We start from the raw sequence: 56191 nt of genomic DNA on the forward strand, positions 1-56191 counted from the left end.
ACTTCGGCAAGGGAGTGGACAACCTCGTTCCCGCGCCGGTCAAATCCGTTCAGGCCCCCATCAGCGCCCTCGCGGCCCCGTCAGCCCACACACCCCACGCGCCCAGGAAAGAGGATGAGGTTCTGTGACCATCACCAGTGAAGTCGTGACGAAGGAGGCCCTCGTCCGGATCGACAGGGTCCACAAGTACTTTGGCAGCCACCATGTGCTCCGCGGCATTGACATGACGGTCCGGCAGGGCGAGGTTTCAGTGCTGATCGGTCCGTCCGGGTCCGGGAAGTCCACGCTGCTGCGCTGCATCAACATGCTCGAGACCATCAGTGCCGGCCGGATCAGCGTCAACGATGACCTCATCGGCTACCGCGAAAGCCGCGGGCGCCTCCATGACCTCACCACCAAGGAGATAGCAGCGCAGCGGCGGGACATCGGAATGGTGTTCCAGAAGTTCAACCTCTTCGCCCACCGTACCGCGCTGCAGAACATCATCGAGGCACCCACCCAGGTGAAAGGACAGTCCAAGGTGAAGGCCCGGACGCGGGCCATGGAGCTGCTGGACAGGGTCGGCCTGGCAAACCACGCCAATCACTATCCCGCCCAGCTCTCGGGCGGCCAGCAGCAGCGTGTGGCCATTGCCCGTGCACTGGCCATGGACCCGGAACTGATGCTTTTCGACGAGCCCACCTCCGCCCTCGACCCCGAGCTGGTGGGTGAGGTCCTCAACGTGATGAAGGACCTGGCCAAGTCCGGCATGACCATGATCGTGGTGACCCACGAGATCGGCTTCGCCCGGGAGGTCGGTGACACGCTGACCTTCATGGACGGCGGCGTCGTTGTCGAAAGCGGCGACCCGCGCCAGTTGATCGCTGACCCCCGGCACGCCCGGACCCGGGAGTTCCTTTCAAAGGTCCTGTGAGATCCGGGAACGCGGCCCGGCCCCCTAGACTTCGGTGGAGCGGAGCGTTCGGATGGAACGGGCCCGGACCTAAGGAGAACACAGTGATTCCGGAAATCAACTTCTGGGCGGTACTGGTGGCCACGCTGTCCAGCATGGCCGTGGGCTCGGTCTGGTACACGCCCAAGGTGTTCGGCAACTACTGGATGCGCGTCGCCAAGGTCACCCCGAGCGGAAATTCACGGGACGCCGTCAAGCCCATTCTGGTAACCCTCGTGGTCAGCTTCGTCAGCGCCTGGGTCCTTGCCGGTTCCGCCGCCATCTCCCAGCACTTCTACGGCGGAAATTTCCTGGCCAACACCCTGATCACGGCCACCATTCTCTGGGCCGGGTTCACGGCGGCCCGCTTCATCACCCACGATGCCTTCGAGGGCCGCCCCGCACGCCTGACGCTCCTGAACTGCGCCCACGAACTGGCCACCTTCGAGGTCATGGCCCTGATCATCGGCCTGTTCGGGATCAGCGCGGCCTAGACAAACTGGTATAGGAGCGACATCATGCCGAAGCCACCACCGAGAGCACGGTTTCCAGCACTGTCCTCACAGCCATCGGTTGCTCCGTAACTGCCGTTTTGACCGCTCATAAGGGCAGTTACGGGGCAATCGATGCAGGTCAGCGGTGCTTGAATTCGGGCGGACGCTTCTCCGTGAATGCGGCCATGCCTTCCTTCTGGTCCTCGGTGGCGAACAGCGAGTGGAACACGCGGCGCTCGAACAGCACGCCCTGCGCGAGGCCGGTCTCGAAGGCTGCGTTGACGGCCTCCTTGGCCACCATGGCCACCGGCCTGGACTTGGAGGCGATGACCTCGGCGGCCTTCAGGGCTTCCTCGACCACGTCTGCGGCCGGCACCACCCGGGATACCAGGCCGGAGCGTTCGGCCTCCTCGGCGTCCATGAAGCGCCCGGTCAGGATCATGTCCATGGCCTTGGCCTTGCCCACCGCGCGGGTGAGGCGCTGCGAGCCGCCCATGCCCGGCAGCACTGCCAAATTGATTTCCGGCTGGCCGAACTTGGCGTTGTCCCCGGCGATGATGAAATCGCACATCATGGCGAGCTCACAGCCGCCGCCGAGGGCGAAGCCGGACACCGCCGCGACCACGGGTACGCGCAGCCGGGTGAAGTCCTCCCAGCCGCGGAACCAGTCGGCCGCATACATGTCCATGTAGCCCTTGGCCTGCATCTCCTTGATGTCGGCACCGGCCGCGAAGGCCTTGGCGGAGCCTGTCACCACCACCGCGCCCACTCCGGGGTCCGCGTCCATGGCCGTGACGGCTGCCACGAGTTCGTCCATGGTGGCCTTGTTCAGGGCGTTCAGCGCCTCCGGCCGGTTAAGCGTTACGAGGCCCACCCGCCCGCGACGCTCCACCAGGATGTTTGCGTACTGTTCCGTCATGCGTGTCCCCTTCGCTGGTTCTGCTATTCACACTGATGCGCCAGGCCGCTAATGCGCGGACTTGTCCCGGATATCGGTGATGATGCCGGAGAAGTCCCGGCCGGCGCCGCCTTCGGCGGCAAAGGCATCGTAGATTTCCGAGGCGAGCGGACCCAGCCGGGCGGCGACGCCGGTGCTTTCGAGCGCGTTCAGTGCCAGTTTGAGGTCTTTCGCCATGAGCGCGCCCGCGAAGCCGGGCTGGTAGTCCCGGTTGGCGGGGCTCGTCGGAACCGGCCCCGGCACGGGGCAGTTGGTGGTCAGCGCCCAGCACTGTCCCGAGGCCGCGGAGGCGACGTCGAACAGCGCCTGGTGGGTCAGCCCAAGCTTCTCGCCAAGCACGAAGGCCTCGCTGACCGCGATCATGGAGACGCCGAGGATCATGTTGTTACAGATCTTCGCCGCCTGTCCCGCGCCATGCTCCCCGCAATGGACAACGCGCTTGCCCATCACGTCCAGGATCGGCCTGACGGACTCGAAGTCCTCCGGCAGGGCCCCCACCATAAACGTCAGGGTGCCTGCCTCCGCCCCCACGACGCCGCCGGACACGGGCGCATCAACAGCGCGGTGGCCGGCTGCGACCGCGAGTTGGGCAGCTTCGCGGGCCTCGTCCACGTTGATCGTGGAGCAGTCCAGGAACATGGTGTCCGGCCCGGCAACCTCCAGCAGCCCGGGCTGTCCGACCGTGCCGCGGTACGCATCCAGAAGGTGCTTGCCGCTAGGCAGCATGGTCAGCACGACGGCGGCACCGGCCGCTGCCTCTGAGGCGCCGTCCGCTGTGGGGATGCCGTGGGCCCTGGCGGTTTCCAGCGCCGCGGGCACGACGTCGAACCCGGTCACGCTGTGGCCGGCCTTGACCAGGTTGATGGCCATCGGCCCGCCCATATGGCCCAGTCCCAGGAAGGCGATGTGGCCTGCGTTCGGTGTGGTCTCAGGCATTGTTCTTCTCCTTTGCGGAAAGCTTCAGTTCGCGGTCGCCCAGCGGCGCGAAGTAGGCCTCGACGTCGGCCGTGGTCACCTCAGACAGCATGGCCGGTTTCCAGCGCGGGTTGCGGTCCTTGTCCACCACCTGGGCCCGGATGCCTTCGCGGAAGTCGGGACCGGCCAGCAAGCGCAGGCCCACCCGGTATTCCTGCTCAAGGGCTTCCGCCAGGCTCAGGCCCCGGACCCGGCGCAAGGATTCCAGCGCCACTTTGACGGCGGTCGGGGACTTGGCTTCGATCGTCTCGGCAGCCTCGGCGGCCTCTCCGGCATCAGCTGCGCCCATGGCACGGAGCCGGCGCAGGATCTCGTCGGCGTCGTCGCCCGCATAGCAGGCGTCGATCCAGTCCCGCTGTTCCTCGAGCGCGGAGGGCGGGGCCTGCCCGGCAAAGCGTCCGACGGCGGCTCCCGCCGGTTCGCTTTCCATCGCCGCCGCCAGCTCCGCCAGGCGCCCGGACGGCACGAAGAAGTCCGCGAGCCCCAGGAACAGTGCGTCCGCACCGCTCAGGTGGGCGCCCGTCAGGGCCGCGTGCGTGCCGGACTCCCCCGGCGAGCGTGAGAGCAGCAGGGTTCCGCCGACGTCGGGCACGAAGCCGATGGTGGTCTCGGGCATTCCCATCCGGGTGCGTTCGGTGACGATCCGGACCGAGCCGTGCGCGGAGATTCCCACGCCGCCGCCGAGGACCAGCCCGTCCATGAACGCCACGTACGGCTTGGGATACGAGTCAATGAGGGCGTTCAGCCGGTATTCCTCGGCCCAGAAGTCCGCCGTGGCATCGCCCCCGGCCAGCATGTCCCGGTAGATGGCCACGATATCGCCGCCGGCGCACAGGCCCCGGTCGCCGGCGCCGCGGACCAGCACGGTTGCCACGGCGTCGTCGTCGGCCCACTGCACAAGCTGTTCCAGCATGGCGGACGCCATGCCCGCGGTAAGGGCGTTGACCGCCTTGGGCCGGTTCAGCGTGATGACGCCCAGGTGAGCCCGCCGCTCGAACAGGACCTCAGCGGCGGGCTCACCGCCCGCAACAGCACCCTGCTCCGCCATCAGCTGCCTTCCGGCATCACGAAGCTGGCGCCCTGGCGGATGCCCGAGGGCCAGCGCGTGGTGACCGTCTTGGTCTTGGTGTAGAAGCGGAAGGCGTCCGCGCCGTGCTGGTTGAGATCGCCGAAGCCGGAGGCCTTCCAGCCGCCGAAGGTGTAGTAGGCGATAGGTACCGGGATGGGGACGTTGATGCCCACCATGCCCACCTGGACGCGGCTGGCGAAGTCCCGGGCGGCGTCGCCGTCGCGGGTGAAGATGGCCACGCCGTTGCCGAACTCGTTCTCGCTGCACAGCCGGAGGGCCTCGTCGTAATCCTCCGCGCGGAGCACGCTCAGCACCGGGCCGAAGATCTCCTCCTTGTAGATCTTCATGTCCTTGGTGACGTTATCGAAGAGCGTGGGACCGACCCAGAAGCCGCCGCCGTAGCCCTCCACCTTCAGGCCGCGGCCGTCGGCCAGCAGGCTGGCGCCTTCCTCGACGCCGGAGGCGATGTAGCCTTCGATCCGTTCCTTGGCGGAGGGCGCCACGACGGGGCCGAAGTCCGAATCCTTGGCGAGGCTGTGGCCGACCTTGAGGTCCGCGATCCGCTCCTGCAGCCTGGCCACGAGCGCGTCGGCGGTTTTCTTCCCGACGGGCACGGCCACCGAGATCGCCATGCAGCGTTCGCCGGCGGAGCCGAAGCCGGCGCCGATCAGGGCGTCAGCGGCCATGTCCAGGTCCGCGTCCGGCATGATCACCATGTGGTTTTTGGCCCCGCCGAAGCACTGGGCGCGCTTGCCGTGCGCGGCGGCGGTGGCGTAGATGTACTGCGCGATGGGCGTGGAACCGACGAAGCCGATGGCCTTGACGCGCGGGTCCTCGAGCAGTGCGTCCACGGCTTCTTTGTCCCCGTTGACCACGTTGAACACGCCGTCCGGCAGGCCCGCCTCGGTGAACAGCTCGGCCAGCCGGAGCGGCACGGAGGGGTCGCGTTCGGAAGGTTTGAGGATGAAGGAGTTGCCGGCGGCGAGGGCGGGGCCGGACTTCCAGAGCGGGATCATGGCCGGGAAGTTGAACGGCGTGATGCCGGCTACGACGCCGAGCGGCTGGCGCAGCGAGTGGACGTCGATGCCGGTGCCGGCATTGTCAGAGAACTCACCCTTGAGCAGGTGCGGGGCGTTGGCGGCGAACTCCACGACTTCGATGCCGCGCTGGATGTCGCCCTTCGCATCGGGGAGGGTCTTGCCGTGCTCCGAGGAGAGGAGGGTGGCGAGCTCGTCCATGTTCTGGTTGACCAGGTCCACGAACTTGAGCAGGATCCGGCCGCGGCGCTGCGGGTTCATCGCGCCCCATTCCAGCTGGCCCTTTTCGGCGCTGGCGATCACGTTGCGGACCTCGTCGGCGCTGGCCAGCGGAACGCGGGACTGGACCTCGCCGGTGCAGGGATCGTACACATCGCTGAAACGCCCCGATGTGCCGTCCACCCGCTGACCGTCAATGTAATGGGATAGCTCACGAACCATGGTCGAATGCTCCTTTGCACCTGTGGTTGCCTGACGTATTGCCGGGCATCTTGCCGGCCTGTGTTGCCGGCCTTAGCTTGGGCTTGGCCTTGGATGACTGCGGGGAAGTGTGACCCAGATCATCCCTGATCCTGAATATACTCGGACTTCCTACTAATTTCCAGAGGGCCCGGGGGCGGCCGGCAGCTTCGCCCGGCAGCCAAGTTCGGTAAGTTAGGAACTGTGAAGATTGCTACCTGGAATGTGAACTCCCTCCGTGCCCGTGCCGACCGTGTTGAGGCGTGGCTTCAGCGCACCGACTGTGACGTCCTGGCTCTCCAGGAAACCAAGTGCAAGGACGAGAACTTCCCCTGGGAGTTGTTCGAGAGCAACGGCTACGAAGTGGCGCACTTTGGCCTGAGCCAGTGGAACGGGGTGGCCATCGCCTCCCGCGTGGGGCTCGGCGACGTCGAACGCACCTTCCTGGACCAGCCCGTCTTCGGCAAGAACGGCAAGGATGCGGTGCAGGAGGCCCGTGCGATCGGCGCCACCTGCGGCGGCATCCGGGTCTGGAGCCTCTATGTGCCCAACGGCCGCGCACTCGACGACGAACACATGCCGTACAAGCTCAACTGGCTGGACACGCTCAAGACCCATGCCGAGGGGTGGGTCCAGGCGGACCCTGAGGCGCAGATCGCGTTGATGGGCGACTGGAACATCGCCCCGCAGGACGACGACGTCTGGGACATCGACTACTTCCGTGCCGAAGGCCTGACCCACGTCAGCGAGCCCGAACGCGCGGCCTTCCGGGCCTTCGAGGATGCCGGATTCCAGGACGTTGTCCGCCCGCACACTCCGGGCCCCGGTGTCTACACCTACTGGGACTACACCCAGCTGCGGTTCCCGAAGAAGGAAGGCATGCGGATCGACTTCATCCTGGCCTCCCCCGCGCTGGCCGCCCGGGTTACCGGGGCCATGATCGACCGCGAGGAGCGCAAGGGCAAGGGCGCCTCGGACCATGCGCCGGTCATAGCGGAGTTGATCGACTGATGGGGACTGTCCAGGGAAGTGTCGTGATCCGATGACCGGGAACCTCTACCGGGGACAGGCAGGGCTGCCGTTCTCTTCCGCGCTTCGGATCTACGAGCCCCTGGAAGCGTTCCCGACGGACCGGCACGAAGCCTTGAGGACGGCGGCCGCCGGAAAAACGTCCCGCGCCGCCGTGGAGAATGCCGAACTTCTCGCCTCCCTGGGCCGCATCACCCGCCCGGGCGGGGACCCGTTTCCCACCGGACGGACCGATCTGGTTCGCGTTGTCGCGGCAACGGCGAAACAGGCGCCGGCCAAGAACAGCACACAGGACTCGGCCGCGGGGGCCGAGGCGGGCAACCCCGGGCCTGGAGCCGCCTCCGGAGGCGCAGCGCAGCCCGAGAGACTGCTGTACTGCCCCAGCCAACTGGTCCTCCGCGCCGGGCTGGCCGCAAATGCCCTGATGGAAGGGATCCACGGACCCCTGGCCCAGCTGCTGATCCCGGAGGAGCAGCGGGACAAGCACCAGGAACGCATCGACGAGGTGCGGGCCCACCAAGGCGTGAGCCGCGTCCACACCCGGGCGTCCACGTGGGGCATCCCGTTCAGCTGGTTCTGCCTTTTCCAGGAATCGGACCCCACGGACGTGGTGGAGTCCGAGGGCCACATCGTCACTGTCCGCATCCGGGCGACCATCAGCGAGGCGCTTGAGAGGGTGCGGTACGCGGTGGCGCACCTGGCCATCGCCGCACCTGACCTGGACATGCTCGAGGACCTGACCCAGCTCACTGAGTGGCTCGAGCTCTTCCACCCGGATTCAGTCGTGGAACTCGACTATGGTGCGGTGGCGGACAAGGTCTACCCGGACGACTCTCCCCTCGATGTGAGGCTGGGCATTGAGTGTCTGGCCGAGGGCGACATGACCGGGGCGGCCGCAGCCTACCGCCGGCTGGCGTCGCGCTGGATCCCGATCCGGCAGCTGGCACGCGCTTCCTAAGTAGCGGCGGCGGACGGCTGGCGGGGCGGCGCCGTCGTTCTCCTGACGATCAGCCGGTGCGGCGCCACCGTGGACCGCACGGCCCCGGCGATTCCGTCGAGCTCGTCCAGCAGCATCTTGGTGCCCAGCTCGGCCTGTTCGTCAGGGCGCTGGCCGACCGTGGTGAGTCCCACGGCCTCCGAGAAGTCGTGGTCGTCGATTCCGATCACCGACAGGTCCTCCGGAACCCGGACCCCGGCCTTGTTGGCCTCGAAGATGACGCCCATGGCCATCTCATCCGAGGCGCAGAAAATCGCGGTGGGCTTCTCCCCGGGCACACCCCAGAGGCGGTTGAAGGCTTCCTGACCGCTGTGCACGGTGAAGTCCCCCCATTGGTCCCACTCCGGCCGGACAGCCAGCCCGGCCTCCGCCATCACCTCCTGGAAGGCCCTGATGCGGACCCTGGGAACGTCGAAATTCAGGTCGGTCTCGTCGTCGCCGTGCAGCAGGGCGATGTCCGTGTGTCCGAGCCCGATGAGGTGGCGGACCGCGGTGGAGGCTGCGGCGTAGTCGTCGATGCCGATGTAGGGGCACTCCTCGACGTGGCCGCCCACGACGACGAGCGGGATGTCGATCTTCTGGAGGTGCTCGATTTCCTCATGGGTCAGTGCCATACACAGGACCAGCAGCGCATCGATCTGCTTGTAGACCATCGTTTTGCTGAAGAGCCGCTCACGGTTGCTGCCGTGGCCGCCCAGGTTGAAGAGCGAGAGGTTGTAGCGGCGGGCGTGCAGCTCCCTGTCTGCGCCCTCTATTGCCTTGGAGAAGAACCAGCGGCTGACGAAGGGTGCCAGCACGCCGATGGTCTTGGTGCGCCCGGTGGCCAGACCGGACGCCGAGGAAGAGGCCACGTAGCCCAGGGCTTCCGCAATGCCCAGGATTTTTTCCCGCGTGGCGGGGGACACCCTGGGCAGTCCACGGACGGCCCGGGACACGGTGGCCGTGGAAACCCCGGCGGCAGCGGCCACATCCTCGATGCTGACGCCGGTGTGGCCGCCCCGTTGCGCCCTGTCAGTTGTCCGTGCCACTGTGTCCCCTTGTCGACTGTCCGATCTGTCCGGTCTATCGGCTGTCCGATCCGTCGGCTGTCCGCAACGGTGCCCTACCGGGCCTCCCCCGCGGCAACCGAGCTATTGATGTGCCAGCCCTTAGCGGCGCCCCTAGCGGCGCCGGGTCATCGTTCTCCGCGGAAGACGCCGGCGGAGCCTGGTCATTCCATACAAAGCCAGCAGCATGGCCAGCAGTCCCAGGGCCCAGCCGAGGGCTGGCTGGGCCGTCACCTCCATCCAGACGGTGACCGCCAGCAGCACTACGGCCCAGAAGCCCAGGAACCCGATGATGATGTCGAAGTCCTCCGCGGAGCGCTCGCGGCGGTGCACCGCCCGAACCTCACCGGGTTTGTGCTGCCCCGGGACCTGGTTGCCCGGGGCAGCGGACGGTGTCACTTGACCGCACCGGCTGTCAGGCCGGCAACAATCTTGCGCTGGAAGACCAGCACCAGGATCACCAAGGGAACGGTGACGATGGTGCCCGCCGCCATGATGGCGGTGTACGGGATCTGGTTCGGCTGCGCCCCGGCGAAGCTCGCAATGGCCACCGTGACCGGCTGCGTCCTGTCGCTGGAGAGCTGGCTGGCGATCAGGAATTCATTCCAGGAGGAAATGAACGCCAGGATCGCCGTCGTGAAGATCGCCGGCGCCGCCAGCGGCATGATCACCTTGCGGAACGCCTGACCCTGGGTGCAGCCGTCGACACGGGCCGATTCCTCCAGTTCCCACGGCATTTCGCGGAAGAAGGAAGTCATTGTGTAGACGGTCAGCGGCAGCACGAAGGAGATGTTCGGGATAATCAGCGCCTGGTAGGTGCCGATCCAGCCGATGTTGGTGAACAGCTGGAACAGTGGCGTGATGAGTGCGACGCCGGGGAACATGGAAGCCCCCAGGATGAAGCCCAGCACCAGGTACTTGAACCGGAAGTTGAGCCGCGCCAAGGCGTAGGCGGCAAACACACCAATGAGCAGGGAAACCAATGTGACCACCAGGCCGATGAACACACTGTTGAGCAGTGCCTGGCCGAAATGGTTGCCGAAGGAAGTGTCGAACGCCGTGTTGAAGTTGTCCAGGGTCACGTGGGTCGGCAGCAAGGAGGTGTCGTATGTGAAGCCGACGTCCCTGAACGCAGTGACCACCATCCAGTAGGCCGGTGCCAGGCACCAGATGAGGATCACGCCGGCACTGACATAGGTGCGCCCCTGCGCCCATTTTTCCCTGTTCTGGGCGACTTTCCTGCCCCTGTCCTGCTCTGCCCGGAGTTCGGTCGCTGCGGTCACTTCTGCGGCGGTCATTTCTTCCCCTTACCGGTGGCTCCGCTTTGCTCCACGACATTGGCGCCCAGGAAACGGACAAAGATGAACGCGACAAGGAAGATGATGATGAACGTGATGGTGGACAATGCCGCCGCCGCGTTGAACCCTTGCCGGACTTGGTTGATTACCAGGATCGATAGCGTCGTGGTGTTGTTCGCGCCTCCGGTCAGGATGTACGGGAGGTCGAACATGCGCAGGGCATCCAGGGTGCGGAACAGGATCGCCACCATCAGCGCCGGCTTGACCAGCGGCAGCGTGATCATCCGGAACCGCTGCCAGGCGCTGGCGCCATCGACCTTGGCGGCCTCGTAGACCTCGGCGGGAATCATCTGGAGGCCCGCCAGGATCAGCAGCGCCATGAACGGCGTCGTCTTCCAGACGTCCGCGATGATGACCGCCCACTTGGCCGGCCATTCACTGCCAGTCCACAGGATGGTGGTGTTGAACAGCTTGTTGGCGATCCCCTCGAAAGCGAAGATGAAGAACCAGAGCTTGGCAGTCACGGCGGTGGGGATTGCCCACGGCACGAGTACGGCGGCGCGCACCGCACTGCGGCCCTTAAAGGTCCGCGCCATGATGACGGCCATCCAGAAACCAAGCACAGTCTCCAGCGTCACGGTCACGATCGTGAAAAAGAACGTGGTGGCGGTCGCTGACCAGAACTGGGCGCCCAGGGTGCCCGGGGGGCAGGCCAGGGTGCCCCCGCCCGGAGCGGCACACTGCTGCGCAATCCAGTTCACGTAGTTCTGGACGCCTGCCGAGCCGCCCGCGGTGAAGAGGCCAGTGACTGGGTCAAGGCCTGCGTCCTTCTGGAACGACATGACCATGGCGCTGATGATCGGGTAAACGATCACAGTCGCGAGGGCGATGATGGACGGAGCCAGCAGCCATGACGCCCACCGGCCCTGGCTCGCAATCCGGTTGTCTTCCCCCACGCCCTTAGGTCCGTGGTGGATCGGGGTCCCGCCCGACGCCGGCGTCTTGACCGGCGTCGGGCCCAATTCGGTTGCCATGGCTAAGCTACGATCCCGCACCGGCGGATTCGATGGACTTCTGCATGTCAGACAGTGCAGCGTCTACCGACTTCTCGCCCTTGATCGCCGCGTAGGCGTTTTCCTGGATGGCCTTGGTCACCGCCGGGTAGAACGGGGTGACGGGTCGCGGCACGGCGTTCTCAATGGACGTCTTCAGAACCGGCAGGTACGGAAGCTTGGCGACCAGAGCAGGATCGTCGTACACCTTGCTCAGCACCGGCGCCAGCGAGCCCTGGGTGGCGAAGAACTTCTGGGACTCCTCGGTAGTCAGGAACTTCAGGAAGTCCAGGGCCGTGGCCTTGTTCTTGGAGTAGACGCTGACGGCGGCATTGTGGCCGCCGAGTGACGATGCGCCGGGGCCGGACTTGCCGGGCAACGCTGTCATGCCAAGCTTGTCCTTGACCGCTGAAGAGCCTTCAGTGGTGGCCAGGTTGTAGACGTAGGGCCAGTTGCGGAGGAAGAGGAGCTTGCCGTCCTGGAATGCCTGGCGGCTCAGTTCCTCCTGAAAGGTGATGCCTTCCTTGGGGATGTTGCCATCCGCATAGGCCGTCGCCAGGTTCCCCAGTCCCGCCTTGGCCTCGGCCGTGTTCAGGCTCGGCTTACCGTCCTTGTCCAGGACCGAGCCGCCGGCGGAGTTGATGGCCTCGGAGGCGTTGACCGTCAGGCCCTCATACTTGGTGAGCTGGCCCGCGTAGCAGCCGATGTTGTTGGCTTTGGCGATGGAGCACATGCTCATCATCTCGTCCCAGGTCTTGGGCGGGGTGGGAACCAGGTCCTTGCGGTAGTAGAGGATGCCGCCGTCGGAGGTCTGGGGCGCCGCGTAAAGGACTCCCTTGTAGGTGGCGCTGTCGACGGTCGGCTTCAGCATGGGACTGGTGTCAAGGGCCATCTTGTCCTTGAGCGGCTGCAGCCAGCCCTTGGCCGCGAATTCCGCCGTCCAGACAACGTCTACGTCCACGACGTCGTAGTTGGCGTTCTTGGCCTGGAAGTTCTGGACGAGGTCATCGTGCTGCTGGTCGGCCTGGTCGGTCTGTTCCTTGAAGGTGACCTTCTGGTCCGCGTGGGCGGCGTTCCATTTTTCGATCAGGGGGCGGACAACATTGCTGTTGTCCTTGCCCTGGATATACGTGATGGGCCCGCGGCCGTCCAGGTTGGCTGCGGCATCGCCGCCGCCTCCTCCGCCGCCGGTGGTGCCGCCCCCTCCTCCGCCACCACAGGCGGAGAGTGTGAGGGCTAGAACGCCTGCTGCGGCTATGGGAAGTAGGACCTTAGGGGTTTTCATACTGGAGGCTCCTCGCTGAGTACCGGATAAACGGCGGTGCAGTTCGTGTGTCGACCATCACAGTAGCCAACTCGTTGTGAGGAATGCAAGCGTTTACATGAAACCTTTATGCAAAGGAGACCCTCGGGCTACGGGGTGCTCCCGCCGCGGCCCTTGACTTTGCCGCCGCTACCCGCTGCCCGCGGGCCTTGGGGAATGTTGCGGAAAACTCCCGGCCCCGGCGTCAGCGGACCCGCTCGGCCCGGCCGAACCGCGAACGCGCGCCGGACCCGATGTGGATCAGCACCGGCGTGCGCTTGCCGATCACGGCGTCGAGCGCTTCCACCAGGGAAGACACCTCGGCGGCCAGGGTGTGGGGAGCTACGCCCTGGCGGGGCTGCACCCGGATCTTCAGCGCCGGCTCGCCCCGGATCTCGTAGGTGGCGACGGTGGCTCCGGCGAGGTCGGGCCGGCCGGCAAGGGCCGCACGGAGCGCCTGTTCCGCCACGCCGCCGCCGATCCGGACATTTCCCGGCACGTCGCCCGGGTCCTCTTCGCCCACGAGAAGGTTGGCCCTGCCCTTCCCCTGCTGGGCGGCCCACGCCACCATCACGCCGATAACCACCAGGAGCAGCACAGCAATGACCAACCACAGCCAGCTCTCCTGGCGGCCCGAGAAGCGCGTGCGCTCGAACAGCCCGCGCCAGATACTCCACACGCCGCCGGACCAGTCCCGCCACCAGATTCCGACGGCGGGCACGCTCGCCAGCAGGAATAGCAGGACGCCGATGGCGAGAAGTTTGAGTCCGAGGATGCCGATCAGGATGCGGTTGAGGAGCCTGGGAGTGTTGTTCATGCCCCGATGACCCCTGCTGTGGCCACGTTGATCCGGACTTCGGGCATCGGCGACGGCCCCATGTCCTCGAGCTCCCGGCGCACGGCCGCGAGGACGGCGTCGGCAATCAGGGGTACGCCGGAGGTCGGCCGGACATTGACGAGCACCTGACGCCTCGACACGATCACCATCACCTGCTGTTGGGTTACATTGGCGGCCAGGCGCGCCCGGCGCGCCAGGGCGGAGGCGATCACCTCGTCGTCCACCACGACGGCGGCACGGCGGTCCCGCAGCAAGCGGCGGGCCCTGCGCCCGGGCAGCACGGCATTGAGAAAGAAGAACAATCCGGCCATGGCCAGCACCGCGCCGGTGGCACCGAGCAATAGCGGCGGGACGCCGTCCGGGAGCGCGACGATCCGCTCCGCGGCCGTCTGCGGATCCACGAGCCACGGCGGCTGCCCGATGGCACGGACGGCGGTTTCAAGGAGGGCATAAACGCAGAACGCAATCACCAGGACCGCGGCGATCACGGAGGCAACCGCCCTCGATGAGCGCGTCTCGCGCTTCAGGATCCACTCCATGCCGGCAGAGCCCGAGCCGGCAGCGCCGGTGCCGGAAGCGGCGGTGCCGGAAGCGGCGGTGGCGGAACCGGAACCGGAACCGGAGTAATTGCTTTCGGTATCGTGGCTCACCGGACCCGCCCTCCCTCGCGCACGGTGGCGCCGCTGATGCGGATGTCCACCCGGCTCAGTTGCGCGCCGCTCAGTTCGGTCACTCGGCGCAGGATCTCGGCCTTGGCTGCCACGGCGCGGTCCCAGACGGAGCCGCCGAAACCCGCGACGCGCTCCGGGTCCCGGAGGACCGCGGTAAGCGACGGCACGGTGATGGGGGTGATGAGGGACAACGCCAGCAGGCCGTCGTCGTCGGACCATTCGGCACGCACGTCCTGCGGCGGGACGCCCAGGGCCTCCCCCGCGGCGGCCCGCGCCACGCTGGTCAAGGCCTGCGTGCTGATCCGGTTGTGACCAGCCATCGCGCGGCTCTGGACCGCCGCCCCAGCCATGCCGCTCATGAGGAGGAACGCCGGCCCGTGATGGCATCGAGCACGCTGCGCAGGTCCAGTTTCCCTTCCGCGGCGCGGCCAAGCAGTGCTCCGATGCCCATGAACAGCAACGCGCCGAGGAAACCCCAGGCGCCGAACTGGAAGGACATGAAGGCCACGAACGCGCCTACTGCGATCCCCACAACGGTCAGATTCACTGCACTGCCTCTCTCGCCGGCCGGGCCTCACCGGACGCGGCGGGTTTGGCCGGGCCGGGCACATAAACGTCATTGATCTCGATATTAACCTCGATGACCTGGAGTCCGACGAGCTCCTCCACCGCGGCGTAGACAGCGGCACGGATCTGGTCCGCGAGGGCGTGCAGTGGTGTGCCGTAGACAGCGACGAGGTCGATGTCCACGGCTACCTGCGTTTCGCCGACTTCGGCCCGGACCCCGGCAGCGTGGTCCGCGCTGCCGACGGCGTCACGGATGGCGCCCAGGGCCCGCGACGGGACGGATCCCAGGGAATAGACGCCGGGGACCGAACGGGCGGCGATGCCCGCGACCTTGGCGACGGCGGCTTCGGAAATGACGGTGCGGCCGCTGCCCGCCGGCGCAACGGTGCGCAGCCCGGCCTCGGGACCCGTAGCGGGTTGAGAATTCTGGTATTCCATGAGGCACTCCCCCTTCTCTTTGAGACAACCCTAGTCCCTGCCCCGGCCACGCCGCGCCTACGGTTCGAGCTGGTTCACGAGGCCGGCCAGCACGGGCTCCCGGCCCAGCTCGATATGTGAGTAGGCCAGGGAGTACGCCAGGTCCGGGCGGCCCTTGAGGATGGCGTCGCACAAGGCCGAGTGTTCGTCCCTTTGCAGTTCGTTGCTGCGGTTGTGCGCCAGACCGAAGATCCACCGCATCCGGCCAAACAGCGGCTTCACGGAGTCGATGAGCAGCCGGTTGCCCGAAAGCCTGACGATTTCCGCATGGATTTCCGTACTGAGACGGGCGACGTCGTCAGTCCGGCCTGCGTCGATGGCGGTGCGGGACTCGTCGAGCAGTTCCTGCAGCCGTCCGCCGGACTGGCCTTCCGCAACGCGGGTGGCTGCCATTCTGGCCGCGAACGCTTCCAGGCAGAGCCGCACGTCGAAGAGCTCGTTGACGTCGGTGAGCGTCAGTTGGCGGACAACGGCTCCCCGGCGCGGGAACGTGGCGACGAACCCGTCCTGCTCCAGGCGCTGGATCGCTTCACGGACCGGGATCCTTGAGACGTCGTACATCTCGGACAACTCCCGCTCGCGCAGCCGCATGCCCTGTCCGAATTCGCCGGTCACGATGCCCTCGAGCACCAGCTGGTAGACGTGCTCCGCGCGGGCCTCATCGTCGCGGCCCTTCAGGCTTTCCGGCATCGCGTCAGCTACCATTCCACTCCCCTTTGTGCCAGCGCCCGCTTCCTGGAGCGGACGGCGCCGGTCAGCGTTCCAACCGAGCATACACGGGAGGAAACAGCTCGTCGGACGTCCGGTTCCGGGCGTCCCGTACGCTGTAGGCCGCCCGCATTTTTTCGAAGAGTTCCTGTCCTTTTACTCGCCAGTAGCCGGGATCCACGCCGTCGATTTTTCCATCGACCATGATCGTGCGGCCGGCCACGACCGACAGTACGGCCTGCCGTGCAGTTCCGTTGAGCAGGAGCGTGCGGAAAGGGTCGTCATGGACGCCGTCGCGGACATCATCAAGGGCGAATGCCACGAGGTCCGCCTGCGCGCCGGCTTCCAGCCGTCCCAGGTCCGGGCGCCGCAGGGCCCGGGCGCCGCCGAGGGTGGCGGCGTCGAAGTAGCCGGCGACGTCGGCCGCGCCGGTGGTGCCGGCCAGGATCTTCGCAAGCTGCACTCCGGCGTCGATGCCGCGGATGAGATCCGGCGGGAAGGAATCCGTACCGAGCGCAATGTTGATGCCTGCCTCCTTGTATGCGTTGAAGGAGTCCAGGACGCTGCCGTACCGCATGGAGGTCAGCGGGCAGTGGATGATGCTCGCGCCGGACTCGGCGAGGCGCGTGAGGTCTCCCCGGTCCTCCCCGTGGACGGCCGGGTTGCGGTCCGTATAGGTGGCGTGCGGGATCAGGAGGCGCTCGTTGAGCAGGCCCGCCTGGTCCAGGAACTCCAAAGGTGTGATGCCGTGCCGGTCCAGGATGAGCTGGCGCTCCGCGAGGCCCTGCAGGGAGTGCAGGCGCACCAGGACGTCACGTTCCTCGGATGCCCGGGCGGTGGCCTTCAGCAGTTCCACGCCCAGGGTTTCGATCCGGCAGGGAAGCAGGACGCCGTGGACCAGCGGGTCGTCCAGCTCTTTCGCGTGGTCCAGGAAGCGCAGGGCGTCGGCAAAGCCTTCGGCACCGCGCTCGTCGTCGAACATCACCGACCGCTCCCCGATATCCAGCACAACGTTGACGCCGGAGCGGTAGGCAGGGCCGAGGTAGCCGCGCAGCCCCAGCCGCCGGCTTGTCTCGGCCATGCCCGCGAGCTCGTCAAAGGTCTCGGCCCAGGCGGAGTGGACCTCGGAGGCGATGGGCATGTAGGTGGTGATGCCGTGCAGCACAAGCTGGATGAGGGCGTATTCGCGGATCTCCTGGCGCTCCTCTGCCGTGAACACGTCGGCGCGGCGGTGGCTGAAGTAGTCCTCGGACCATTGGTAGCCCTTGGCGAGTTCGGGATCTGTCCAGCTGTCCAGGATCAGATGGTCGATGTCGGTCAAAGCGTCGAGGTCGATGAGCCCGGGCATGAGCAGGGCATCGCCCAGATCCCGTTCCTCATCAACCGGCCCTTCATATCCGCGGCCGACGAACTCGATGACGTCTCCCCGGTAGACCACACAGGCGTTATCCAGCAGCACATGCTGCCCTTTGTCGAAACCGAGTACATAGCGGGCCGATACCTTCGTGAGCACAGCGGGTCCTTTCGTTCGTCGCAATTAACACAGCTAACACAGCGAGCAGCACAGCAAGTAACGCAGCAAGTGTTTGGTATTCCAAATACTACATTATTTGTGATTTACATCGCATCAATCGTGCTTTACTCTATTTTGGTATACAAGAAAAGTTCCGGAGCCATCTCCCTGGATCATGAATCGAGCACAGCCGTTGACCCAGCTACAGTCCGCCGAACCCGGCACAGGCAGCCCGCCGGTTTCGCCGGCACCGGATGCCAGACCCGCCAGCGCTCCAGCCGAAGCCCGCTCATTGCTGGCGACAGCATGGCTGCGGATCCGCCGCAGCAAGATCGCGCTGCTGAGCCTGTGCGTGGTGGTGGCGATCATGCTGTTCGCCATCCTTGCCCCGTGGCTCAGCGCCCTGTCAGGCAATGACCCCTACACCTCGAACACCAGCCCGGAAGTCCTGGACGACTTCCAGACGCCGGGCCTGCCGCTCCCCGGCTTCATGTACCCCTCGGCCCAGCACTGGCTCGGCGTCGAACCGGGTCTTGGCCGGGACCTCTTCGCCCGGCTCGCCCACGGCGGTCAGGTCTCCCTCACCATCGCCCTGCTGTCCACCGCCGTTTCGGTGGTGCTGGGGACGGTCCTCGGTGCGGCCGCCGGCTACTTCGGAGGCAAGACCGATGCCATCATCAGCCGCATCATGGATCTCTTCCTCGCCTTCCCGCACCTCCTGCTGGTGCTCTCCCTGACGCCCATCCTGCAGTCCAGGCTTCGCGGCACGCCGTTGGGCGAAGGCAGCTTCCTGCCCATGGCCTCGCTCGTGATCATCCTCGGTTTCTTCGGCTGGGCCTACCTCGCCCGGATCGTCCGCGGCCAGGTACTGAGCCTGCGCGAACGCGAGTTCGTCGAGGCGGCACGCTCCTTCGGCGCCTCGCACCTGAGCGTGCTGTTCCGCCAGATCATCCCGAACGTCATGGGCGTCGTGCTCGTCTACGCCACCATGCTCATCCCCACCAACATCTCCGCCGAAGCCGCCCTGTCCTTCCTCGGCGTCGGCGTCAAGGATCCCACACCGTCGTGGGGCCAGATGCTCAACGCCGCGCAGTCCGGCAACTGGTACCTCAGCGATCCATGGTTCCTGGCCGTGCCCGGCATCATGCTCGTCGTCACCGTCCTGGCGTTCAACCTGCTCGGCGACGCCGTGCGGGACGCCCTGGACCCCAAGGCCTCCCGCCACTAGCCCACCGCACTTCTCCGTTCAATGACACCCCCACGAGGAGCAACATGAATACCCTCACCAGAGCCCTGGCACTCTCCGTGCTGATTGCGATGGCCGCCACCGGCTGCGCCGCCACTCAGAACCAGCCTGGCAACGCCAAACCCGCCGAGTCGGTCAGCGAACTCGCACCGAACGTGGTCAAATCCGGCTTCAGCGCCAAGGGCGGCAACATCAACGTCCTGATGTCCTCGGATTTCCAGACCCTGGACCCCGGCAACAGCAACTACGTCCAGACAGCCAACGTCGGCCAGCTGTACTACCGCACCCTGACCATGGCCAAGGAGACCGCCGGCCAGCCGCCCACAGTGGTCCCCGACCTCGCCACGGACACCGGCATGGTCTCCACGGACGGCCTGAGCTGGACCTACACGCTGAAGGACGGCGTGAAGTTCGAGGACGGCAGCCCCATCACCTCCGCGGACATCAAGTACGGCATCGAGCGGACCTTCGCCCAGGATGTCTACACCCAGGCCCCGCAGGAGCTCAACGCAGCGCTCGACGCCGCCGGGTACAAGGGGCCGTACAAGGACCCTTCCGCGGTGCTCCAGGCCGTCGATACCCCGGATGAGCGCACCGTGGTGTTCCACCTGAAGAAGCCGTTCGCCGAGTTCCCGGCGCTGGCATCGCGCTCCAACACCGCCCCGGTGCCGCAGGCCAAGGACAGCAAGCTGGACTACACCAACCACCCGGTATCCTCGGGCCCGTACATGGTGGAGTCCTACAACCGCGGCAAGTCCCTCAAGCTCGTCCGCAACCCGCACTGGGACGCCGCCACGGACCCCAACCGCTCCGCGCTGCCGGACACCTTCAGCTTCTCGCTCTCCACGTCCCAGGCCACCATCAGCCAGCAACTGCTGGCCAACTCGGACCCGGACTCCATCACCCTGGATTCGAACGGTGCGCTGCAGACCTCCGATTCGGCCAAGCTCGCCGACGCCGCCGTCAAGGACCGTGTGGCCTCAGGCCTGCTGGGCTGCAACGACGTCCTGAGCCTGAACACGGAGAAGATCACGGACCCGGACGTCCGCAAGGCCATCGCACTCGCCCTGGACCGCCAGTCCATCCTGGTGCAGTACGGCGGACGCCGCTTCGGCGAGATCACGCAGAGCCCGCTGAACTCCAAGATGCGCGGCTACGTGGCGCAGGAGCTGGAGCTTGACCCCAGCGGCAAGCCCAAGCTGGAGGAAGCCAAGAAGCTCCTCGAAGGCAAGAACTACCCCAAGACCCTGACGTACGGCTACGCCAACAACCGCGACGCCTACAAGAACACCGGCACCGTCGTGCAGCAGAACCTGAAGGCCCTGGGCATCGATGTTGAACTCGTGCCGATCCCGGCCCCGAACTACTACTCGATCATGGCCAGCGATCAGCTGCCGGACATCGGACGCTCGGGCTGGTGCGGCGGCGCCGACCCGGCCTCGATCCGCACCTCGGCGGACCCGATCCTGGGCCCGAACAACGACGGCACCAGCTACGGCTTCTCCAACACCTCGCGCTACTTCGACCCCCAGGTCTCCAAGGCCATGTTTGAACTGCGCAACACCGCCGGATCCTCCGAGGAGTTGGGCCAGAAGTGGTCCGAGGCATTCGGCGCGGCCCTGAAGACGTACCCGATCATCCCGCTCATCCGCTCCCACACCAACAGCGTGGTGGGCTCCAACGTCCGCAATGCCCAGGTGGGCTACTTCTTCGGCGGAATCGACCTCTCGATCGTCGGCGTCGAGCACTAGACAGGCTTCGTCCAGAAGGAGAAGCGGGCCGCCCGGCAACCGGGCGGCCCGCAACCACCACCATGATCACATTCATTCTTCGCCGAGCCGGCTCGCTGGTCCTGCTGCTCGCCGCGGTCAGCTTCATCACCTTCACGCTTTTCCAGCTCGGCCCCTCCGATCCGGCCGCGGCCGCCTGCGGCCAGGAGTGCACGCCGGAACGCGTGGCCGAGGCCCGCGTGGCACTGGGCATGGACCAGCCCTTCTTCATCCAGTACCTCGACTACATGCGCGGACTGTTTTCCCCGCGCATGATCGGCGCCCCGGGCGCCGAATCCGTCTGCCAGTGGCCGTGCCTCGGCAAGTCCTTCCAGACCAATGAGAACGTCGCGGACATCATCGTCCGCTCCCTGCCCTACACGCTGTCCATGGCCGTCGGCGCGCTCGTCCTGTGGACCGTTTCCGGCGTCGGGCTCGGGCTGCTCGCCGCCCTGCGCAAGGGCTCAGCTACCGACAAATTCATCGTAGGCGCCGCCTCCGTGGGCGTCTCGCTCCCCATCCCCGTCACGGGCCTGTTCCTGCTGCTGCTGTTCGTGAACCAGCTGCACCTGCTGCCGTTCACCACCAACCAGATCAACAGCCCCTTCGGGCCGCAGGGCCCGATGGCCTGGGTGGCCAACTACCTGCTGCCGTGGATCGCCCTGGCCGTGCTGTTCAGCGCCGCCTACATCAGGGTCACCCGCACCAACATGATCGAGACGTTCGGCGAGGACTTCATCCGCACCGCCCGGGCCAAGGGCCTCGCCCCGCGGACCGTCACCTTTAAGCACGGCGTCCGGGCCGGCATCACGCCCATCGTCACCATGCTCGGCATGGACATCGGCCTGCTGCTGGGCGGCGCCGTCCTCACCGAGCAGATCTTCTCCGTCCCCGGCCTGGGCTTCACCGCCGTCCACGCCGCCATCTCCGGCGACCTGCCCGTGACCATGGCCATCACCATGCTGGCCGCCTTCTTCGTCATCGTGGCCAATGTCGTCGTCGACTTTGCCTATGCCGCCATCGATCCCCGAGTGAGGCTCCAATGACCCAACTCCAACCCAGCCCGCACAGCGGCCCGGCGGCCGCCACGCGCGACGTCGGGCCGGCCACCGGCGCCTTCCTCGAGGTCCGCAACCTTTCCGTGAAGTTCCCCACCAACGACGGCGTCGTCTCCGCCGTGAACGGCATGGACTTCGCCCTGGAGCGCGGCCAGACCCTGGGCATCGTGGGCGAATCCGGCTCCGGGAAGTCCGTCACGAGCCAGGCACTGATGGGCCTGCTCAAGGGCACCTCGGCACAGGTCACGGGGCAGGCCCTCTTCCAGGGCAGGGACCTCGTCACGCTGCCCGAGGCCGGGATGCGCCGGCTGCGCGGCCGCAACATCGGCATGATCTTCCAGGACCCGCTCTCGGCCCTGCACCCGTTCTACACCGTGGGCCACCAGATCGCCGAGGCCTACCTCGTCCACAACAAGGCGAGCAAGAAGCAGGCCCGTGCTGCCGCCGTCGACATGCTCGGAAGGGTCGGCATTCCCAGCCCGGAGCAGCGCTTCGATGAATACCCGCACCACTTCTCCGGCGGCATGCGCCAGCGCGCCATGATCGCCATGGCGCTGATCTGCGAACCGGAGCTGCTGATCGCCGACGAGCCTACCACGGCCCTGGACGTCACCGTCCAGGCCCAGATCCTGGACCTCATGTCCGAACTCCAGCAGGAAACCAACTCGGCGCTCATCCTCATCACCCACGACCTCGGCGTGGTGGCCGAGGTCTGCGACTCCGTGCTGGTCATGTATGGCGGCCAATGCGTGGAATCCGGGCCCGTCGACGAGATCTTCTACGACACCCAGCACCCGTACACGCTGGGGCTGCTCAAGTCGATGCCCACCCTCAGCAGCCCCGCAAGCCGACTCAACCCCATCCCCGGCCAGCCGCCGTCGCTGCTCGACCTGCCCGCGGGCTGCATTTTCAGCGCCCGCTGCGAATACGCCGAACTCGCCGGCGACGGCGTCTGCCACAGCCGGCGGCCCGAACTGCTCGTCGAGGACGGCCACGGCAAGCGCTGCCACTTGAGTGGCCCGCAGATCATCACCATCCGGACGTCGAGTTAGGACCGCCATGGACAACCAGGCCATTCTCCAGGTGGAGAATCTCCAGAAACACTTCCCCATCAAGAGCGGGCTGTTCGCTTCCGGCAACCGTTCGGTCAAGGCCGTCGACGGCGTCTCGTTCAGTCTCGGCCGCGGCCAGACCCTGGGGCTCGTGGGCGAGTCGGGCTGCGGCAAGTCCACCACCGGCCGCATGGTGGCCCGCCTGATGGACCCCACCGGCGGCCGGATCGTCGTCGACGGCGCCGACATCAGCCAGCTGCGCGGCCGGGACCTGTATGACTTCAGGCGCAAGGTCCAACTGATCTTCCAGGATCCCTTCGCCTCGCTCAATCCGCGGCAGACCGTGGGCACCGCGATCGCCGCCCCGATGGTGGCACAGAAGATCACCCCGCCCGGCGGGCTGAAGAACCGGGTGAAGGAACTGCTGGACCAGGTAGGGCTCAAACCGGAGCACTACAACCGGTTCCCGCATGAATTCTCCGGCGGGCAGCGCCAGCGCGTGGGCATCGCCCGGGCCATTTCGCTCAACCCCTCAGTGATTGTTTGCGACGAACCGGTCTCCGCCCTGGACGTCTCCGTGCAGGCCCAGGTGGTCAACCTGCTGCAGGAAATCCAGCGCGACACCGGCGTGTCCTACATTTTCATCGCCCACGACCTCTCAGTGGTCCGGCACATCTCCCACGAGGTGGCCGTGATGTACCTGGGCAAGATCGTGGAGCAGGGCCCGCGCGACGAACTCTTCCGGAACCCCCTGCACCCCTACACCAAGGCGCTGCTCTCGGCCGTGCCGTTGCCCGATCCGCGGGCCGCCCGCGAACAAGTGAAGATCCGGCTCCGCGGCGACCTGCCCTCCCCCGCCAATCCGCCCAGCGGCTGCGTGTTCCGTACGCGCTGCCCGCTGATCGGCACCCTGCCCGAAGAACAGCGGCAGCGCTGCATCAGCCACATCCCGGCCCCCGCCGGCCCGGCCGTGCCGGCCTGCCACCACGCAGGACTGGCCGCCGCGGCGCTGGCCGGTGTGCAATAGATCCACTAGCAAAAGGAGCAACACATTGAACACCCTGATCCGAGCCGTCCGCCCGTGGGGGCAAACGCTGAGCGACGTCACCATCGCGGACGGCAAGATCACCGGGGTCGAGCCGCATGACCCGGCGCGCATAGCGCCCTCCGTCGACGCCGTCACCGGGGAAGACGTCACCGTCGTCGAAGGCCGCGGCCGTCTGCTGGTGCCGTCATTCTCCGATGTGCACGTCCATCTGGACTCCACCCGGATCGGCCTGCCCTTCCGGGAACACACCGGCGGCCCCGGCGTGTGGACCATGATGATGAACGACCGGCAGAACTGGCGCCACGCGGAGGTCCCGCTTCAGGAACGGGTCAACGACACGCTCGGCCGGATGATCGCACGGGGCACCACCCGCGTCCGGTCCTACGCCCAGGTGGACGTGGACTGCCGTCTGGAGCGCTTCGACTCATTACTTGCCGCCAAGGAGCAGTTCAAGGACCGGGCCGACGTCGAGATCATCGCCTTCCCGCAGGCCGGACTCCTGCTCGAGGAAGGCACCGTGCCGCTCATGGAGGAGGCCCTCAAGGCCGGCGCCAACGTCATGGGCGGCATCGACCCCTGCAGCCTGGACCGAGACCCGGCCCGGCACTTGGACATCGTCTTCGGCCTGGCCGAGAAGTACCAGGTCCCCATCGACATCCACCTGCACGAACCCGGCGAACTCGGCGTCTTCAGCACGGACCTGGTCCTGGAGCGCACCCGCGCCCTCGGCATGCAGGGCAAGGTCACCATGTCCCACGCCTACCAGCTGGGCAGCGTTTCCGAGGCCACCACGCGCCGGCTGATCGAGGAATTTGCCGAGCTGGACGTCTCGCTGGCGTCCGTGGCGCCGTCCGTCTCGGGTCAGTTGCCGATCCCGCTGCTCGCCGAGGCCTGTGTCCGGATGGGCCTGGGTGAGGACGGCCAGCGCGACTACTGGTCCCCCTACGGCAACACGGACATGCTGGACCGCACCTGGCAGCTCGCGTTCACGCACGGCTTCCGCAGGGACGAGCTCATCGAGCACTGCCTCGCGATCGCCACGGTGGGCGGCGCCAGCGTCCTGGACCCGTCCGCCACCCGGCTCAAGGGCACGGCCCACCGGCCCGGCGTCGAGGCCAGAGATCCCGCCGACCTGCTGCTGCTCGACGGCGAGACAGTTGCCTCCGCGGTGATGGACCGCGGCACCGACCGCACGGTGATTCACCGCGGGAAGGTGGTGGCAGACGGGCTTCAGCTCGTCTAGTTTTCACGCGTGCAAGAAGTGGCCGGTTCCTCCGCGGAGGGACCGGCCACTTCTGGTTGTGCCTTGTTTAGCGGGCGACGTTTAGTGGGCGACGTTCAGCGGGCGACGGCGGCGGGCCGGTTTCAGGGGCCGGCTCGGCGGGTGCCTCGGTCCCGTCAGCCTCCACGGACGCAAGCGGCCCGTTCACGGCGACGTATCCGGCGACGGCGAGGAGCACGGCTTCACCGGCGAGGGCCCAGAACGTGGCCTCCCAGCCGCCGGTCCACCCGTGCAGCAGGCCCGCACCGAGCGGCCCCAGGGAGGCCAGTGCGAAGCCGAGTCCCTGGCTCATCGCGGACAGCTTTCCCGCCGTCTGCGGTCCTGCGGAACGGATGACCACCAGGGCCATGGCGAGCCCGAACCCTGCGCTCTGGACAATCCCCAGAAGCCCCACCATGACGAACTGCAGCCCGGCCGGGGCCAGCAGGACGCCGAGCAGCCCGGCGGCCACCAGGATCCCCAGCCCGGGGGCCATGATCCGCAGCACGGCCGGGCGCCCGGCCAGCACGGGTGCCAGGAGGCTCGCGGGCAGGCCGGCCAGGCTGAACCAGGCCAGCAGCGCCGCGGCATCGCCCGCGGCCAGGCCCTTTGAGACGAGGTAGACGGCCAGCCACGAGGTGATGGCGAAGTACAGCATGGCCTGCAGCCCAAAGAACGCGGTCACGGCCCACGCCGTCGGCTGCTTCCACAGCGGCACTGCCGGTGCGGCATTCTGCCGAGCACCCGGCGTCGGGCGTTCCTCAGCGGCAGTGCCCGGGGCCGCGGCGCGGGCCGGCGGGTTCGCCAAGACCGCGCGTCCGCCGCCGGAGCGGTAGATCAGCGCAGCGCCCAGCAGGGCGGGCACCGCCCAAACGGCCAGTGCCCGGGGAAGGCTTCCGCCCAGGGCATGCTGGAGCGGCTGCACGAGCCCGGCCCCCAGCGCCGCGCCGAGCCCGAAGCCCATGGTGCACAGCCCTGTCCACCAGCCTGTGCCGCGGTTGGCCTTGACGATCTGCGGCACCAGCACGCTGGCCGTCATGATCGCCACCCCGGCAAGGAACGTCCCGGGCAGCAGGAACACGGGCATCAGGACGCGCACGGTGAGCGCGGCCGCCAGCACCAGCAGCGCCACCGCCACCGCGCGCCCGGCACCGAGCCGCCGGGCGAGCCACGGACCGCACGGCGCGGAGATGCCGAACGCCAGCACCGGAAGCGCCCCGAGGAGCGGAAGCAGCCGGGGATCCAGATCGAAGGCCGCCCGGAGCTGCCCCATGACGCCTGCCACCGTGGTGATCGCGGGCCGGAGATTGACCGAGACGAGCGTCAGGGCGATCAGCACCCCGGCTGTCTTCAGCCGGGGTGCCTTCAGCCGAGCTGTATTCAGTTGAGCACGGCCCGCGGGCAGCCTTGGGCTGGCCTGACGTGTTTCTCCCACGGTCGTCTCCTCAGAATTCCATTTGGTATACCAAAAAGACTATTGGATGACGTGGTGAAAGTAAACCACGGCAACAATGCGCGGAGAATCACCTCGTCCAGCAGAGGAAATTCTTCTTGGAATACCAAAGCGGCGGGTGAGTGCGCGCGATGGACTCCCAGGGCCCGGAACCGGGACGGTTGGACGCTTGGCGCCGGGATGTCCGCAACACTGTCCTCAACACTGGAACACTGGAGCGTCGGTGCGGCTCCGTCAGCAGCGGGACTGCAGCCAGCTGTCGATCGGGGCGATGGCCTTGTCGAAGTCTTCGCTGTCGAACTTGGAAAAATCCTGGCCGGCATCGTCTGTGATCGACTTCAGCTTGTCGATGGAATCCTTGAGCTCTGCCGGTACCTGGCCCTGCAACGTCGCCAGTGCAGCCCGGGCCTTCTCCACCTCGGCGGTTTCGTTGCCCGTCACCGCCGCCATGGGCAGGGCCAGCATGGACAGCGCGGTGGCGCTGACGGCGCCACAGGCCTCCTCGATGCTGCCGAAGCCGCCCAGCCCTCCGCTGCCGGCGTCTCCACCGGCTGCGGCGGCGCTGCCGGCACCCCCCGGCGTGGCCGAGGTGCCCGACGCGTCCGGGCTGGCGGAGGTCGTGCCGGATGGGCTGTTGCTAGCACTGCTGGCCCAAGGGTACCGCCGGGGGAACGCCGCTGAACACGGCCGGGCCTGTGGATTACTTGCAGTTCGTGGCGAGCCAGCTCGTCACGGGAGCCATGGCGGCCTGGAGTTTTCCGCTGGAGAAGACGGTCTGATCGGTCACTCCCGCGACTGCCACCTGGTTGAGTTTGGCGAAGTCGGCCTTGAGGCTGTCCGGGACGCTCTCCGCGGTCTTGCTCAGTTCCGCCTTGAACTGTTCCAGTTCCGCCGTCTTGCCCTGCGCTGCAGAGAGCGGCAGCAGCGTGGCGCCGGTGGCCTGCTCCGAGATCTTGGTGCAGGCCTCGGCGGCCGTGGCGAAGTCACCATACGGGCCCGAGGACTTGCTGGCGCTCGGTGTCGCGGAGGCGGGAGAGGAGCTGGCGGCCGCGGACGACGCCGTGCTCCCGGCTTCCGGCGCCGAGCAGGCGGTAAGGGCCAGGGTGGCGAAGAGGGCGGCTACGGTCAAGGGTCGTGCAATTTTGTTCAAAGTCACGTTTGCAGAATCACTTTTCTGGTTGAGATTGCGCCGCCGGCCCGGATCGGGCTGCCGGCGGCCTTGGCGTTCTTTCCCCAGCGTGCGAGTCTAGCCGGGATGACCGGGCGATGCCCAAGCGGGGCGGCCGGATGCGTCGATTGCTCCGTAACTGCCCTTATGGCGGCCCAAAACGGCGGATGCGGAGCAATCGATGGTCCCGCCGGGCGTTAAAGAAGAAAAGCACCAGTTCCGAAGAACTGATGCTTCCCAGTGGTGGCTCCGACCGGCGTCGATCCGGTGACCTTTCGATTTTCAGTCGAACGCTCTACCAACTGAGCTACAGAGCCTAGGTGACATGTCACCTTGACGGCCGGAATTTCTTCCGGCAATCAGAGCGACCCTGACGGGACTTGAACCCGCGACCTCCGCCGTGACAGGGCGGCGCGCTAACCAACTGCGCTACAGGGCCTTGATTGTTTCTTGCATGTCTGCAGTATCGCTACCGCAATTTTTCAAGGCCTTTAGCCTACCAGACTTTTACATCCGCTTTGACCAGTTCCTTGCGTACCCCCAACGGGATTCGAACCCGTGCCGCCGCCGTGAAAGGGCGGTGTCCTAGGCCGCTAGACGATGGGGGCCAGAACGCAGTTCGACTGAATAAGGGCAAAAATTAAGGGCCGAAGCCTTCCGTTTTTGTCCTTTCGGGTTCCTCCGAACTGGACCTATAAAACTATAGGGCCAACCTCCGGATTATCCAAAATGGGGTTCCGCGAACGCCGGGGCGGCTGCCGGCGGCCATCTCCGGGCGGCCGCTTGGAGCCGGCTATGGTGCCGTCACGTCGGGCCGCCAGGGAGTGAGCCGCGGCAGCCACCGCGGGACATTCTGCCGGTACACTTCATATTCGGCGCCGAATGTCCGCGCCAGCGTGGGCTCCTCATAGAGCCTGACGAAGGCCGTCACGGGGATGGCGCCCAAGGCCGCCGCCAGGAAAAGCTTCGGCTGTCCGAGCAGGAGCCCTTGTCCCGTAACCGCGGCCGCTATGGCCACATACATCGGGTTCCGCACGAAACGGTAAACGCCGCCGACAACCAGATGCTTCGGCGGCGCAACCGGGGCCGGGGTTCCAACGCCCTCCACTGCGAAGTGCACGAAGGAATTCGCGAGCACCGCCGCCCCTGAACCGACAAGCACGGCTCCTGCACATTGTGCCGGCAGTCCGCCCGTGACGGGACGCCGCACGGTCCAGCGCGTCAGCAGCCGCGGCACCAGAAAGGCAACCGACGCCGGGACGACGGCGAACGCCGCGGTGCCGATGACCGCCCGCCTTTCCTCATTCTTGGAATCTGCGGATGCCTCCATGGGGCCATTTTGCACCCCATAAGTTCAGGCGTACATGCTGCGGCGCAAGATTATCGTGGACGCGCCCGCTCGACGGCGGCGGCAGCGCCAGAATGGCCTCGGGCGTCAAGCCCGGCAACTACTCCATCGATGTCGGCACTGGGCCGGTTCTGGCTGAGCTTGAGTTTCGCCTCGACCCTCGTGATGAGGAGTTCGACGCCGACGATTGCGCGAAGCTGCCCCGCGATGTAACGCTCGGGGGCATCGTCAACGGACCAGGGCCGGTCCGAGCCGTATTCGTGCATGTCGGTCAAACGTCGCACAAGGCCGCCGAGCCACGCCGGGTCGTCGTGGATGACCAGCTTGCCGTACACGTGCGCGGTGGAATAGTTCCAGGTCGGAACGACGCGTCCGTGCTCGGCCTTCGATGCGTACCACGCCGGAGAAATGTACGCGTCCGGCCCCTGGACAATCACCAGGGATTCGCCCATGGCCTGTTCCGACCACTGGGAGTTATTGCGGGCCACATGCCCCAGCAGCGCCCCGTGATCCCCGATCGTCGGGTCATGAACGAAGGGCAGCAAGGTAGCCAGGAGCCCCTGAGCGGTATGGGTGACGAGGTTGGCGGCGCCTGGCCGGGCCAGGAAATCCTGAATCGCCTCGCGGTCGGCTTCGAAGTGGGCGGGGACGTACATGGGCACTTTCCTTTGATTCGACAGCGTCCTTTAGCCGAAAGTGTAGTGCGCTGGTCATCGGGCCAGCGGCTAAGTCAGCCGCGCACCAATGGCCCACTTTGGCGGTTTTTCGAGGAGAAGTGACCGATTTCCGCCAGCCGCCGGCGCACGTGAAAGGCTAGATTGGCAGCATGGCAACAACCGCCGAATCCGGCCCCTCCCAGTCTGCAGGCACCCATGAAGTGCCGCCGCACACTGCTGTCCCCGCCCCCGCTCCCACCCCCGTCCGTCCCAACCGCCCGGCCCAGCCCGGCCAGATCAGCAGGCTCGGCATCGCCGCCGTCGTCGTCACCGTGGTGCTCTGGGCCTCCGCCTTCGTGGGCATCCGGGCCGTGGGTCCCAGCTTCTCGCCCGGCTCCTTGACGCTGGGACGGCTGGCGATTGCCGCCGTCGTGCTGGGCCTCGTGGTGCTGCCGAAGCTGCGGGCGCTGCCCAAGGGCCGCGAGTGGTGGCCCATCCTGGCCTACGGCGTCATGTGGTTCGGCGGCTACAACGTCGCCCTGAACGCGGCCGAGCATCTCCTCGACGCCGGCACCAGCGCCCTGCTGATCAACGTCAACCCCATCCTCGTCGCTGCCATGGCCGGGATCATCCTCAAGGAGGGCTTCCCGCGCTGGCTGATCATTGGAAGCCTGGTGGCGTTCGGCGGGGTTGCGGTGATCGCGCTCGGTTCCGGCCAGCGCTCGACGGCGGATGTCGCCGGCGTGCTGCTCTGCCTGCTGGCCGCTGCCCTCGCCGCGGTGAGCGTGATTGTTCAGAAGCCGGTGCTGCGGAAGTTCCCCGCCGCCCAGGCTACGTGGTTCGGCATCATGGTGGGCGCCGTCTGCTGCCTGCCGTTCAGCGGCCAGTTGATCACCGAACTGCAGGCGGCCCCGCTGCCGGCCACGCTGGGGCTCGCCTACCTCGGCGTCTTCCCCACGGCAATTGCCTTCACCACCTGGGCGTATGCGCTCTCGCTGATCGACGCCGGCCGGCTCGCCGCGACGACCTATCTCGTGCCCGGCACCACGATCCTGATCTCCTGGCTGGTGCTGGGCGAGATTCCCACGATCTGGGGCCTGATCGGCGGCGCGATCTGCCTAGCGGGCGTTGGGCTGACCCGGCGCAGGTCCCGCTAGGATTTCTGCATGCCCTCTTCGCTGCCGCCCGGCCTACCGATCGTGCCGGACGGCAGCCGGGATGACGCCGGTTCGGTACCGTTCCCGATGTCCGAAGCCGACTTCGAGGCCGCCGTGAGCGACGCCCTGGCCCGGATCCCGCCGGACCTTGCCAAAACCATGGACAACGTGGCCATCTTCATCGAGGACGACTACACACCGCAGCCCGGAGATGATCCGGACACGGTGCTCCTGGGCCTGTACGAAGGGGTGCCACTGACCGAACGGGACTCCTGGTGGGGCGCCGGATCCCTCCCGGACCGCATCACCATCTTCCGCCTGCCCATCCTGGAGATCTGCGCATCCCGCGAGGAGGTGATCGAGGAAGTCACCGTCACGGTGGTGCATGAGATCGCCCACCACTTCGGCATCAGCGACGAACGCCTGCACGAGCTCGGCTGGGGCTAGCCTTGTAGGCATGGGACGCGACCACAGTCATTCGCACGGCATCACGGCCACCGGCACTGCGAAGCACCGGAAACGCCTGATCGCCGTCCTGGGCATTACCCTCGCCGTCGTGCTGGTCCAGATCCTTGGCGCCATGGTGTCCGGCTCCCTGGCGCTGCTCGCCGACGCCGGGCACATGCTCTCCGACGCCGCCGGCGTCTTCATCGCCCTGCTGGCCGCTTGGATCGCCGCCCGTCCGGCCAGCGACCTGCGCACGTACGGCTACCAGCGGGCCGAGGTCCTGGCGGCGCTGGCCAATGCGCTGGTCCTGATCGTGATTTCGGTGGTCATCTTCACGGAAGCCATCCGGCGGCTCGGCTCCGCCCCCGAGGTGGAGACCGGCGTCATGCTCTTCGCCGCCATCCTCGGCGCCGTGGCCAACCTGGTGTCGCTGCTGATCCTCCGGGGCGCCCAGAAGGAAAGCCTCAACGTGCGGGGCGCCTATCTCGAGGTCCTGGGCGATCTGCTCGGATCCTTTGCCGTCATCGCCGCGGCGGTGGTCATCATGGTCACGGGGTTCCAGGCGGCGGACACCGTCGCCTCCATCCTGATTGCCCTCATGATCCTGCCCAGGGCCTGGCACCTGCTCCGCGACGTGGTGGACGTCCTCCTCGAGGCAACTCCCAAGGGCGTGGACGTCCAGATGATCCGCGAACACATCCTCGCAGTGGAGGGCGTGGTGTCCGTCCACGATATCCACATCTGGACGATCACCTCCGGCGTGCCGGTCTTCTCCGCCCATGTGGTGGTGGAGGACGCGGCGCTGGGCGCCCGTGGCGCGGACATGGTCCTGGACAAGCTCGCCGGATGCCTCGGCTCGCATTTCGACACCGAGCACTGCACCTTCCAGCTGGAGCCCGCCACGCACTCGGAACACGAGGCCCGCCAGCACGCCTGATCGCGCCTGGTCGCTCCTGACCGCGCCTGGTCGCTCAGCCCTCCACGCTGCCCGACACGCCTCGCTCGAATGTGGCCAAATGACATTGTTGTTGTTTATGTTATTGATGTGACTCGTGTTGCCAAAGTGGTCTGTGGCACGTAGCCTCGTCCGTGCTGGGTGATCCGCAGAGGGGCCTTTCCACGCGCCAGAATCCAACCTCGCTCATTCCAGCCTGGCCGTTCAACGAGACGCCAGCGAGACTTCAGCGAGGTTTGCCCATGAGTTGGTCCGGATACGGCCGAAAGACCGCGGTGCTCTGCGCCGCCGTCGTACTCCTGGGAACGCTGGCACTGCCAGCGCAGGCCGCGGCCCCTCCAGTGTCCCCGGCGCGTGCACTGCAATCGGCTGTGTTCCAAGCGCCTGCGCTCCGTGTGCCGGCATCGCCCGAAATCCCCTCGCCGGACGAGATCGCCGGGGCAAAATCCAGTGAAAGCGCGACGGCGGAGCAGGTCACCAGGATCGACCGGCTCCTGGCCGATGCCTCGACGGCCCAGGAAGCCAGCCTCGCCGCATCCCTCCAGGCCAACAACGCCTACGGCGACGCCCTCGTGGAGCTTCAGATCCGGCGTGACGCGGCCGCGCTTGCTGCCGCAAAGGCTGCCGCGGCCGGGGCGGAACAGCAGAAGACCCGCAAGCAGATCGGCCAACTGGCCGGCAATCTGTACCGCAACGGCGGACTGAATCCGGCCCTCAGCAGCTTTGTCAGCGGCACAGCGCAGGCGCTTCAGGAGGCCGCGACCCTTGAGGCCGTGACGGCCGGCCGCACGAGGGCCTTCCAGTCCGCGGAGACCGCCGCCGTCGCGGCGGAGTCACTGACGGCTGCCGCGGCAGAGGCCAACAGCGCCGCGGACGAGGCGGCCCGGACGGCAGAATCCCGGAAGGTCGACGCCGAGCGCGCCAACGACGCCCAGCGGCAGGCCATGTCCGAAGCCAGGGCGCAACGGACAGTGCTGGTGGACCAGCTGGCAAGCCTCAAAAACACCACCGCCGCGCTGGAATCAGCGCGGGCGGACGCCCTGGACAGCCAGCGCCAGCAGGAGCGGCTCGCGGCCCTGACCGCTGCGCCGCCGGGCCCTGCGCCGCAACCGGCTCCGGGAAACCAGGCCGCCTGGCAACCTGCCGCACCGGCAGCCCAGCCGGCTCCCGCCGCCGCACCCGTCCAGGATCCCGGTGCCCCGGCCCAAGTGCCGCCGGCGCCGGACCCTGCTCCAGCGCCAGAACCCGAACCTGCGCCCGGTCCGGCTCCGTTACCCGTGCCCGTGCCGGAACCGGCGCCCGTTCCGGCGCCGTCGCCCGGCGGCTCCAACCAGACCGCCATGTCGGTGGCTCTCGGCAAGACCGGTGCGCCGTACTTCTACCAGTACGGCGGAAGCGGAGCCTATGGCTTTGACTGCTCCGGCCTGGTGCAGACCGCGTTCGCCGCGGCCGGAAAATACCTGCCCCGCACGGCCGCCCAGCAGTTCGCACAGGCGCCTGTGCACGTGCCCCTCTCCCAGGCCCAGCCCGGCGACCTGCTGGTCTGGGGCTCGGCACCGGGCTTCTACCATGTGGCCATCTATCTCGGCGGCAGCAGGGTGGTCCAGGCGCTGAACCCGGATGACGGCATTACCGTGACCGATCTTGCCTCCATGTCCGGGATGCAGCTGTACCCCTACGCTGCCCGGTACTGAGGCGACGTTGTCGCAGTGAGCCCGTAGGCAGTGAGTTGGGACGGCGTCGGGACGCAGGGAGCCCGGCGGCGTCGGGACGGGAAACTAGGAGAGTACGTCCTTCGTGATGAACCTGCCATAGGCGAGCGCCCCGAAGACGGCGAGGTACCCGCCCTGCAGCAGCGCGTTGCTGGCAAAGGAGTCCCAGGAAACCGGCTGGCGGAGAAGGTCGCCGAAGTCCAGCCAGTAGTGGCTGAACAGCCAGGGGTGCAGCCATTCCAGCTGCGGCAGCGCGTCCAGGACCTGCGAGACGACTGAGAGCACCACGGTGGCCGCCATGGCTCCCACCGGCACGTCCGTCAGCGTGGACGTAAAGAGGCCGATCGCCGAGAGCCCGAGCAGGGAGACAGCCAGATAGGCGGCGATCAGCAGCAGCCGCACCATGGCCTCACCCGTCCCGATCGAGTCGCCGGAGAGCAGCGTCACGGGCCCCACGGGGAAGAGCGCCGCACCGATTCCGGCCCCGACCAGCGCCACCACGAGCGGGGCGACGACGACGAATACGGCCGCGCCGGCATACTTCACGAGCAGCAGCCGGATCCGGCCCGCTGGGGCGACGAGCAGGTAACGCAGGGTCCCCAGCCCGGCCTCCCCGGCAATCGTGTCCCCCGCCACGACCCCCACGGTGAGCGGGAGGAACAGCGGAACGGACACCAGCATCGCCGTCACGCCGACGAACAATCCGTTCTGGGTGATCCGGTCCAGGAACGCCGGCCCGCGGCCCGCAGGCACGGCGGATGACACCCTCACGGCGACGGCGATCAGGACCGGGATGGCGGCCAGGGCACAAAGCATGGCCCAGGTCCTGCGGCGGCGGAAGAGCACTCCCAGCTCGGACGCAAGCAGGCCGCCGCCGCGTCGAGCCGACACGGGACGGCGCCGGGCGGAAGGCGGGGCGGACGGCGGGGCGGAAGAAGGCCGGGCGGAAGAAGGCGGGGTGGAAGACGGAGGCGCGGACGGCGGGGCGGATGCGCCGCCGTCCGCGGACGTATCACTGGACAACGTCGAACCCCTCCCCCGTCAGCGCCAGAAAGCGGTCCTCCAGGCTGACCTGCTCCGTCGCGAACCCGCGGACCCGGACACCGGCAGCGACGAGCGCCGCCACCACAGCTTCAGGCGCCACCCCGCCGTCGGAGGCGGCAGCGGACAGTGGCGCAAAGAGCACCTCGCCCGCGCCTGAGGAACTGCCGCCGTTTGGATTGCCGCTAGCTGAACTGCCGACGGCTGAACTGCTGCTGGCGTTCAGGCCCAGGCCGGCCAGCACCTGCACCGCGGCCCCGGGGTCGGGCGTGAGCACACGGATCCGGGCCTGGCCTGCCCGGCGCAGCTCCGCCAGGGTCCCCTGGGCCACCAGCCGCCCCGCGCTCATGATGGCCGCGTGCGTGCAGATCTGTTCAACCTCGGCGAGCAGGTGGCTGGACACAAACACGGTGGCGCCGTCGGCGGCGAGCGAGCGCACCAGGTTCCGCACCTCCCGCGTGCCTTGCGGGTCCAGGCCGTTGGTGGGCTCGTCCAGCACCAGGAGCTCCCGGGGAGCCAGCAGGGCGTTGGCAATGCCCAGGCGCTGCTTCATCCCAAGCGAGTACGCCCGCACCTTCTTGTCCGCGGCGTGCGTCAGGCCCACCCGCTCGAGCGCTGACTGGACCCGGGCCCGCCGGGTGTCGGCCGAACCAAGGGGGTCCGCAGCGTCCATGCGGTGCAGGTTGGCCGCGCCGGACAGGAATGGATAGAACGCTGGTCCTTCGACGAGGGCCCCCACCCGGGGCAGCACTTCGTGCAGCTGCCGGGGCATCTCCTCGCCCAGGACGCGTACGGAGCCGCCGGTGGCCGCGGCCAGGCCCAGCATGAGCCGGATGGTGGTGGTCTTGCCTGAGCCGTTGGGGCCCAGGAAACCGAAGACCGAGCCTCTCGGCACCGCCAGGTCGACTCCGTCAACGGCCAGCTGATGGCCGAACCGCTTGCTGAGGGCCGTGGTCTCAATGCTCAGTTCGGCAGCGGGCCCGACGGCGGTCACTGGGCGGTCACCGGACAGTCACCGGCAGTCATCCCTGTGCCGCGGACTGGAGCCGCTCCAGGGGCACGGAGCCAACGAAGATGCGGCCGTCGTCGAGGATCAACACATTCACGAGCGCGGTGGACAAGAGCCGGCCGCCGGGGACGGGGACAGTGGCCTGCTGGAGCAGCGAAGCCGCTCCCGACGTCGACCCGCCGGTCTGGTCCGGCGACGGCTGCTGGGGCGAGGCCTGGTCCGGCGCCCCAAGACCTGCCGGTGCTCCGGTTCCCGCGGGGAACCCGATGACGGACTCCCAGCCGGATCCGGTGACGGTGGGCCGGTGGGCGTCCTTCGAGGTCTTATCCGACGGCGTCCTGACGTCCTCCGACTTGTGCGCCGGGACCGGTATCTCCTTGACGGTGGCGCCCGGCGGCGGAGTGAAGTTGAAGACTGATGCGTCCGGGGCCTCGAGCTTTAAGCTGGTGAAAGCGATCCGGAAGGCGGGATCGGCCTGCCCGCGGGCCTTGATCTCAACGCCCAGCGGCAGCCCGCTCTGGCCGTCAACCGAGATCGCGATGGACGCGACCAGGGTGGTCGAAGACTTCGGGGTGAGCATGAGGTTGTACGCGGCCCGGCCGGCCACCTGGACATCGGGGCCGACAGCCACGTCCGTGCTTGCGTCGAGTTTGGCGAGCAGCGTGGCGGCGAGCCGATCGGGCGTGGGCATGGTGCCGTTGTGGTCCGCGTGGCGGTCGGCGGCGTCGGCCGGCAGCCGGACATGCGCTGCGGTGTTGTCCTTGGAGTTGTAGAACCACAGCTCGGTGCCGTGCCTGATGGCGTTCCGTTCAGCCATCCGGTCCATCACCTGGACACGGGCGTTGTCCGGCCCGTCGAGATAAACCCGCGCCGTGTGCGGACCCGTCAGCAGCTCGAGCCAGGCGGTATCGGAGGAGTCGGCGCCAGGCCCGACTTTAGGGAGTTCAGGAAGGCCGATCTCCGAGGCCTGCTCCAGGGTTCCGGAGAGCGCCTGGTCGCGGTGCTGGGCAATCAACTGCAGCACTTGCTCCGGCGTCTTGGCCGGCAGGGGATCCCCGGCGCTTGCCGGGGATCCGGCCAGCACACCGGCGGCGATGACAGCAGGAACGGCCACGGCGGGCAGCCAGCGCAGCCATTTGCGGGTCATTGTGACCGCGCTTCAAAAACCCGCGCTCCAAGAATCCGCGCTCCAACATTGCAGCTCATAGTTCAACACTACGCCTCACTCCGACTCGGCGGCGTGCTACTTGAGGACATTCACGGTCAGTTCGACTGCCCCCAGCAGGAGCGCGAGGACAGAGGTGCCGAGCCCGGCAACGAGCAGCAGCCCCGGATGGGCGAGCCCCACCGCTACCCGCCTGAGCCGCGGCCTGAAGCGCAGGAACTTCTTGGGCACGGCGCCCGGCCCCGGTTCCTGTTTCCAGCCCCTGAGCCTGCGGAGGAACCAGGCGCAGCGGATGATGAACGCCAGCCACAGCACGGATACCGCGAGGGGAATCGCGGCCAACAGGAGGTTGAATCCCACGGACGTGACCTCCCGCTCTGATGCGCCGACGAGCGACTGGATGGTCGTAGAGATGGAGGCGCTCATGACCACCGATACGCCCCACACGAGGAAGGCCGCAATGAGGGCGAGGAAGCGGACAAAGAAATGGCCCAGCACCGAGTCCCGCCGCGGCTTCAGGAATCTGCGGGGTGTCGCATGCAGCAGGGCGATAGTCGCCAGCAGTGTGGGCAGCGCGGCCATCCCGACCAGCACATACCAGGACCAGCCTGCGAGGTCGACAAATTCGTCGGCAATGATCAGGGCCGCCCAGAATCCGGTCCAGGCCCAGCCGGCAGTGAGCGGACGCCGCACCAGCCACCCCGGCAGCCAGGCATCCTCGTCCCGGGGCAGCGGACGTGGCGTAGGGCTGTCTGCTGCGCCCACCGACGGGGCCCCGGGGCCGTGCTGTTCACTCATGGCCCCACTGTAGCGAGGCATCGGCCCCGGCACCGTGGACTCCCCCGCCGGCCTGACGGCACAATCAGCGGCACAATCGGCGGCACAATTAGCCCTGCGCTACGGTGCCGGCGGCGCCGTCGACCGTGATGTTGTGTCCCGTGGAAATCCTGGCGGTGGCGTCCGGCACACCGACCACCGCCGGGATCCCGTATTCCCGGGCGACGACGGCCCCGTGGGAGTTGGGTCCGCCCATTTCCATCACGAGTCCTCCCGCCGTCAGGAACAGCGGCGTCCAGCCGGGGTCCGTGGACGGGGCGACCAGGATCTCGCCGGGCTCCAGGTGCGCCCCCTGCGGGTCCAGGATCACGCGGGCCCGGGCGGTAACGGTGCCGGCCGAGGCCGGCGTGCCGGACAGGAGCCCCGCCGCTGCCCCCGCCGCCGCGCCTGCCGCCGCGCCGGCCGGCCCGCCCGAGACGGTCTGCAGCGCTTCGGGCTCCGTACCGTCCGAGAGCAGCACCCGGGGAATGTGCCGCCGGCCGAGTTCAGCCACGTAGGCTTCGCGGCGCTGGGCCACGATCCCGTGCAACAGGGTCCCGCCCAGCCCCTCGTGCGCTTCGGCGAAGTCAAGGAAGAAGATGTCATCGGCTGCGTCGATGCGTCCGGCCGCGGCCAGCTCCGCCCCGACGGCCGTGAGCTGTTCCCGGACCGCGCCCAACGCCTCCACGAGGTGGTACTTCGGCAGTTCACGCAGGCCCGCGAACATCCGGGTCCGTTTCAGCGCGGCCCGCACCAGCCCGGCCCGCAGGCGGCTCCGCTCCCGCGCCGCGGCCACGAGCCGCTCCACCTGGGCCTCCGCCTCGCGCGCCGCCTTGCTGAACTTACGGTCCGGGGCTTGGGCGGGATCATCGAGCCGCAGATAGTTGGCCAGGACCCCCAGAATATGGGTCGGGTCATCGGACCAGCGTGGCATCCCGAGGTCTATTTCCGCCACCGCCCGGTGGCCGTAGCGGCCAAGGAAGCCTGACAGCCCGGACTGCACGACGGCGGGAAGCTCGCCGGAGCGGTAGCGGCGCGCCAGCTCCGATACCGCCGCATCGGAAGACACTGCTTCGGCGAACACCGCGGCAGATCCGGCGTCGGCCCGGATCGCAGAGGCGAGCCCCCACAGGTCCAGGCCCATTTCAGTGGTCACGTTGTTGGGGAGTCCCCTCAGGACCGACTGCAGCTCCCCCGGCTCCGCCCGGCCGCCCACCAGCTTCCCGGCCACGGCCAGCAGGGCGAAGCCCAGGGCCGGCAGCGGCAGGATGTTGGGAACCACCGGGAAGACTTCCCGTCCCAGGATGCGCTCAGCGTGGTCCAGCCGCTGCGCCGCAGTGGCGCCGGCGGGCACAACGAGCGAGGTCCTGAGCCTCTCGCCGATGCGTTCGACCCGGCGGAGTGCAGCCTCGGGACGGACAAGGGCGCGGACCACAGACTCCGGCACCCTGGCCCGGGCCGCCACGGGGGCGATGTGCCGAAGGAGCCGCCGCGGGGACGTGTTGGTGACGGACAGCCTGGCATCGGTGAAGAGCCGGCGTAGCACAGTGGCGGACCGCGCCTCCATGACGTCGAACACCCGGGGGACGATCGCCCGGCCCGTCTTGCTGCGGACCACGGCCGTGAGGTCGAAGAAGATACGCTGCCCGGCCTCTGCGTACGGCGACGGGCCGTTGCGCGGCTCCGGTACGTCAAAGTGCGCTGCCTTGGCCACGGATGAGGCGATGAGTCTGATGCCGGCCAGCCCCATCGGTGTCAGCGGGCGGGTCAGCCCCTGGGCCAGGCTGAAGCACAGGTAGACGCGCAGCCCCTCTCCCGCCGGGGGCTTCTGGGGAAGGGGGTAGAGGGTCGTGATGGGCCTGGACTGCGTCAGCCACAGGGCGCCGTCCCCGCCGATGGCCCATTCGAGGTCCTGCGGCGAGCCGAAGTGCACCGCTGCGCGGCGGCCCAAAAGTTCCAATGCGGCGAGCTGGGCGTCGTCCAGGCTGGCGGCGGACCCCGCACCCGGCTGTGGGACCCGCTCGGTTCCGCCGCCTGGCAGCGGACGGATGACAAGGCTTTTGTCCCCGATCCGTCGTTCCAGGATCTTTCCAGTGGCGCCGTCCAGCACGAAGTGGTCCGGGTTGACGGCCCCGGACACCACCGCCTCGCCGAGCCCGGTACTGGCGTCGATGACGGCCTCGTGCCGCCGCCCGGTCACCGGGTTTGCCGTGAACAGCACTCCTGCCACAGCTGCGTCCACCATGCGCTGGACCACCACCGCGAGCGATACGGTGGACGGGCCGATCCCTTGCGCGGCGCGGTACGTCACAGCCCGGTCCGTCCACAGCGAGGCCCAGCACTTCCGGACGGCGGCCAGCACGGCCTCCGCGCCGACCACATTCAAGAACGTGTCCTGCTGGCCGGCGAAGCTGGCAAACGGCAGGTCCTCGGCCGTGGCGGAGGACCTCACCGCGACGGCAGCGTCCGCGCCCAGCGCGGCGTAGGCGGCCCGCACGGCAGCGTCAATGTCGGCGGGGACGTCGGCACTGAGGACCAGTCCGCGGGCCTTCGCGGCGAGCGCGGCCAGCGCCGGCAGATCATCCGGGGCGGAAGCGGCGAGGGCGCTGTGGACCTCCGCAAGCCCGGCGGGCGCCGTGGCGCGCAGGTACGCCTGCGTGGTCAGGCAGAACCCGGCAGGAACCGGCAGCCCGGCCCGCGCCAGTTCGCCCAGGTTCGCCGCTTTGCCGCCGACCTCGGGCAGCATGTCCCTGCTGATGAGTCCGAGCGCGAGGACCAGATCGTGCCGGGACGTATCCTCGGCGCTGAGCTGCTCCATCGGCCGACCTTCCTTCCAGCGTCGAAAAAGAAATCCTGAACGCTAGGAGTCGCCAAGCATGGGGCCGAAGCTCGGCCTGTCCGCCAGCCTCGGGTCATCGCGGTCGGGGACCACCATGACAGGGCCCTTGGCGTGGTGGAGGACGCCGTCGGACGTGGATCCCAGCAGCATTCCGGCGAATCCGCCGCGCCCGCGGGTTCCGACGACCAGCAGTTCCACGTGCCGGCTGGCCTCGACGAGGATGTCGACGGGAGAGCCGTCCACGAGCTGCGTCTCCACGGTCAGGCGGGGGAAGTGGCTCTTCAGCCATGCCATTCCGGCGTCGAGCTGGACCTTGATATCGGCGAAGAGGGCTTCACAGTCCATCGGCGCGGGCACCCACGCCAGCGAACCGCTGTACTGGGGTACGGCGCACACCACCCGCAGCGGGGCCGAGAGGCGCTCGGCCTGCGCCGCCGCCTCCAGTACCGCCACGCGGGCCTGTTCGGAGCCGTCCACGCCCACCACCACGACGTTCTCGACGGGCTGGCGGCCGGACTTCGCCCGCTCGGCGAGGACGTGCTTGTCATCGGTGGTTTCACCCAGGCGGTCGGCGCAGATCAGGGGCACGGTGACGGTGGGGCACTTTGCGTGTGCCGGCAGTGCGCTGCTGACGGAGCCGAGCAACCGGCCAACGAAGCCGCCCCGGCCGCGGGTGCCGAACACCAGGAGTTCCGCGGTCTCGGTCATTTCCAGCAGCACCCCGGACGCGTCCCCGTTCTCAACGGAGGCGTCGACGTCGATGTTGTAGCCGGCGACCTTGGCCAGGGCCTGCTTGAGGATTGCCTCGGCGCCTTCACGGATCACGGAATCGTCCACCGTGGCGTAGCCGCCGTCGAGCCCTGAGGCGGCGAAGATCGGAACCGAATAGGCCGTCACGATGTGCAGCGGACGCTGCCGGCGTTCGGCCTCGCGGGCGGCCCACACCAAGGCGCAGTGGCTGTGGTCCGAGCCATCCACGCCGACCACGATCCCCCGAGGAGGCGCCGACTCGCCGCCGGTCTCCCCTGCCGGGTCCGGTTGCACCTGTTCACGGCCCATGGGGTCCGCCTCCTCGCGATTCTTGCATGATGTTGCGGCTATTCTGCCAGAAGTGTCAGCGTGCAGCGTCCACCGGCATCGCGCCCCGGAAACTGCACGCAAGAACCCCTGATTTTCCTCACTATTCTCGGTTATCTACCAACAAGCAAGCTGGCGCCAGGGAGGCCTCGGGCGGTCAGATGGCGAAGGTTTTACGCAGAGTTAACCGCCGAGTAACACGGCGTCCAGCGGCGCGGGACGCAGGGGTTTTCGGCTCTCCGCGGGCGCGGGAACACGGAGAATCCCCCGCCCAGCCAAATGCCTGGCGGGCTCTATCCACGGCACGGAATCTTGGGTAGTCTTCGAGGCATTGCTGAAACGGGACCCGTGTTTCAGACCGCAACCCTCTGAGGGAGCTAGCGTGAGGACCGGGCCACGGAACGCGTTCGGGGTGTTTACCCCGTAACCGGCACCATTCGAGGAGGTACCCTGCAGTGTCGAGCATGCCTGTGTACGGCGGGATTGAGCGGACCACCGCCGTAGTCATCGGCACGGGGCTCTCCGGGCTGGCCGTCGCCAGCGAACTGCAGCGCCGCGGGGTGTCCTCCATCATCGTGGACGGTCTCGACCTGCTGGGCGCCGGGCACCCGGCCAACACCTCCTCACTCCAACGCTGTGACGCCGCGGACGCCGCCAGCCTTAAGGAGCGCAACGAAATCCTGCGGCACCTGCGGAACTATGCCGCAAGCCACAAACTGGACATCCGCAACAACGTCCGGGCCCTGCAGCTGGACCACCTCGACGCCGGTGTTCCCGGTTCCCCCACGCAGCAGTGGGCCGTCCGCACCCCGGGCGGAGTCCTCCTGGCGGATCACCTCGTGCTGACCCGCTGCGCCCACAGCCAGCTGCGCCGCATGCTCTCCGAGCTGGGCGTGGCCGCGGGGCAGAATCTGATGGCGGCGATGCACGCCATCGGGATGTACCTCGTGGGCGTGGGCGAACTTATCACCCCCACGCCCAAGGAAGTCCTGCGGCAGGCGAAAGTGGTGGGTCACGCAATTTTCACCAAGGTCCACCCGGACGGTTTTCCTGCCGTCCTGGCCAGCGGCTTCGCCTTGGCTGCGCCCGCCTGAGCGGCCTTAATCTTCGCTTTCGCGCTCACTGCGCGTGGCTTCGGTCCCGGGCTGCTCGTCGCCAGCCGGGGTGAGGCGCCTCTGCGTCATCAGGCCCAGGGCCACCAGGATACCCACGGCCGTGCCGACGAAGATAACCAGGCTCCAGGGAAACGGTTCGGAGGCGTTCGGTGCCTTCTCCGGCGCGGCGGTGGTGCCCGGCTGGGCGGTGCCCAGCGTGGGGACAGCCGCCGCCGTCGAGCCCGCTACCCCTGCCCCTGCCCCTGCCCCTGCCGTGACGGTGAAGGTGAAGGTGCCCTCGATGGGGTGCCCATCGGAACTGGCGACGCGCCACGCGACGGTGTACAGCCCCGCCGGGGCTCCGGACCTAAGCTTCTGCGAAGCGACGTTGTCCACGATCTCCACCGCGCCGTCGGCCCAGTTGGTCCCCCCGGCGTCGGTCACCAGGATCTGCGAGCCGAGCGCCAGCGGATTCCTGCTGAACGTGACCGAGACCTTCTCCGGCGCTGCTGCGAGGGTGGCGCCGGAGGCCGGGCTGGTTGATTCAGCGGCATCGTGCGCGGACGCCGGCCCGACTCCGCCAAGCAGGACGGCGGCGAGGACCACGACCCCCAGCAGGGCGCTCAGAAGCTGTCGGATGAGGCGCATGGGGGAATACTCCTTGTGTTGGTTTCCTTACAGACTAGGCGAAAACGCCCGTCTGCCGGGGCAGCGCCCCATAGGATTCAAGCAACACCCACATCTCCCGGAGGACCAATGCTCAAGCAGGGCTCTGCACTCGACCGGTATTTCAAGATTTCCGAGCGGGGGTCGAACTTTTCGCGCGAGATCCGGGGCGGCTTCGCCACGTTCTTCGCCATGAGCTACATCGTGGTGCTGAACCCGCTGATCCTCTCCGGTCCCGATTCCTCCGGCGCCACGCTTGGTTTCCCTGCCGTTGCCGCCGTCACCGCCTTCGTGGCCGGCATCCTGACGATCCTCATGGGGGCCTGGGCCAAGCACCCGTTCGCGATGGCAACCGGGCTGGGCGTCAACGCCTTCGTCGCCGTCTCGGTGGCCACCAACCCCGGCCTGAACTGGCCGGACATGATGGGCCTCGTGGTCCTTTCCGGCGTCACCATGCTAATCCTGGTCCTCACCGGGTTCCGGACCGCCGTGTTCAAGGCCGTTCCGGACGGCCTGAAGACCGCGATCGTCGTCGGCATCGGCCTGTTCATTGCCCTGGTCGGGCTGGTCAACGCTGGCTTCGTGCGCCGCATCCCGGACGTCGCCGGCACCACCGTCCCGGTCGGCCTGGGCTCGGACGGCAAGCTCCTGGGCTGGCCCACCCTTGTGTTCGTCTTCGGCCTGATCCTGACCATCGCCCTCGTGGTCCGCAAGGTCAGGGGAGCCATCCTGATCGGGATCGTCAGCTCCACGATCCTGTCCGTGATCCTGGAATTCACGCTGCACATCGGCCCGAGCTTCGACGGCAAGAACCACAACCCGCAGGGCTGGTCCCTCGTGGCGCCCAAGTTCACCGAATGGGCGGCCCCGGACCTATCCCTGATCGGCAAGGCCAACCCGTTCGGCGGGTTTGAACACCTGGGCGTAGTCGCCGCGACCCTGCTGGCCTTCGTGATCCTGTTGAGTTTCTTCTTCGACGCCATGGGCACCATGGTGGGCCTGGCCACCGAGGCCGGCACGATCGACAAGGACGGCAACATCCCCAACGTTGACCGGGTGCTGCTGGTCGACGCCATGGGTGCCATCGTCGGCGGCGGCGCTTCGGTCTCCTCCAACCAGATCTACGTGGAATCGGGCGCCGGCATCGGCGAAGGCGCACGGACCGGCGTGGCCTCGATCGTTACGGGCCTGCTATTCCTCGTCGCCATGTTCTTCACACCGCTAATCAACCTGGTTCCGTTCGAGGCCGTCGCCCCGGCCCTCGTCGTCGTCGGCTTCATGATGGTGTCCCAGGTCGGCAAGATCGACTGGCAGGACTGGGGCATCGCGATCCCCGCCTTCCTGACCTTCACCCTGATGCCGTTCACGTACTCCATCGCCAACGGCCTGGGCGCCGGCTTCATTGCCTTCGTCCTGATCCGCACCTTCCAGGGCCGCGCCCGCGACGTCCACCCGCTCATGTGGGCGGTCGCGGCGGCGTTCCTGCTGTTCTTCGGAATCGGCACCATCGAGGCCGCCCTCGGGATCCGCTAGCCCCGGTCTTTCCTTCCGCCGAGGTGAGACTTGACGCCCATGTTTCTCGACAGCATGGGCGCGAAGTCTCACCTCGGCGGCGTTTCTCCCGTTTGAAGGGAGGATTCCGGGATTCCGGACAGTCCGACGGCGGCGCGGCTGGTTTTCGGGCGCCGGCTGCGGTGAGCTAGGACCATGGTTTCTCCTGCACCCTCCGTCGACGTCCCGCCGCAGCCCTGGACCGGGCGGTTCGACGGCGAGGGCGCCGAACACCGGCGCTGGTGGCAGTCCGTCACCTCCTACGTTCCGCATGCCGCCCCGAGGACGGTCCCGGCCCCGGCCACGTACCGCACGCGTCCCGCCGTCATCCTCGGCTTCGGCAGCGATGAGGGCGTGCGCCGCAACAAGGGCCGCACGGGTGCCGCGGCCGCCCCCGCCGCCATCCGCGCCGCGCTCGGGCCCCTCGCCTTCCACCTCGCCCGGGACGTGCACGACGCCGGCGACGTCACCGTCGCTGGGCAGTCCCTGGAGGCCGGCCAGGCGCGCGCGGGGCTGGCCATCACCAGGCTGCTCGACGCCGGCCAGCTGCCCGTGGTGCTCGGCGGCGGGCACGAGACCGCCTTCGCCAGCTATCTGGGTGTGGCCGGTTCGGCCGCGGTCCGCGAGGGCCTGCGTGTGGGTGTGCTGAACCTGGACGCCCACTTCGACCTCCGCGATGAACCCGTGCCCAGCTCCGGCACGCCGTTCCTGCAGATGGCCCGCGCGGAAGCCGCCGCCGGCCGCGAACTGCGGTACGCCGTCGTCGGAATATCCGAGCCGAACAACACCCGGGCGCTGTTCCGCACCGCCGAGGACCTGGGCGTGGACTACCTGCTGGACGAGGACTGCTCGGCGGAGGCCGCCCACGCGTTCGTGGCGGCGTTCCTGGCGCAGGTGGACGCGCTCTACCTGACCATCGACCTGGACGTGCTGCCGGCATCGGTGGCGCCCGGGGTGAGCGCGCCGGCCGGGTTCGGTGTCCCGCTGCCGGTCATCAGCGCCGTGTGCCGTCAGGTGGCCGCGAGCGGAAAGCTGCTGCACCTGGACGTGGCGGAGCTGAACCCGGAGTTCGACGTCGACGGCCGCACCGCGAAGGTGGCCGCGCGGCTGGTCAATACGCTGCTGGGGTAGCCGCGGGCGACTCATTCCCGTCACCCGGGGCAACCCGCCGTCACCTTCCGCAACCTTGGACAAGCTGGGGAAACTTTCTTGGAGACCCTCTGCGGGCGTGCCTAGTCTCGTTTCACGTGGTCTGCCCGAGGGGCCAGGGATCTGCCTGCAAATCAGCGCACGCGGGTTCGAATCCCGCCACCACGTCTCAGTTGCTGACCGCGCAACGCCTACGTGACGGCGCGCAGCCGCACCGCCATGAACTGCCTCCCGGGCAGCTCAAGGCTGAAGCGCCCTTCAACGGATTCCGGGTGCGTCTCCACCGTCATGTTCCACGTGTCGATCAAATCCACCTCGTAGCGCCTGCCGGCCGGCCGGCACCATGAAAAAGGTGGTCCTGTGACTCAGGCGGTATCCGATCATGGAATCACGGGACACTACAAGTCAACCGGTTGGCCAATACAAGAATGCCAGACAGCCGCCCACAAAATTACTGCGCGGCGTCGAATCCGTCCAGCAGCCGCCGGGACGCGGTCTCCATGTGCGAGCGCATGGTCAGTGTGACCGCCGAGGCGTCCCGCGCCGCGAGCGCCGCGAAGATCTCACTGTGCTCCTTGAAAGCGGCCGCGGCATGGCCTTCATCGGTGAGGGCGCGGTCCACCCAGATGCGGAGCAGGGAGCGGATGCTCTGGAGCAGCTCCTGCAGGACTTGGTTTCCGGAGCTCACGGCGATTTCGCGGTGGAATGCGGCGTCCGCCTCGACGAAGGCTGCCAGGTCCTCGAGGTTGTCGCCCATCGTGCTCAGGCTTGCCCGCATGCGGCCGAGGGCCTCGTCGGTGATCCGGCCGGCAGCAAGCTGTGCGGCTTGGACTTCCAGGCCGCTGCGCAGCTCCACCAGTTCCCGCGTCCTGGGTGCCCCAAGCATCAGGCCCCAGCTCAGGGTGCGCGGGAGGAGCTCGGAGATGCCGTCACGCAGGTAGGTCCCGGATCCGGGCCGGACAATCACGATGCCCAGGATCTCCAGTGCCGCCAGGGCCTCGCGCACAGCGGATCGTCCCACGCCGAGGGATGCAGCGAGCTGGCGCTCCGCGGGCAGCCGGGTTCCAACGGCAATGTCGCCGCTGGTGAAGTAGGCCAGAAGGCGTTCAGCGACTTCAGACACCACGGATCCCTGGCCCAGGGAGCCGAGTGCGGCGCTGATCTTGGCCGTCGACGCGGCGGAGTTCGTGGACACAGTCAAAGCCTAGCAACCGGCTGACCAATTGCGGGGCAGGAGCCCGAGCAGGTTCCCACCGCCGGGATCGCCGCCGTCGGACTCCTGCCGAGCGGAAATGTCAGACGTCAACCGGTTGACCAATTTGAAATTCAGTCCTATGGTTGAAATCACACGCTTTAGCCGTAGCCGGCCCCACTGGCAAAGGCACTGAGACAAACCCAGCGCCTCCAGTGCAGGAAGCCCGGGACACCAACATCTAGGAGTCAATGTGGACACCACACAATCGGTGGTCGAAAAATCTGCAATCAGGAAAGTGGCGATCCGGCTGGTGCCGTTCGTCGCCCTGATGTTCTTCATCAATTACCTGGACCGGACTGCCATCTCCTTCGCCGGTCCCAATGGCATGAACTCGGACCTTGGCCTGTCGGCAGCGCAGTTCGGTTTCGCGTCCGGCGTTTTCTTCATCGGCTACATCCTGCTCGAGGTTCCCAGCAACCTGGCGCTGCACAAGTTCGGCGCCCGCCGCTGGCTCGCCCGCATCATGGTCAGCTGGGGCATCGTCTCCCTGCTCTTCACCTGGGTGGGTGGAGTGGAACACCTCTACATCCTGCGCTTCATCCTCGGCGTGGCCGAGGCGGGCTTCTTCCCCGGCGCCATCCTCTTCCTGAGCCTCTGGGTCCCGTCCCGGCACCGCAGCAAGATCCTGGCCCTGTTCTACCTGGCCCAGCCGCTGACCACCGTCATCGGAGCCCCGCTCGCCGGCGCCCTCATCCAGCAGCACGGCTTGTTCTTCGGCCTTGAAGGCTGGCGCTTCATGTTCTTCGGCGTTGCCATCCCCGCCATCGTGATCGGTGTTGCCGCCTGGTTTTACCTGGCTGATTCCCCGGCGAAGGCCAAATGGCTGACAGCCGATGAGAAGACCTGGCTGACCGGCGCTCTGGAGAAGGAAAAGAAGGAAACCGCTGCCAGCAACAAGCACGTCAGCGTCCGCACCGTCTTCGGCAACGGCCGCGTCTGGATGCTGTCCGCTATCTACTTCGGCTTCATCTACGGCCTGTACGCGCTCGGCTTCTTCCTGCCCACCATCATCGCCGGCTTTGAAGGGCTCTACGGGACCAAGTTCGATGTCCTTCAGAAGGGCCTCATCACCGCGATCCCCTACCTGCCTGCAGCCTTTGCCTTGTACTTCTGGTCTAAGGACGCCACCAAGCGCGGCGTCAAGACATGGCACATCGCGCTTCCTGCCCTGACCGGCGCCGTCAGCATCCCGCTGGCACTCTTCGCCGGCTCACCGGCCGCCACCATCGCCGTCATCACCATCACGGCCATGTCCATATTCGCCGCGTTGCCCAACTTCTGGACCGTGCCCACCCAGTTCCTCACCGGTGCGGCAGCCGCAGCCGGCATCGCCCTGATCAACACCGTGGGCAACCTGGCCGGCTTCAGCGCCGGCTACGTCACGGGCTGGCTCAAGGACTGGACCGGCGGCTACACCGTACCGATGTTCGTCGTCGGCGGCTTTATGCTCCTCTCCGCCATCCTCATGATGTTGCTGAGCCGCTCCGGCAAGGTTAGCGAGGGAGTCCCCGCAGGGGCCCTGGACGAAGCAGGGGCCGGCCACCACAGCCAGGCCTGACAGACCAGGGGGGCGTCCTCCTCATCCGAGGACGCCCTCGCACCAACCCGCCCGCCGCCACCGACGCGGCGCCCCGCACACCCCGAATCACGACTTCCCTTTAGATAGGTCCAGGAGTTCCGCATGACCCGCCTGTTCAATGAACCTGCAGCCTTCGCTGACGAAATGATCGAGGGCTTTGTCGCCTCCCACGGCCGCTGGGTAAAGCGCGTCTCCGGCGGCGTGGTCCGCAACACGCAGAGCACCCCGGACACGGTGGCGCTCGTGATCGGCGGCGGCTCCGGCCACTACCCGGCCTTCGCGGGCCTGGTGGGCCAGGGCCTCGCCCACGGCGCCGCCATGGGCAACCTCTTCGCCTCCCCCTCGGCACAGCAGGTCTACAACGTGGCCAAGGCGGCCAACAACGGAGCCGGCGTCCTGCTGGGATACGGCAACTACGCCGGCGATGTCCTGCACTTCAGCCAGGCCCAGGAACGGCTCCGCGCCCAGGGAATCGACTGCCGCAGCATCGCGGTCACCGACGACGTCTCTTCCGCACCGCTGACCGAACGGGCCAAGCGCCGGGGCATCGCCGGGGACCTCACCGTCTTCAAGGTGGCCGCCGCGGCCGCCGAAGCCGGCTACTCCATGGATCAGACGGTGGAGATCGCTGAGCGCGCCAACGACCGCACCCGCTCGTTCGGCGTCGCCTTCACCGGCTGCACCCTCCCCGGCGCCGACCATCCGCTCTTCTCCGTCCCTCACGGCCGCATGGCTGTGGGCATGGGCATCCACGGCGAGCCCGGCATCGGCGAGACGGACATCCCGACGGCGGACCAGCTCGCCGGGCTCCTCGTCGCCAGGCTGCTCACCGAGATCCCGGAAGACCGCGACGGCGCTCCCTCCCCCGGTGCCGGGGACAGCACGCGCCGCCGCGTGGTCCCCATCCTCAACGGCCTGGGCAGCGTCAAGTACGAGGAACTCTTTGTGGTCTACCGCCGCGTGGCCCAGCTCCTCGCCGACGCCGGCCTCGAGGCCGTCGACCCGCAAGTGGGCGAGCTCGTCACCAGCTTCGACATGGCCGGCACCTCACTGACCCTGTTCTGGCTCGACGGCGAACTCGAATCCCTCTGGAAGGCCCCCGCCGACGCGCCGGCGTTCCGCCGCGGCGCCGTCACCGCGGCAGCCCTGGAGGCCGGCGACGGCAGCGAGCTCGCCGACGTCGAACTGTCCATCCCGGTCGCCACCGCGGAATCCCGCGCCGGTGCCGTCCGGGTCCTGGCCGCGCTCGGCGCCGCGAAGGCCGTAGTGGACGCCAACGCCGATGAACTCGGCCGGATCGATGCCATCGCCGGGGACGGCGACCACGGCATCGGCATGGAACGCGGCGTCCGTGCCGCCGTCGACGCCGCCACCGATGCCGTCGCCCGCGGCGCCGGAGCGGCCACCACCCTGCACATCGCCGGTGACGCCTGGGCCGACAAGGCCGGCGGAACCTCAGGTGCGCTGTGGGGCATGGCCCTCCGGGCTGTCGGGGACGCCCTGAGTGATTCCGGCGCCCCCGACGCGGGAGCCGTCGCCTCCGGGGTGGCCCAGGCCGCCGCGGCCATCATGGAATTCGGCAAGGCCAAGCCGGGCGACAAAACGCTGGTTGACGTCCTGGTCCCGTTCCGCGACGCCCTCGCGGCCGGCGTGGCGGACGGGCTGTCCCTCGATGGTGCCTGGGGAACGGCCGCCGGGGTGGCCGAGCAGGCTGCTGAAGACACCGCCCGGCTGCTGCCTCTCTTGGGCCGCGCACGCCCGCATGCCGAGAAGAGTCTGGGCACCCCTGATGCCGGAGCGGTGTCCATGGCCCTGATCGTCCGAGCAATTCACAACACCCTGGTTAAGGAGAAAGCATGAGCGCCAAACTGCGCCTCGTCATCGGAGCCGACGACGCCGGGTTCGAATATAAGGAAGCCCTCAAGGCTGACCTGGAGGCCAGCGAGCTGGTCGAATCCGTCCAGGACGTCGGAGTGGATGCCACCAGCCACACCCCCTACCCGTCCGTGGCCATCGCCGCCGCAGAGCTCATCGCCGCCGGCAACGCAGACCGCGCCCTGTTGGTCTGCGGAACCGGACTGGGAGTGGCCATCGCGGCCAACAAGGTTCCCGGCGTCCGCGCTGTCACCGCCCACGACAGCTTCTCCGTGGAACGCTCCGTCCTGAGCAACAACGCCCAGGTCCTCACCTTCGGCCAGCGCGTCGTCGGGCTGGAACTGGCCCGCCGGCTCGCCCGGGAATGGCTGACCTACACGTTCGACGAAGCGTCCGCCTCCGCCGAAAAAGTCACGCTGATTAAGGACTATGAGGGTGTCACTTCCTGTTAAGCCCGCCACCGGCAGGGCATCCAAGGCCATCATCGGCGTCAGCCTCAAGATGTACTTCGGCTACGGGCGCACGCTCGAATGGTGCCGGGAAGTGGCCACGATCGCGTCGGCACATCCGGCGGTCCGCAGCGGTGACATCGAGCTGTTCGCCCTGCCGGCCCACCCTGTGCTCGCCGAAGCGGCACAGATCCTGCGCCATGCAGGGGCAGCCGCCGGCGCCCAGGACATCTTCTGGGAGGACGAGGGCGCCCTTACCGGCGAAGTTGGCGGAAAGATCATCGCCGAGGTCGGCGGCCAGTACGCGGAAGTAGGCCATGCCGAGAGGCGCCGCATCTTCGGCGAGGACGACGACGTGATCGGGTTCAAGACCGCCGCCGCGTACCGCAACGGATTGACCCCTGTCCTGTGCGTCGGGGAACCCGTCCGCGGAACGGCCGCCGACGCCGTCAGGCACTGCATCCGCGAAATCGAAGCCGTCCTGAACCGGGCTGAAAGCCTCGGCCAGGCGGGACGGACCATCGTGGCCTACGAGCCGCAGTGGGCCATCGGCGCAGCAGCACCGGCCACGCCGGAATACATCAGCGCCGTCGTCACCGGACTGGACGCGCACCTGCGCACCCTGCCTGGGCAGGCGCACAGCAGGGTCATCTACGGCGGCAGCGCCGGACCCGGCCTGATCGGCCAGCTGGACTCCGCCGTCGCTGGCCTGTTCCTGGGCCGTTTCGCCCATGATCCGAACGCGCTCAAGACCATCCTGGACGAGACCGGCGCACGGATTGAGCTCCTGGCCGGAACCGGGGTGCACGCATGAGCAGGATCGGCCTGAGCAGCTACGCGTTCTTCTGGCAGCTTTCGGACAAGGTCGCCGAGCCGCTCAGCATCCACCAGACGCTGGAGCGGACCGCGGCTCTGGGCGTGAAGCTCTTCCAGATCTGCGACTACACCCCGCTGGAATCCATGACGGACCAGGAACTCGAAGCCGTCCACGCCACCGCTGATTCCCTGGGCGTAGCCCTGGAGCTGGGCACCAAGGGCATCCGTACGGAACACCTGCGGAAATTTCTACACATCGCCGGGGTCCTGGGGGCGCCGCTGCTGCGGACCATGTTCAACGTCCCGGGCCACACGCCCACCGCGGACGAAACGGTGGCGATTTTCACCGAGGTCCTGCCCGAGTTCGAGGCAGTCGGAGTGAAGATCGCGGTGGAAACCTACGAGCAGGTCCCCACTTCCCGGATCCTGGACGTCATCCGCCGCCTGGACAGCCCCTACCTGGGGATCTGCAGCGATCCTGCCAACACCGTGGCAGCGCTGGAGTTCCCGCGTGAGGTGATTGACGCCGTCGCGCCGTATGTCTTGAACATGCACATCAAGGACTTTGCGTTTAGCCGCAAGGAGGGGTGGGTCGGGTTCACATATTCCGGCGCGCCGCTCGGCGAAGGCCTTCTGGACTATGACTACATGGCCGGAAAGTTTCAGCCCAACGAAAGAAACATCAACCAGATCGTCGAACACTGGCTGCCGTGGCAGGACTCCGAGGCGGAGACCATCCGCCTCGAAAACCAGTGGACCCAACAAAGCCTCGATTTCCTAAGGAGCAAGTGAAATGTCAGCTGAACAATTGACCGTCGCCGTCATCGGGGCCGGAGGCAAAATGGGGATGCGCGTTTCCGCCAACCTCCAGAAGAGCAGCCACACGGTGTTCTACAGCGAGAACTCCCCCGCCGGGCAAGAGCGCGTCCGCGCCGAAGGCCGTGATATCGCCAGCACCGAGGACGCCATCAAGGACGCCGACGTCGTGATCCTCGCCATCCCGGACACCGTCCTGGGCATCGTGTCCGAAGGCGTCGTGCCGCGGATGAAGGCCGGCTCCATCCTGCTCACCCTGGACCCGGCCGCCGCCTACGCCGGGCTGCTGGCCAAGCGCGACGACGTCGTCCAGGCCGTTGCCCACCCGTGCCACCCCTCCGTGTTCCTGGAGCGAACCACCAAGCAAGAATGGGCCGACACCTTCGGCGGGCAGGGCGCCCCGCAGAACGTGGTTGCCGCCATCGACGAGGCCGCTTCCGAGGCCGCCCGCGCCGCAGCCGAAGCCACCATCCGCACCATTTACGCGCCAGTCATCGACGTCCACTGGGTCACGGTCAAGCAGCTCGCCATCCTGGAACCCACCCTCGTGGAGACCGTGGCCTGCATGATCGGCACCCTGCTCAACGAAGCCCTGCACGAGACCGTCCACACCGCCGGCGTCCCGGAGGAAGCCGCCAAGGCCATGCTGTTCGGGCATGTGCAGATCGCCCTGACCAACGCCCTGCGCGGGTCCAACCCGTTCTCCGAGGCCTGCGAAATCGCCATCCAGTACGGCAGGGACACCATCATCAAGGACGACTGGAAGAAGATCTTCGACGACTCCGAGCTAGACGGCGTGATCGCCAAGATGCTCAAGCTGGATGCCGTACGGCGCTAAACCGTTTCGGCGTGACACCGGCGGCACGCCGCCCACCTTGTGTGGGCAGCGGGCCGCCGGTTTTTGGTCTGAGCTTCCGGTCGAAGCCGGTTCAGCTGCCGTGCGCCGGGTTCAGGGCTTGAGCTGTGGCAGGCACATGCAGCGGATTTCAAAGAGCGGCAGCCCGGGCGGTTCCTCGCCGTGGCCGGTGGAGACCACGTACTCGTCCTCCAGCATGTAGGTGGGCAGCTGCGGGACTGATAGGCGTTATACCGGGACGGGTACACGCACTGACCGCTGATGTCGTACGCCGGCAGCGCATACGGATCACGAGGGCTGTGCACCGTCGGGAACAGGCCGTACGGTAGTGATGGTTCCGGTCCGTGGGAAACGGAATGCCCTGCATGGGTTCGTCTTCCGGCGCGTGTGGGTCGCTCAGCCCACTCGGCTGACTAAGGTAAGGATAACCTAACGCGCGCCGGCCTGTCAGTTCACCCGACACACTCCGACACCAGACGGGCGCCGCTAGGTGGCTGGTGTCGAACGGGCGTTGCGCGGGGCGGGGCTGAGAGGGATACCGGCTGCGGAATAGTTGAACGCCGGCTTCTGGGTCGCTGATTTCCGGCGAGGGATCCCCATCATGGGCTGAGCGGCGGCGTCCAGGGCCGTCACAGGCGCCTTGGCGACGTCCATGTGTCCCCGTGGTCTGCCCCTGGGCCTCAGGCCGGGGCGACTACCCATCCTGAATGGGTGGTTTTGCTCAATCCCAGGACGCCGAGGCGTGCGAGGTTGGTCGCGGCTGCCAGGATGGAGAAATCTGCTGCGACCTTGTCCCGGCCGCGGACTCTGGCTCTTCGTCCGCCGTGTTTACGGCGCATCAGGTGCCCGATTTTGCGTTCGACCTTGGGACGGGTTGCCCGGTATTCGTCACGCCAGGCCGGGTCTTTCTGCGTGGTCCGGGCCCTGGCCAGCTCGGCCTCGTACGGGCTGATCGTGATGGTGCGCCCGGTCCTGGCACTGGTGCAAGCAGACGCCAGCGGACAGGTGGCACACGCCGTGCCGAAGGCGGCGGTGCCCCCACCGGCCTTGGCCGGGCGGATGGGCACCGATACCTCCGCCGGACAGGTCACCGTACCGGCGCCGGTATCGATGACGAACCGGTCCTTCGCGAAGCGCCCGCCCGCGGCCGCCGGCGGCTGGACCTTGACCATCACCGCGGCCCCTGCCGTCTCCAGCTCCCGCAGCAACGCCCCCGCCCCGTAGGCGGCGTCACCATAAACAGCCAACGGCCCGGGCCCGGCACCGGCGTCCTGTGTCCCGTTCACGGCACTATCTGCCTCCCGATCGATTACGTCGGTGGCTGGTCCGTCGGGGCGCGCAATACTGTCGCCTTCCGCCTCCCCGGCTCCGGCCTCCCCAGGCTGGGCCTCCCCGGCTCCGGCGTTCGGGGGTGCGGGCATGTTCAGATCGGAGGCGAGCAGATCCGCCGCCGGTGCCGCATCGCCGGTGTTGCCGGCGGTGACCTTCGTCGCGGTGATGATCTCGGTGTCCGGGTCGATGGCCAGGTGCCCCTTGTAGCCGTCGAAGCCGCGAGCCGCTGTCTTGTGCCCGTGGCGGGCCTGCGGATCGACGGTCGAGATCACCCGGTCCTTTGCGACCCGCCGGGCGATATGGAACACCCCGTCCTCGTGGCAGTCCAGGTCCTGGCCCACCACGGTGGCCAGCAGGGATGCGGCCTCGAGGACCGCCGTCCCCGGCTCGCGGCCTTCCAGCAGTGCCAGGGCCGCCATCGCGTCCCTGGCCAAAGCGTCCACCAGTCCCTTCCGGGCGGCGGCATCGTCGTAGTCACAGACCGGTTTGCCGGCCTGGGCGTAGTCGTCATCGCGGGTCAGTACGGCGCGGAGTTCGGCTTCCAGCCCTGGCTCGGCGGCTTTGAGCAGGCCCCGGATGCCCGAGCGCACCAGCGTCACGGTGTCCATGGTGGCCACCGCATCATAAAGCGGCGTCGAATCCAGCACCCGCTTGCGCCCCACCAGACCGGCGGCTTTGGCCGCTTCCAGCGTCACATCGAAGATCCGGTCCGGGCGCGTCGAGGCGGCCAGCCGTGCCCGCATGTCCACCAGCACCGTGTGCACGAATCCCGGGTAATCAAAGGCCAGCCCGCCGGCAGCGTATTTCCATCGTGCATCGAAGCAAAACCGGTCTACTGCCTCCCGGTCCGAGCATCCCTCGATGCGCTGCAGCACCATCACGACCGCCACGATCATAGGTGGCACGCTGCGCCGGCCCACGTCGGTGAACAGGTCCCCGAACAGCCCGTCCGGGAACAGGTTGAAGCACTCCCGATGAAGAACGGCGTAAATCGAGTCCTGCCCGATTCGTCCCTCACAAAAGGACACTGTCGTGCGCAGCAGATCACCCTGTG

At 67.6% G+C, this 56191-nt stretch carries 55 protein-coding genes, 4 tRNA genes and 1 pseudogene (2 of these 60 only partly in view); 25 read left to right on the forward strand and 35 right to left on the reverse strand.

Going from position 1 to position 56191, the window contains the following annotated elements; genetic code table 11:
- The 3 genes from ACQCSY_RS07205 to ACQCSY_RS07215 form a co-directional block, all read left to right on the forward strand.
- Positions 1 to 128: the end of an amino acid ABC transporter permease gene (locus ACQCSY_RS07205; RefSeq protein ID WP_427135727.1), read on the forward strand. Its footprint begins 856 nt before the window's first position; only the last 128 of its 984 coding nucleotides appear in the window; its start codon lies off the left edge, out of view; the stop codon is at positions 126 to 128.
- Positions 125 to 913, forward strand: a complete 789-nt coding sequence (locus ACQCSY_RS07210) for an amino acid ABC transporter ATP-binding protein (RefSeq protein WP_427134397.1) — start codon at positions 125 to 127, stop codon at positions 911 to 913. Before ACQCSY_RS07205 ends, ACQCSY_RS07210 begins: the two co-directional genes overlap by 4 nt.
- A gap of 83 nt (positions 914 to 996) precedes the next feature.
- Complete coding sequence (locus ACQCSY_RS07215; RefSeq protein ID WP_427134398.1) at positions 997 to 1425, forward strand: DUF1761 domain-containing protein; 429 nt, start codon at positions 997 to 999, stop codon at positions 1423 to 1425.
- Positions 1426 to 1564: 139 nt separating this feature from the next.
- On the opposite strand, the gene ACQCSY_RS07220 is transcribed toward ACQCSY_RS07215, so the two are convergent.
- The 4 genes from ACQCSY_RS07220 to ACQCSY_RS07235 are packed head-to-tail and all read right to left on the reverse strand — an operon-like array spanning position 1565 to position 5905.
- On the reverse strand, positions 1565 to 2344 hold the full coding sequence (locus ACQCSY_RS07220; RefSeq protein ID WP_427134400.1) for an enoyl-CoA hydratase: 780 nt from the start codon (positions 2342 to 2344) through the stop codon (positions 1565 to 1567).
- 48 nt (positions 2345 to 2392) lie between these two features.
- On the reverse strand, positions 2393 to 3319 hold the full coding sequence (gene mmsB, locus ACQCSY_RS07225) for a 3-hydroxyisobutyrate dehydrogenase (protein ID WP_427134402.1): 927 nt from the start codon (positions 3317 to 3319) through the stop codon (positions 2393 to 2395).
- Positions 3312 to 4406, reverse strand: coding sequence for an enoyl-CoA hydratase/isomerase family protein (locus ACQCSY_RS07230; RefSeq protein ID WP_427134403.1), 1095 nt, complete (start codon positions 4404 to 4406; stop codon positions 3312 to 3314). The genes mmsB and ACQCSY_RS07230 overlap by 8 nt, the downstream gene beginning before the upstream one ends.
- Positions 4406 to 5905 carry a CoA-acylating methylmalonate-semialdehyde dehydrogenase gene (locus tag ACQCSY_RS07235; protein WP_427134405.1) on the reverse strand — a complete coding sequence of 500 codons (1500 nt, stop codon included), beginning with the start codon at positions 5903 to 5905 and terminating at the stop codon, positions 4406 to 4408. Before ACQCSY_RS07235 ends, ACQCSY_RS07230 begins: the two co-directional genes overlap by 1 nt.
- A 222-nt stretch (positions 5906 to 6127) precedes the next feature.
- Between ACQCSY_RS07235 and ACQCSY_RS07240 the strand changes: the two genes are divergently transcribed.
- Positions 6128 to 6934: an exodeoxyribonuclease III gene (locus tag ACQCSY_RS07240; protein WP_427134407.1), complete on the forward strand. Its 807-nt coding sequence runs from the start codon at positions 6128 to 6130 to the stop codon at positions 6932 to 6934.
- A 31-nt stretch (positions 6935 to 6965) separates the two neighbouring features.
- Entirely contained in the window at positions 6966 to 7910 is a 945-nt protein-coding gene (locus ACQCSY_RS07245) for a hypothetical protein (RefSeq protein ID WP_427134409.1), read from the forward strand.
- Here ACQCSY_RS07245 and ACQCSY_RS07250 read toward each other — a convergent pair.
- The 12 genes from ACQCSY_RS07250 to ACQCSY_RS07305 form a co-directional block, all read right to left on the reverse strand.
- Positions 7907 to 8977, reverse strand: a complete 1071-nt coding sequence (locus tag ACQCSY_RS07250) for a LacI family DNA-binding transcriptional regulator (protein WP_427134411.1) — start codon at positions 8975 to 8977, stop codon at positions 7907 to 7909. The genes ACQCSY_RS07245 and ACQCSY_RS07250 overlap by 4 nt on opposite strands.
- Before the next feature lie 132 nt (positions 8978 to 9109).
- On the reverse strand, positions 9110 to 9328 hold the full coding sequence (locus ACQCSY_RS07255; RefSeq protein ID WP_427135728.1) for a hypothetical protein: 219 nt from the start codon (positions 9326 to 9328) through the stop codon (positions 9110 to 9112).
- A gap of 62 nt (positions 9329 to 9390) precedes the next feature.
- Positions 9391 to 10293 (reverse strand): carbohydrate ABC transporter permease, encoded by a 903-nt coding sequence (locus ACQCSY_RS07260; protein WP_427134413.1) that lies wholly within the window; start codon positions 10291 to 10293, stop codon positions 9391 to 9393.
- The gene (locus ACQCSY_RS07265) at positions 10290 to 11327 is read right to left on the reverse strand and encodes a carbohydrate ABC transporter permease (protein WP_427134414.1); all 1038 of its coding nucleotides are present in this window, start codon (positions 11325 to 11327) and stop codon (positions 10290 to 10292) included. The genes ACQCSY_RS07260 and ACQCSY_RS07265 overlap by 4 nt, the downstream gene beginning before the upstream one ends.
- A gap of 7 nt (positions 11328 to 11334) precedes the next feature.
- A complete protein-coding gene (locus ACQCSY_RS07270; RefSeq protein WP_427134416.1) occupies positions 11335 to 12630 on the reverse strand; it encodes an ABC transporter substrate-binding protein in 1296 nt (431 codons plus the stop codon).
- A 223-nt stretch (positions 12631 to 12853) separates the two neighbouring features.
- Positions 12854 to 13465 carry a hypothetical protein gene (locus ACQCSY_RS07275; protein ID WP_427134417.1) on the reverse strand — a complete coding sequence of 204 codons (612 nt, stop codon included), beginning with the start codon at positions 13463 to 13465 and terminating at the stop codon, positions 12854 to 12856.
- Complete coding sequence (locus tag ACQCSY_RS07280) at positions 13462 to 14025, reverse strand: DUF6286 domain-containing protein (RefSeq protein WP_427135730.1); 564 nt, start codon at positions 14023 to 14025, stop codon at positions 13462 to 13464. Before ACQCSY_RS07280 ends, ACQCSY_RS07275 begins: the two co-directional genes overlap by 4 nt.
- Positions 14026 to 14132: 107 nt before the next feature.
- Positions 14133 to 14516 carry a hypothetical protein gene (locus ACQCSY_RS07285; protein WP_427134418.1) on the reverse strand — a complete coding sequence of 128 codons (384 nt, stop codon included), beginning with the start codon at positions 14514 to 14516 and terminating at the stop codon, positions 14133 to 14135.
- Entirely contained in the window at positions 14513 to 14704 is a 192-nt protein-coding gene (locus ACQCSY_RS07290; RefSeq protein ID WP_427134420.1) for a hypothetical protein, read from the reverse strand. Before ACQCSY_RS07290 ends, ACQCSY_RS07285 begins: the two co-directional genes overlap by 4 nt.
- Positions 14701 to 15162, reverse strand: coding sequence for an Asp23/Gls24 family envelope stress response protein (locus ACQCSY_RS07295; protein ID WP_427134422.1), 462 nt, complete (start codon positions 15160 to 15162; stop codon positions 14701 to 14703). Before ACQCSY_RS07295 ends, ACQCSY_RS07290 begins: the two co-directional genes overlap by 4 nt.
- Before the next feature lie 57 nt (positions 15163 to 15219).
- Positions 15220 to 15906 carry a GntR family transcriptional regulator gene (locus ACQCSY_RS07300; RefSeq protein ID WP_427134424.1) on the reverse strand — a complete coding sequence of 229 codons (687 nt, stop codon included), beginning with the start codon at positions 15904 to 15906 and terminating at the stop codon, positions 15220 to 15222.
- A gap of 49 nt (positions 15907 to 15955) precedes the next feature.
- The gene (locus tag ACQCSY_RS07305; protein ID WP_427134426.1) at positions 15956 to 17422 is read right to left on the reverse strand and encodes a chlorohydrolase family protein; all 1467 of its coding nucleotides are present in this window, start codon (positions 17420 to 17422) and stop codon (positions 15956 to 15958) included.
- Between the two features lie 292 nt (positions 17423 to 17714).
- Here ACQCSY_RS07305 and ACQCSY_RS07310 point away from each other — a divergent pair, with 292 nt between their 5' ends.
- From ACQCSY_RS07310 to ACQCSY_RS07335, 6 genes are all read left to right on the forward strand, one after another.
- Positions 17715 to 18650 (forward strand): ABC transporter permease, encoded by a 936-nt coding sequence (locus ACQCSY_RS07310; protein WP_427134428.1) that lies wholly within the window; start codon positions 17715 to 17717, stop codon positions 18648 to 18650.
- 44 nt (positions 18651 to 18694) lie between these two features.
- The gene (locus ACQCSY_RS07315) at positions 18695 to 20419 is read left to right on the forward strand and encodes an ABC transporter substrate-binding protein (protein ID WP_427134430.1); all 1725 of its coding nucleotides are present in this window, start codon (positions 18695 to 18697) and stop codon (positions 20417 to 20419) included.
- A gap of 62 nt (positions 20420 to 20481) precedes the next feature.
- Entirely contained in the window at positions 20482 to 21483 is a 1002-nt protein-coding gene (locus ACQCSY_RS07320) for an ABC transporter permease (protein ID WP_427134432.1), read from the forward strand.
- On the forward strand, positions 21480 to 22547 hold the full coding sequence (locus ACQCSY_RS07325) for an ABC transporter ATP-binding protein (protein WP_427134434.1): 1068 nt from the start codon (positions 21480 to 21482) through the stop codon (positions 22545 to 22547). Before ACQCSY_RS07320 ends, ACQCSY_RS07325 begins: the two co-directional genes overlap by 4 nt.
- Positions 22548 to 22554: 7 nt before the next feature.
- Positions 22555 to 23574 (forward strand): ABC transporter ATP-binding protein, encoded by a 1020-nt coding sequence (locus ACQCSY_RS07330; RefSeq protein WP_427134436.1) that lies wholly within the window; start codon positions 22555 to 22557, stop codon positions 23572 to 23574.
- Positions 23575 to 23599: 25 nt separating this feature from the next.
- Positions 23600 to 24838: an amidohydrolase family protein gene (locus tag ACQCSY_RS07335; RefSeq protein ID WP_427134438.1), complete on the forward strand. Its 1239-nt coding sequence runs from the start codon at positions 23600 to 23602 to the stop codon at positions 24836 to 24838.
- A gap of 67 nt (positions 24839 to 24905) precedes the next feature.
- On the opposite strand, the gene ACQCSY_RS07340 is transcribed toward ACQCSY_RS07335, so the two are convergent.
- From ACQCSY_RS07340 to ACQCSY_RS07375, 8 genes are all read right to left on the reverse strand, one after another.
- Entirely contained in the window at positions 24906 to 26291 is a 1386-nt protein-coding gene (locus ACQCSY_RS07340; RefSeq protein WP_427134440.1) for an MFS transporter, read from the reverse strand.
- 252 nt (positions 26292 to 26543) lie between these two features.
- A complete protein-coding gene (locus tag ACQCSY_RS07345) occupies positions 26544 to 26774 on the reverse strand; it encodes a hypothetical protein (RefSeq protein ID WP_427134442.1) in 231 nt (76 codons plus the stop codon).
- Positions 26775 to 27009: 235 nt separating this feature from the next.
- Positions 27010 to 27465 carry a hypothetical protein gene (locus ACQCSY_RS07350; RefSeq protein WP_427134444.1) on the reverse strand — a complete coding sequence of 152 codons (456 nt, stop codon included), beginning with the start codon at positions 27463 to 27465 and terminating at the stop codon, positions 27010 to 27012.
- 253 nt (positions 27466 to 27718) lie between these two features.
- Positions 27719 to 27794, reverse strand: a tRNA-Phe gene (locus ACQCSY_RS07355).
- Positions 27795 to 27842: 48 nt separating this feature from the next.
- Positions 27843 to 27916, reverse strand: a tRNA-Asp gene (locus ACQCSY_RS07360).
- A gap of 96 nt (positions 27917 to 28012) precedes the next feature.
- Positions 28013 to 28085, reverse strand: a tRNA-Glu gene (locus tag ACQCSY_RS07365).
- Between the two features lie 185 nt (positions 28086 to 28270).
- Entirely contained in the window at positions 28271 to 28807 is a 537-nt protein-coding gene (locus tag ACQCSY_RS07370) for a methyltransferase family protein (RefSeq protein WP_427134446.1), read from the reverse strand.
- Positions 28808 to 28857: 50 nt separating this feature from the next.
- Positions 28858 to 29481, reverse strand: coding sequence for an FMN-binding negative transcriptional regulator (locus ACQCSY_RS07375; protein ID WP_427134447.1), 624 nt, complete (start codon positions 29479 to 29481; stop codon positions 28858 to 28860).
- Between the two features lie 170 nt (positions 29482 to 29651).
- Between ACQCSY_RS07375 and ACQCSY_RS07380 the strand changes: the two genes are divergently transcribed.
- The 4 genes from ACQCSY_RS07380 (at position 29652) to ACQCSY_RS07395 (ending at position 33734) form a co-directional block, all read left to right on the forward strand.
- Entirely contained in the window at positions 29652 to 30638 is a 987-nt protein-coding gene (locus tag ACQCSY_RS07380; protein WP_427134449.1) for a DMT family transporter, read from the forward strand.
- Between the two features lie 9 nt (positions 30639 to 30647).
- Positions 30648 to 31085, forward strand: a complete 438-nt coding sequence (locus ACQCSY_RS07385) for a metallopeptidase family protein (protein WP_427134451.1) — start codon at positions 30648 to 30650, stop codon at positions 31083 to 31085.
- Between the two features lie 10 nt (positions 31086 to 31095).
- A complete protein-coding gene (locus ACQCSY_RS07390; RefSeq protein WP_427134453.1) occupies positions 31096 to 32022 on the forward strand; it encodes a cation diffusion facilitator family transporter in 927 nt (308 codons plus the stop codon).
- A gap of 260 nt (positions 32023 to 32282) precedes the next feature.
- Entirely contained in the window at positions 32283 to 33734 is a 1452-nt protein-coding gene (locus ACQCSY_RS07395; protein ID WP_427134455.1) for a C40 family peptidase, read from the forward strand.
- An 84-nt stretch (positions 33735 to 33818) separates the two neighbouring features.
- Here ACQCSY_RS07395 and ACQCSY_RS07400 read toward each other — a convergent pair whose 3' ends face one another.
- From ACQCSY_RS07400 to ACQCSY_RS07425, 6 genes are all read right to left on the reverse strand, one after another.
- Positions 33819 to 34643 (reverse strand): ABC transporter permease, encoded by an 825-nt coding sequence (locus ACQCSY_RS07400; RefSeq protein ID WP_427134457.1) that lies wholly within the window; start codon positions 34641 to 34643, stop codon positions 33819 to 33821.
- 121 nt (positions 34644 to 34764) lie between these two features.
- Positions 34765 to 35787: an ABC transporter ATP-binding protein gene (locus tag ACQCSY_RS07405; protein WP_427134459.1), complete on the reverse strand. Its 1023-nt coding sequence runs from the start codon at positions 35785 to 35787 to the stop codon at positions 34765 to 34767.
- 28 nt (positions 35788 to 35815) lie between these two features.
- Positions 35816 to 36949 carry a LolA family protein gene (locus ACQCSY_RS07410; RefSeq protein ID WP_427134461.1) on the reverse strand — a complete coding sequence of 378 codons (1134 nt, stop codon included), beginning with the start codon at positions 36947 to 36949 and terminating at the stop codon, positions 35816 to 35818.
- A gap of 96 nt (positions 36950 to 37045) precedes the next feature.
- Complete coding sequence (locus ACQCSY_RS07415) at positions 37046 to 37765, reverse strand: hypothetical protein (protein ID WP_427134463.1); 720 nt, start codon at positions 37763 to 37765, stop codon at positions 37046 to 37048.
- Positions 37766 to 37853: 88 nt separating this feature from the next.
- Complete coding sequence (locus tag ACQCSY_RS07420; protein ID WP_427134465.1) at positions 37854 to 40601, reverse strand: PEP/pyruvate-binding domain-containing protein; 2748 nt, start codon at positions 40599 to 40601, stop codon at positions 37854 to 37856.
- Between the two features lie 42 nt (positions 40602 to 40643).
- Positions 40644 to 41681, reverse strand: coding sequence for a universal stress protein (locus ACQCSY_RS07425; protein WP_427134467.1), 1038 nt, complete (start codon positions 41679 to 41681; stop codon positions 40644 to 40646).
- 482 nt (positions 41682 to 42163) lie between these two features.
- On the opposite strand from ACQCSY_RS07425, the gene ACQCSY_RS07430 reads away from it, so the two are divergent.
- Complete coding sequence (locus ACQCSY_RS07430; protein WP_427135732.1) at positions 42164 to 42793, forward strand: FAD-binding protein; 630 nt, start codon at positions 42164 to 42166, stop codon at positions 42791 to 42793.
- A 6-nt stretch (positions 42794 to 42799) separates the two neighbouring features.
- Here ACQCSY_RS07430 and ACQCSY_RS07435 read toward each other — a convergent pair whose 3' ends face one another.
- Complete coding sequence (locus ACQCSY_RS07435) at positions 42800 to 43441, reverse strand: copper resistance CopC family protein (RefSeq protein WP_427134469.1); 642 nt, start codon at positions 43439 to 43441, stop codon at positions 42800 to 42802.
- A 108-nt stretch (positions 43442 to 43549) separates the two neighbouring features.
- On the opposite strand from ACQCSY_RS07435, the gene ACQCSY_RS07440 reads away from it, so the two are divergent.
- From ACQCSY_RS07440 to ACQCSY_RS07450, 3 genes are all read left to right on the forward strand, one after another.
- Entirely contained in the window at positions 43550 to 44992 is a 1443-nt protein-coding gene (locus tag ACQCSY_RS07440; RefSeq protein WP_427134471.1) for an NCS2 family permease, read from the forward strand.
- Positions 44993 to 45166: 174 nt separating this feature from the next.
- On the forward strand, positions 45167 to 46141 hold the full coding sequence (gene hutG, locus ACQCSY_RS07445) for a formimidoylglutamase (RefSeq protein WP_427134473.1): 975 nt from the start codon (positions 45167 to 45169) through the stop codon (positions 46139 to 46141).
- A gap of 114 nt (positions 46142 to 46255) precedes the next feature.
- A tRNA-Cys gene (locus ACQCSY_RS07450) sits at positions 46256 to 46328 on the forward strand.
- Positions 46329 to 46350: 22 nt separating this feature from the next.
- On the opposite strand, the pseudogene ACQCSY_RS07455 reads toward ACQCSY_RS07450, so the two are convergent.
- Both ACQCSY_RS07455 and ACQCSY_RS07460 read right to left on the reverse strand, forming a co-directional pair.
- Positions 46351 to 46482 (reverse strand): annotated as a pseudogene (locus ACQCSY_RS07455) (DUF5605 domain-containing protein); the annotation flags it as partial.
- 128 nt (positions 46483 to 46610) lie between these two features.
- Entirely contained in the window at positions 46611 to 47354 is a 744-nt protein-coding gene (locus ACQCSY_RS07460; RefSeq protein WP_427134475.1) for a FadR/GntR family transcriptional regulator, read from the reverse strand.
- Between the two features lie 250 nt (positions 47355 to 47604).
- Between ACQCSY_RS07460 and ACQCSY_RS07465 the strand changes: the two genes are divergently transcribed.
- The 6 genes from ACQCSY_RS07465 to ACQCSY_RS07490 all read left to right on the forward strand — a co-directional run bounded on the left by ACQCSY_RS07465 (position 47605) and on the right by ACQCSY_RS07490 (position 53787).
- The gene (locus tag ACQCSY_RS07465; RefSeq protein ID WP_427134477.1) at positions 47605 to 48972 is read left to right on the forward strand and encodes an MFS transporter; all 1368 of its coding nucleotides are present in this window, start codon (positions 47605 to 47607) and stop codon (positions 48970 to 48972) included.
- Positions 48973 to 49095: 123 nt separating this feature from the next.
- Entirely contained in the window at positions 49096 to 50853 is a 1758-nt protein-coding gene (locus tag ACQCSY_RS07470; RefSeq protein ID WP_427134479.1) for a dihydroxyacetone kinase family protein, read from the forward strand.
- The gene (locus tag ACQCSY_RS07475) at positions 50850 to 51320 is read left to right on the forward strand and encodes a ribose-5-phosphate isomerase (protein ID WP_427134481.1); all 471 of its coding nucleotides are present in this window, start codon (positions 50850 to 50852) and stop codon (positions 51318 to 51320) included. Before ACQCSY_RS07470 ends, ACQCSY_RS07475 begins: the two co-directional genes overlap by 4 nt.
- Positions 51304 to 52131, forward strand: coding sequence for a triose-phosphate isomerase family protein (locus tag ACQCSY_RS07480; RefSeq protein ID WP_427134483.1), 828 nt, complete (start codon positions 51304 to 51306; stop codon positions 52129 to 52131). Before ACQCSY_RS07475 ends, ACQCSY_RS07480 begins: the two co-directional genes overlap by 17 nt.
- Positions 52128 to 52925 (forward strand): sugar phosphate isomerase/epimerase family protein, encoded by a 798-nt coding sequence (locus tag ACQCSY_RS07485; RefSeq protein ID WP_427134484.1) that lies wholly within the window; start codon positions 52128 to 52130, stop codon positions 52923 to 52925. Before ACQCSY_RS07480 ends, ACQCSY_RS07485 begins: the two co-directional genes overlap by 4 nt.
- A gap of 1 nt (position 52926) precedes the next feature.
- Entirely contained in the window at positions 52927 to 53787 is an 861-nt protein-coding gene (locus ACQCSY_RS07490) for a phosphogluconate dehydrogenase C-terminal domain-containing protein (protein ID WP_427134486.1), read from the forward strand.
- Positions 53788 to 54291: 504 nt separating this feature from the next.
- Here the strand turns inward: ACQCSY_RS07490 and ACQCSY_RS07495 are convergent.
- Entirely contained in the window at positions 54292 to 54459 is a 168-nt protein-coding gene (locus ACQCSY_RS07495; protein WP_427129472.1) for a hypothetical protein, read from the reverse strand.
- A 26-nt stretch (positions 54460 to 54485) separates the two neighbouring features.
- On the reverse strand, positions 54486 to 56191 hold the 3' portion of the coding sequence (locus tag ACQCSY_RS07500; protein WP_427129474.1) for a transposase. It continues 22 nt past the right edge of the window; the window shows 1706 of its 1728 coding nt (coding positions 23–1728); the start codon falls outside the window, past its right edge — the gene reads right to left on this strand; it ends in the stop codon at positions 54486 to 54488.

The organism is Pseudarthrobacter sp. S9, assembly GCF_050156545.1.
Classification (GTDB): Bacteria; Actinomycetota; Actinomycetes; order Actinomycetales; family Micrococcaceae; genus Arthrobacter.

Coding starts and splice junctions, on each gene's coding strand:
- ACQCSY_RS07260 (WP_427134413.1), bottom strand. CDS start 10,293: ATGACCGCCGCAGAAGTGACCGCAGCGACCGAACTCCGGGCAGAGCAG.
- ACQCSY_RS07410 (WP_427134461.1), bottom strand. CDS start 36,949: ATGACCCGCAAATGGCTGCGCTGGCTGCCCGCCGTGGCCGTTCCTGCT.
- ACQCSY_RS07275 (WP_427134417.1), bottom strand. CDS start 13,465: ATGAACAACACTCCCAGGCTCCTCAACCGCATCCTGATCGGCATCCTC.
- ACQCSY_RS07325 (WP_427134434.1), top strand. CDS start 21,480: ATGACCCAACTCCAACCCAGCCCGCACAGCGGCCCGGCGGCCGCCACG.
- ACQCSY_RS07345 (WP_427134442.1), bottom strand. CDS start 26,774: ATGCTGGCCCTGCCCATGGCGGCGGTGACGGGCAACGAAACCGCCGAG.
- ACQCSY_RS07295 (WP_427134422.1), bottom strand. CDS start 15,162: ATGGAATACCAGAATTCTCAACCCGCTACGGGTCCCGAGGCCGGGCTG.
- ACQCSY_RS07265 (WP_427134414.1), bottom strand. CDS start 11,327: ATGGCAACCGAATTGGGCCCGACGCCGGTCAAGACGCCGGCGTCGGGC.
- ACQCSY_RS07485 (WP_427134484.1), top strand. CDS start 52,128: ATGAGCAGGATCGGCCTGAGCAGCTACGCGTTCTTCTGGCAGCTTTCG.
- ACQCSY_RS07385 (WP_427134451.1), top strand. CDS start 30,648: ATGCCCTCTTCGCTGCCGCCCGGCCTACCGATCGTGCCGGACGGCAGC.
- ACQCSY_RS07470 (WP_427134479.1), top strand. CDS start 49,096: ATGACCCGCCTGTTCAATGAACCTGCAGCCTTCGCTGACGAAATGATC.
- ACQCSY_RS07245 (WP_427134409.1), top strand. CDS start 6,966: ATGACCGGGAACCTCTACCGGGGACAGGCAGGGCTGCCGTTCTCTTCC.
- ACQCSY_RS07330 (WP_427134436.1), top strand. CDS start 22,555: ATGGACAACCAGGCCATTCTCCAGGTGGAGAATCTCCAGAAACACTTC.
- ACQCSY_RS07320 (WP_427134432.1), top strand. CDS start 20,482: ATGATCACATTCATTCTTCGCCGAGCCGGCTCGCTGGTCCTGCTGCTC.
- ACQCSY_RS07300 (WP_427134424.1), bottom strand. CDS start 15,906: ATGGTAGCTGACGCGATGCCGGAAAGCCTGAAGGGCCGCGACGATGAG.
- hutG (WP_427134473.1), top strand. CDS start 45,167: ATGGTTTCTCCTGCACCCTCCGTCGACGTCCCGCCGCAGCCCTGGACC.
- ACQCSY_RS07395 (WP_427134455.1), top strand. CDS start 32,283: ATGAGTTGGTCCGGATACGGCCGAAAGACCGCGGTGCTCTGCGCCGCC.
- ACQCSY_RS07220 (WP_427134400.1), bottom strand. CDS start 2,344: ATGACGGAACAGTACGCAAACATCCTGGTGGAGCGTCGCGGGCGGGTG.
- ACQCSY_RS07235 (WP_427134405.1), bottom strand. CDS start 5,905: ATGGTTCGTGAGCTATCCCATTACATTGACGGTCAGCGGGTGGACGGC.
- ACQCSY_RS07380 (WP_427134449.1), top strand. CDS start 29,652: ATGGCAACAACCGCCGAATCCGGCCCCTCCCAGTCTGCAGGCACCCAT.
- ACQCSY_RS07415 (WP_427134463.1), bottom strand. CDS start 37,765: ATGAGTGAACAGCACGGCCCCGGGGCCCCGTCGGTGGGCGCAGCAGAC.
- ACQCSY_RS07435 (WP_427134469.1), bottom strand. CDS start 43,441: ATGCGCCTCATCCGACAGCTTCTGAGCGCCCTGCTGGGGGTCGTGGTC.
- ACQCSY_RS07390 (WP_427134453.1), top strand. CDS start 31,096: ATGGGACGCGACCACAGTCATTCGCACGGCATCACGGCCACCGGCACT.
- ACQCSY_RS07370 (WP_427134446.1), bottom strand. CDS start 28,807: ATGGAGGCATCCGCAGATTCCAAGAATGAGGAAAGGCGGGCGGTCATC.
- mmsB (WP_427134402.1), bottom strand. CDS start 3,319: ATGCCTGAGACCACACCGAACGCAGGCCACATCGCCTTCCTGGGACTG.
- ACQCSY_RS07315 (WP_427134430.1), top strand. CDS start 18,695: ATGAATACCCTCACCAGAGCCCTGGCACTCTCCGTGCTGATTGCGATG.
- ACQCSY_RS07270 (WP_427134416.1), bottom strand. CDS start 12,630: ATGAAAACCCCTAAGGTCCTACTTCCCATAGCCGCAGCAGGCGTTCTA.
- ACQCSY_RS07475 (WP_427134481.1), top strand. CDS start 50,850: ATGAGCGCCAAACTGCGCCTCGTCATCGGAGCCGACGACGCCGGGTTC.
- ACQCSY_RS07440 (WP_427134471.1), top strand. CDS start 43,550: ATGCTCAAGCAGGGCTCTGCACTCGACCGGTATTTCAAGATTTCCGAG.
- ACQCSY_RS07430 (WP_427135732.1), top strand. CDS start 42,164: ATGCCTGTGTACGGCGGGATTGAGCGGACCACCGCCGTAGTCATCGGC.
- ACQCSY_RS07285 (WP_427134418.1), bottom strand. CDS start 14,516: ATGAGCGGCATGGCTGGGGCGGCGGTCCAGAGCCGCGCGATGGCTGGT.
- ACQCSY_RS07495 (WP_427129472.1), bottom strand. CDS start 54,459: ATGGACGTCGCCAAGGCGCCTGTGACGGCCCTGGACGCCGCCGCTCAG.
- ACQCSY_RS07230 (WP_427134403.1), bottom strand. CDS start 4,406: ATGGCGGAGCAGGGTGCTGTTGCGGGCGGTGAGCCCGCCGCTGAGGTC.
- ACQCSY_RS07280 (WP_427135730.1), bottom strand. CDS start 14,025: ATGGAGTGGATCCTGAAGCGCGAGACGCGCTCATCGAGGGCGGTTGCC.
- ACQCSY_RS07490 (WP_427134486.1), top strand. CDS start 52,927: ATGTCAGCTGAACAATTGACCGTCGCCGTCATCGGGGCCGGAGGCAAA.
- ACQCSY_RS07375 (WP_427134447.1), bottom strand. CDS start 29,481: ATGTACGTCCCCGCCCACTTCGAAGCCGACCGCGAGGCGATTCAGGAT.
- ACQCSY_RS07420 (WP_427134465.1), bottom strand. CDS start 40,601: ATGGAGCAGCTCAGCGCCGAGGATACGTCCCGGCACGATCTGGTCCTC.
- ACQCSY_RS07425 (WP_427134467.1), bottom strand. CDS start 41,681: ATGGGCCGTGAACAGGTGCAACCGGACCCGGCAGGGGAGACCGGCGGC.